Source organism: Agrobacterium sp. LR_9, from assembly GCF_041954855.1.
GTDB classification, from domain to species: domain Bacteria; phylum Pseudomonadota; class Alphaproteobacteria; order Rhizobiales; family Rhizobiaceae; genus Agrobacterium; species Agrobacterium leguminum.
Window position 1 is genome coordinate 111,854 of the sequence record NZ_JAVAYA010000009.1, and the last position, 55,270, is coordinate 167,123.

Consider the following 55,270-nt stretch of genomic DNA (forward strand, 5'->3'; position numbering starts at 1 on the left):
TGCGTATTCTCCTTAGGTGAAGTCGATTCCCTGTCGCGTCTAGCAGGTGCAGGCCCCGCGCACAAATTCGACTCGCCAAGTTCACATGCGGGCACTATCTTTATCGATGTAGGTGCCAGAGGTGAATATCATGACGAAATTTACCGGACCGCCGCCCCTCGACGGGCTGAAGCGCAGGATCGCCAATCACCGCAAGGCGCGTGAAGGCTCGGGCGACGACAAGACGCGCAACGGCATGTTCGTGCGGCAGACCTTCTGTCTCGGACGCGAGGAAGCCCGCGCCAAAGCGCGCGAATGGTTCGACAGCTTTCCGAAAGCGGCCTACTGGACGGAAGTGGAAAGCTGGCGGCAACTGGAAGGCGACCGCATCGAATTCACCATGCGGCGGCTTCCTTCGGCCGATTGAAGTTTAGAGCGTTTTCGCATTTCCCCCGAAATGCTTTCAGGCGCGGGGCTCGGCATAACGCAGTCGGCTTTCGATCAGCACACCGCTTTCATCCAGTATGGGATGCGCCACCGTGACGATATGGGCGTTGATGCGTTTGAGGTCGCGCAGCATGTCGAGATGCAGCGAACTGGTCTGCATGCTTTCAGCCAGCCCGTCACGCAGCCGCTCCAGATGGCGGTTGGAGGACTGTTTTTCGAGCCGGCGTATATCCACCTTGCTTTCCATCAGCCGGCGGGCGAGTTCGAAATCGCCGGTTACCAGAATGCTCTGGGCGGCGCGCAGGTTCTCGATGGTCATGTCGAACAGGGTTTTCAGCTCCTCATAACCGTCGTCGGAAAACTTGAAGCTGTTCAGCACCTTCTTGCGGATCTGCTCGCAGATGCCTTTTTCGATGATATCGCCGATATGTTCGAGGTTGATCGCGTAATCGATGATGGCGATCGAACGGCGGGCTTCTTCGTCGGAAAGCCCCTTGCGTCCCAGTTGCGACAGATAGACCTTCACCTCCTGCTGGCGGCGGTCGACCTTCTTTTCGAGCAGGGAAACCTCCTGAAGCGGTGCGAGATCATTGTGCTTGAAGGCGTTTTCAGCGCGGATCAGCATGCGCTCGATGCTGTCGCCGACACCCAGCACTTCGCGGGTGGCGTTGGCAAGGGCCACGACCGGCATGTCCAGCGCCTGCTGGTCGAGGAAATTCGGACCGTCTTCGGCTTTCGGATCGCCCGGCACCAGCCTTGCCATCAGGTCGGACAGGAGGCCGGAGAAGGGCCAGGCCAGCGCCGCCAGAATGACGTTGAAGATCAGATGGGCGTCGACCGGCAATTTTGCGGGCGAAAGCGGCAACTGCTGCAGGAATTCCGCGCCATAGGAGGCAAGCGGCAGCGCGATGAGGCAGCCAATGGTGCGCACCAGAAGGTTGCCCATGGTGATGCGCCGCGCCGAGGCGGGGCCGGAAAGCGTGGCGATGACCGGCGGAATGGCGCCGCCGAGATTGGCGCCGAGAATGAGCACGATGATGAGGCCGGTGGAAAGCGTGCCGGTGGCGGCCAGCGACAGGATGAGCACCACGACGGCAAGGCTCGAAGACGAAACGAAGGCGAGCACGGCGGAAAAGATCAGCGCGACGGGCCATGCCCCGTCAAGCAGGCCGATAAAGACGCCGAGAGCCGGCGAGGCGCGCATCGGTTCTGTCGCGCCGCTCAACAGATGCAGCGACAGAAGCATGAGGCCGATGCCGATCAGCGCCGTTCCGCCGCCCTGCCGGGCATTGGAACTGCCCTTTTTCAAAATAATGCCAGCAAGGATCAGCAGAGGCGACAGCCATTCCACCCCGGCCGCCACGATCCATGCGGTAACGGCGGTGCCGACATTGGCGCCGAGCAGCACCACCTGCGCCATGCGCGGCCTGATGAGGTCTCGTTCAGCAAAGGAGGCGACGGTGAGCGCCGTCGCCGTCGAACTTTGCAGCGCGACGGTGGCGAAGAAGCCGGAAAAGAAGGAACGCGGACCGTTCTGGGTGCCGGTGGCCAGCACGCTTCGCAGTTTCATGCCGAAGGCACGGGTGACGCCATCCTTGACCTGGGAAAGGCCGAAGAGCAGCAGCGCGACTGCGCCGAGAAGGTTGACGATGACAATGGTGGATTGCATGCGACGTCTCCTCACACCCGCCGGCGGATGGTTCCGGCGAGCACGATTTTTATTGTCCGGCTAATCAGTATAGGAGCCTCAATGCCCTCGGTACAGGCCGGGTTGCGACAGTTTTGAAGTAAAAACGGTCAAATTTTGTATTTGCCCGAAAAATTGGCGTTAAAAATGACGCCTAGGCCCATGCCACCTGGCGCAAAGCCTCGCCAGCGATCATCGCCGCCGACATGGCGACGTTGATGGAGCGCTGTCCCGCCACCATGGGGATGATGATTCGCACCTCTGCCTTCTCATGCACATGGTCTGGTACGCCCGCACTTTCGCGGCCGAAAAGCAGGATGTCATCCGTGCGGTAGGCGATCTTCGTATAGGGAAGGGCGGCTTTGGTGGAGGCGAGAACGAGACGGCGGCCGGTGGTTGCCCGCCATTCCTCGAAACGGTCCCAGCTGACATGGCGCGTCAGCGCCGCCGCTGCGATATAATCCATGCCCGCCCGTTTCAGATTGCGGTCGGAAATATCGAAACCGGCCGGCTCGATGATGTCGACGCCAAGGCCGAGACAGGCGGCCAGCCGCAGGATGGTGCCGGTATTGCCGGGAATATCGGGCTGGTAAAGGGCGATCCTTATTTCGGGCATGGACGTCTCACTGCGGTTGGTCTGCCCGTCCGATTATCACGGGCAGGGGCCGGGCGACAGCTATGCCGCGAAAAGTCCCTTTGAGGCGTCGTTCCCGGCTGGATGTTCATTCGCGTGACACACAGGGCGGCTACCCGCGGCCGAATTGGGCGACGTGCGCGTCGTTTAACGGGCGGAGACCTCGCGGGGTCATCTCCGCCCGTTCGCCTTTGGGCGGCACCTGCATGTTTTCTCGCGTATTCGGTGTCTTTCCGACTGGTCATTGACTAAATTTTGCGCTACAAGGCCATATCTTCAACACCAGCCAAGGGAGGTTCTCATGCCAAATGACATTCGCATCCGCCTCCCGGCCCCAGTCGTGCCGCTGCTGGCTTAGGTGTTACTCCGCGGTTCGCCCGCGTTTCCCATTTTTCGATTCGTCATGTGGCTGTCACGGCCATATCCAAAGACTTTTCCGTTCCGTCGTGAGCCATATTTGTGTCCGCTCACCGTGTCACGATGGAGCGATTGATTGCCGGAGCTTGGCCTATGTTTGGCTGGTTTGAAAAACGCCTCGATCCTTTTCCCTCTTCGGCGCCCTCCGTGCCGCCAAAGAAGCTTTTGCCGTTCCTGTGGCACTATGTGAAGCCCGCATGGCCATGGCTCCTGCTGCTCGGCCTGATGTCCATGGGCATCGCGATTGCGGAAGCCATGCTCTACAAATTCCTTGGCAATATCGTCGACTGGCTGTCCACGGCCAATCGCGAGACATTTTTTGCCGATGAGGGCTGGCATCTGATCGGCATGGCGGCGCTGGTGCTCTTCGTTTTGCCGCTGATGGGCGCGATCCACACCATGACGATGCACCAGACGCTTGCCGGCAATTTCGGCATGATTGCGCGCTGGAAGATGCACCGTTTCCTGCTGCGCCATTCCATGAACTTCTTCGCCAACGAGTTTGCCGGCCGCGTTTCCACCAAGGTGATGCAGACGGCGCTGGCGATCCGCGAAGTGGCGCTGAAGGTGATCGACGTCTTCGTCTATGCGATCAGCTTCGTCGTCTCGATGCTGTTCATGGTCGCGGCGGCGGACTGGCGGCTGGTTATTCCGCTGCTGGTCTGGCTCGGTATCTATATGGCCATCCTCGCTTATTTCGTGCCCAAGCTTGGCCGACTGGCGCAGGAGCAGGCCGATGCACGCTCGATGATGACGGGCCGGATCGTCGACAGTTACACCAACATCTCGACGATCAAGCTGTTTTCCCATGCGGGGCGCGAGGAAAGATATGCGCGTGAGGGCATGAATGTGTTTCTCGGAACCGTTCACCGCCAGATGCGCAAGATTTCCGGCTTCAACATCCTGATCGACCTCAACAACGCCCTGGTGCTGTTTTCCACGGCGGCGCTCGGTCTTTATTTCTGGATGCAGGGTTCGGTCACGGCCGGTTCGGTCGCCATCGCCATCAGCCTTGCCATGCGCGTCAACGGCATGTCGCAGTGGATCATGTGGGAAGTCACCTCGCTGTTCGAAAATATCGGCACCGTCTATGACGGCATGTCGATGATGACGAAGCCGCACGACATCGTCGACGTTCCGAAGGCGCCTGAGCTTGCCGCACCGCAGGGCGCGATCCGTTATGACAATGTCCGTTTCCACTACGGCAAGAACAAGGGCGTGATCGACGGGCTGACGCTCGACATAAAACCGGGCGAAAAGGTCGGTCTGGTCGGGCGCTCGGGTGCGGGCAAGACGACGCTGATGAACCTGCTTCTGCGTTTCTACGATCTGGAAGCGGGCAGGATCACCATCGATGGGCAGGACATCTCCAAGGTGTCCCAGGACAGCCTGCGCGAGCTGATCGGCGTCGTGACGCAGGATACCTCGCTGCTGCATCGCTCGATCCGCGACAACATCGCTTATGGTCATCCCGAAGCTACGGACGAGCAGGTGATCGCGGCGGCGAAGCGGGCGAATGCCTGGGACTTCATCGAAACGCTTGTCGACATGCATGGCCGTCAGGGCCTCGATGCGCAGGTGGGCGAACGCGGCGTGAAGCTCTCCGGCGGCCAGCGCCAGCGTATCGCTATCGCCCGCGTCTTCCTCAAGAACGCGCCGATCCTGGTGCTGGACGAGGCGACTTCGGCGCTCGACTCCGAAGTCGAGGCGGCGATCCAGGAAAACCTGTTCTCGCTGATGGAAGGCAAGACGGTGATCGCGATTGCCCACCGCCTTTCGACACTGACCGAAATGGACCGGCTTATCATTCTCGACAAGGGCCGGATCGTGGAGGCGGGCAGCCATGCGGAGCTGGTGGCGATGGGCAGCATCTATGCCGACCTGTGGCGGCGCCAGTCCGGCGGCTTCATCGCCGACCATGAGGCGGAAGTGGCCGCAGAGTAAGGAAAAGCGAGAGGGCGGCAAGCATGGTTTCCCGCCCTCTCGCCTATGATATGTGTGCCAACCTCTCTTCCGTCATACCGGACTAGATCCGGCATCCAGCCACGGCGCGTCCGCGCCGTGAGAGGAGTCTTTTGCGATCAAGGACTTGATCGCGCTGGACCCCGGATCAAGTCCGGGGTGACGGTGTGAGGATGCAACCGATGCGCAAAATATCGCTGGGTCGATTTAAGGGCGGGGAACATTCCCCGCCCTTCTTCATTCCACGAATGTTACCGAAATATAATCTCTTCCCGAAGCCTTCGCGGCTGTTCCCGCTCCGGGAATCCGCCTATATCCGGATCATGGTTATTACCCGCATCTTCGAGTTTTTCGAGAACTGGATAAAGCCCTTCGCCCGCAAGGACGATTTGCGGCCGCCTGAAAGCACGTTCGCCTTTATCTGGTTCTACATCTCGCAGGCCAAGGCGCCGTTTTTAGCCATGCTGGTGCTGGGCGGGCTGACGGCGGCCATCGAGGCGGCGCTGTTCTGGTTCGTCGGGCGGCTGGTGGATATTCTCTCTACCGTGAAGCCGGAAGAGGGCTGGGCGGGGCTGCTTGCGGCCCATGGCGGCGAGCTGGTGGGCATGCTGGTGCTGATCGGCGTCGTGCGTTTTATCGTCACCATGGTAACGGCGCTGGTGGATCAGCAGATCATCACGCCCGGCTTTTACAATCTGGTGCGCTGGCAATCCTACATGCATGTTGCGCGGCAATCGCTGACCTTCTTCCAGAACGATTTTTCCGGCCGCATCGTCACCAAAGTCTGGTCGGGCGGGCAGGCGGCGGGCGATCTCGTCACCTCGCTGATGGAAAGCGTGTGGTTCGTCGGCATTTATTCCGTTTCCATGCTGTTCCTGATTGGCGGGCTCGACTGGCGGCTTGCGGTCGTCGTCGTCGTCTGGGTGGGGATATTCTCGCTGCTGGCGCGCTATTTCGTGCCGCGTATCCGCTACCATTCCAAGGAAACGGCGGAAGCCGCCTCGATGCTCTCCGGCCGCATGGTGGATGCCTACAGCAATATTCAGACGCTCCGGCTGTTCGGGCGAGATGATGCCAATGACCGCTACATGCGGCAGGGTTTCGACATTTTCCAGCATGCGACCATGACATTCACCCGGTTCATCACCGGCGTGCGCGCCTCCATGGCGCTGTTGTCCGGCGTGATGATCACCTCCATGGCGGCGCTCTGCATCGATCTGTGGCTTTCCGGCAAGATCAGTTCCGGTGCGGTGGCCTTCACGCTGGCGCTGGTGCTGCGTCTCAACTTCCTGCTCGGCCGGTTGATGACGCAGTTCAACGGCATCATGCGCAATTTCGGCACGGTGCAGAATGCCGCCGAGCTGATTTCGCAGCCGATCGGTCTAGTCGATGCGCCGGAGGCGACGGTGCTGGAGGTGAAGAAGCCGGGCATCCGTTTCGAAAATGTCAGCTTCCATTACGGGCGCGCGAACGGCGTCATCGACCATCTCAATCTCGAAATCAGGGCGGGCGAGAAGGTAGGCATCGTCGGACGCTCCGGGGCGGGAAAATCCACCCTCGTCAATCTGCTCCTGCGTTTTTACGATGTCGAAAAAGGCCGCATCCTGATCGACGGGCAGGATATCGCCAGAGTGACGCAGGAATCGCTGCGCGCCCATATCGGCATGGTCACGCAGGATACGTCGCTGCTGCATCGCTCCATTCGTGACAACATCCTGTTCGGCCGTACAGACGCGACCGAAGCGCAATTGCAGGAGGCGACGCGGCGAGCCAAGGCGGATGATTTCATCGCCAGGCTCGAGGATCAGCGCGGCCGCAAGGGGTTCGACGCACATGTGGGCGAACGCGGCGTGAAATTGTCCGGCGGCCAGCGACAGCGCATCGCAATCGCCCGCGTGATGCTGAAGGACGCACCGATCCTCGTGCTCGATGAGGCGACGTCGGCGCTCGATTCGGAGGTGGAGGCGGCGATCCAGAGCAATCTGGATGAGTTGATGCAGGGCAAGACGGTGCTGGCCATCGCCCACCGCCTGTCGACCATCGCGGCTCTCGACCGGCTGATCGTGATGGATCAGGGGCGCATCGTCGAACAGGGCAGCCATTCCGATCTGGTCATGCAGGGCGGACTTTATTCGGAACTCTGGGCGCGGCAGTCGGGCGGTTTTCTTGCCGCGGACGAAGCGGCGCAATAAGGCCCTCGGCTATTTCCCGATCATGAAATCCGCCATCAGGCCATAATGATTGGAGCCGAGGCTGTCGGGCAGGCGGGTGGTTTTCATCAGCGTCGCCGGTTCGCGGGCGAAGATGTGGTCGATGGCGATGCCGAAGCGGCCGGCCTCTGTCGGCCATGTGGCGGGTTCGAAGGTCGCTTTTTTCAGATCGTTGGCGGCGAGGAAAGCGCGCATGTCAGGGGCGATGCTGGCCGAATTGAAATCTCCGGCCAGAATGAGCGGCCCGGTGACGCGAAAGAGAATTTCACTGACTTCATCGAGTTCGTCGCGATGATAATCGTCGAAATAGGGCTTGGTGATATGCCCGGCGGCGAGCGTCAGTTCCGTGCCGTCGAGATCGATATGGGCTATGGCGAACCGATCCCGCCGAAGATCGCTGAGACTATGGAAACGGCCTTCCAGCAACGGTCTTTTTGACAGGATGACCAGATCGCATCCGGGCGTTCCGGTGTAACAGCCAAGCCTGTGCGGATAGGTTTGCTGCAGTCGCGGCAGGGCCGACTTCAGCGCCGCCGCCTCGAAGAGATAGACCGCATCCGCGCCCGATTCGAGAATCGTGTCGGCAATTGCATCCGCATTGGTGGCATTGTCCATCAGCACGTTGAAGGACAGCAGCCGGAATGGTTTGGCGCCCGGCGCCGGGTTGGCGGATGAGGAAAATTCCAGAAGCATGGCAATGGCATGGATGGCGAGCGCAAGCGACCACACGACGAGGAGCGCGGAAACCGCGTCGCGCGTCAGCCAGAAAACGAGGCATGAGAGCAGGATACAGACGATGGCGATGTGCAGCTGGAAACTGGTGACGAAGGCGAGAAGCCAGAAATCCGTCACATAACGCAGGCTGGCGACGAAAAGAACGGCAGCCACCGCCGTGGAGACCATGCAAGAGAGCTTCGCCGTCATCCGAATCCCTGCTTTCCGCGCTCTCCCTTGAAGTCTCCTAACATGGTGCATGGATGCGCACAATGTTGCCCGCCTGCCAAGGACGGCGAAAAAATGCGAGCCAAATCGGCCCCCTCCGGCAGAATTACGGCAGCTTTGTGTGCTTTGCTCTTGCCAAGTCAGTCAATATTTTGCGATCAAACACATGACGCGGTTTCTCAAATGCCGCGAGAATGACCAGGACGATGGGACGGAGTTTGTCTTGGATCAAATCATAGCGGGAGGACTCATGCGATTTACGGCAAAAACAGCGCAGAGGATGGTGTAGCGGTGAGCGAGCACGTAACCAATCACGACGCTTCGGGTGAACCGACCCGTCGCGATTTTCTTTACCTAGTGACGGGAATGGCGGGCGCTGTCGGTGCCGCCGCCGTCGCATGGCCCTTTATCGACCAGATGCGTCCCGATGCATCGACGCTGGCGCTCGCCTCCATCGAGGTGGATGTCACGGCCGTCGAGCCGGGCATGTCGCTTACCGTGAAGTGGCGCGGCAAGCCGATTTTCATCCGCAACCGCACGGAGAAGGAAATCGAGGAAGCCAAGGCCGTCGCTCTCGGCGATCTGAAGGATCCTGTGGCGCGCAATGCCAACATCGCCGCCGACGCGCAGGCGACGGATATCGACCGCTCCGCCGGCGAGGGCAAGGAAAACTGGATCGTCATGGTCGGTTCCTGTACCCATCTCGGTTGCGTTCCGCTCGGCCAGGCCGGCGATTTCGGCGGGTGGTTCTGTCCCTGCCATGGCTCGCACTACGATACGGCGGGCCGCATACGTAAGGGTCCGGCGCCGGAAAACCTCGCCATCCCGACATTTGCATTCACATCCGATACCGTGATCAAGATCGGATAAGGGGACAGATATTCATGAGTGGTCATTCCAGTTATCAGCCGTCCACCGGCATCGAAAGGTGGATCGATTCGCGGCTTCCCTTGCCGCGCATGATCTATGACAGCTTCGTTGCCTATCCTGTCCCACGTAACCTGAACTACGCCTACACCTTTGGCGCGATGCTTTCCGTCATGCTGCTGGTGCAAATCCTCACCGGCGTCGTGCTGGCCATGCATTATGCGGCCGAAACGACGGTCGCCTTCAATTCCGTCGAAAAGATCATGCGCGACGTCAACCATGGCTGGCTGCTGCGCTACATGCATGCCAATGGTGCGTCGTTCTTCTTCATCGCGGTTTACCTGCATATCGCCCGCGGCCTTTATTACGGCTCCTACAAGGCGCCGCGCGAAATCCTCTGGATTCTCGGCTGCGTGATCTTCCTGCTGATGATGGCGACGGGCTTCATGGGCTACGTTCTGCCCTGGGGCCAGATGTCCTTCTGGGGCGCAACCGTTATCACCGGCTTCTTCACCGCGTTCCCCGCCATCGGCGAATGGATCCAGCAGTTCCTGCTCGGCGGCTTTGCCGTTGATCAGCCGACCCTGAACCGCTTCTTTGCGCTTCACTATCTGCTGCCCTTCATGATCGCAGGCGTTGTGATCCTGCACATCTGGGCGCTGCATGTGACCGGCCAGACCAACCCGACCGGCGTTGAAGTGAAGAGCAAGACCGACACGGTTCCCTTCACGCCCTATGCGACGCTGAAGGATGCGCTCGGCGTTTCCGTGTTCCTGATCGGTTATGCCTGGTTCGTGTTCTACATGCCGAACTTCCTTGGCCACCCCGACAACTACATCATGGCCGACCCGCTGAAGACGCCGGCGCATATCGTTCCGGAATGGTACTTCCTGCCGTTCTACGCCATGCTGCGCGCCATCACTTTCAACATCTGGATCATCGATTCCAAGCTGGGCGGCGTTCTCGTGATGTTCGGCGCGATCGTCGTGCTGTTCTTCCTGCCCTGGCTCGATACGTCGAAGGTGCGTTCCGCCGTCTATCGTCCCTGGTACAAGATGTTTTTCTGGCTGTTCGTGGTCAATGCCATCATGCTCGGCTGGCTGGGTTCACGCCCGGCGGAAGGAACTGGCCTGCTCGGCCTGCTCACCGGCGAGCTGAAAGGCAATTATGTCGGCTATTCGCAGCTCGGCACGCTTTATTACTTCGGTTTCTTCCTCGTCATTATGCCGATCCTCGGTCTGGTCGAAACGCCCCGGCGTATTCCGAATTCGATTACCGAGGCCGTTCTCGAAAAGAACGCCGCCAAGACAGGTGCCGCATCTGCGGCTGCTGAAGTCTGAGCGTGAAGGAAGGATGACGACAATGAAGAAGCTTGTAACGAGCATCGCGTTTATCACCGCCATCGGCTGTTCCGTCGCCGTCGCTTCGGCGGCGGAAGAAAGCCACGATCTCGCCGCCCAGGCCACGCATGCGATTGCCGGCAATCACTTCCCGGTCATCAAGCCCGAGGAGCAGAGCTGGTCCTTTGCCGGACCCTTCGGCAAATACGACAAGGGCCAGCTGCAACGCGGCCTGAAGGTCTATAAGGAAGTTTGCTCCGCCTGCCATTCCATGAGCCTCGTTTCCTTCCGCACGCTGGAGGATCTCGGCTATTCGGAGGAGCAGGTGAAGGCTTTCGCCGCGGAATATGAGGTACAGGACGGGCCGAACGCCGATGGTGAAATGTACAATCGCAAGGCCGTGCCTTCCGATCATTTCCCTTCGCCTTTCCCCAACCATGAGGCGGCCGCTGCCGCCAACGGCGGAGCGGCCCCGCCCGACATGTCGCTGCTCGCCAAGGCGCGTGGCGTGGAGCGCGGTTTTCCGCAATTCATCATCGACATGATCCCGATCGTCGGTGGTTACCAGGAAGGCGGCCCGGATTATATCCATGCGCTGCTGACCGGATATCAGGATCCGCCGGCTGGCATAAAAAACCCGGATGGTTCGGAGTACAAGGTGTCGGAAGGCACGCACTTCAATCCGTACTTCGTCAGCGCCACTTCCTTAAAGATGGCGCCGCCGATCAGTGCCGATCAGGTGACCTATGATGACGGCGCGCCGCAGACCGTGGACCAATATTCCAAGGACGTCGCTGCGTTCCTGATGTGGGCGGCAGAACCGCATCTGGAAGAGCGCAAGCGCACCGGCTTCATGGTCATGGTGTTCCTGTTCATCTTTACGGCGCTGATCTATCTCACCAAGAAATCGGTCTACGCCAACAAGGAACATTGATCGGCATCCAGAAGATGCCTGTCAGTCATTGGCCTCCACGGTCTTCCGTGGGGGCCTTTTCATGTGCCGGGAGGGATGGTGGAAATGACGACAATTCGTAACGGCGGCTGCCTGTGCGGCTCCATCCGTTTTGAAGCGAAGGGCGAGCCAGGTAATCCGCACACTTGCTCCTGCGATATCTGCCAGCGCCATTCCGGTGCCCCCAGTCTTGCCTGGGTGGAGTTCGGGAAGGATGCGGTGACGTGGACGGGAGAGGGCGGCGCGCCTTCGACTTTCCGATCCTCCGATTATTCCAGCCGGGCTTTCTGCCCGACCTGCGGCAGCACGCTTGGCGCCGTCGACGACGCGCCGACGGTTGCGCTGGTCTTTGGAAGTTTCGATGACAGGGACGATGAGGCGCTGCGGCCCCTGTCGCATTCCTTCGAGGATGTCTGCCCGGTCTGGGCGCGGATCGAGGGAATGTCGCCGGCGGAGTGAGCACCGGCCCTTTTTAGTTGGTCCGCAGCCGTCAAGTTGATAGGGTGGTCCGAACCTTCTGATCCATTTCCCTTATCTCAACTGGAAATACCATGACCGTTATCGCTTCGGAGCTTTCCGCTGCCATCCGTTCCATTCCCGACTATCCGAAGCCGGGCATCATCTTCCGGGACATCACGACATTGCTCGGCAACCCCCGCGCTTTTCGCCGTGCCGTGGACGAACTCGTGCAGCCCTATGCGGGAACCAAGATCGACAAGATCGCCGGCATGGAAGCACGCGGCTTCATTCTGGGCGGTGCGGTGGCGCATCAGCTATCGGCCGGTTTCGTGCCGATCCGCAAGAAGGGCAAGCTGCCGCACACCACCGTCCGTGTCGCCTACAGCCTTGAATACGGCGTCGACGAAATGGAAATGCATGTGGACGCTGTACAGCCGGGCGAAAAGGTCATTCTGGTCGATGATCTGATTGCCACCGGCGGCACTGCCGAAGGTGCGGTCAAGCTGCTGCGGCAGATGGGTGCGGAAATCGTTTCCGCCTGTTTCGTTATCGACCTGCCCGATCTCGGTGGCCGCAAGAAGCTGGAAGACCTCGGTGTCGAGGTGCGCACACTGGTGGAATTTTCCGGCCACTGAGATGGTAACGGGGCAATGATGACGCTATTGCCCCGACGCTTTTCTATTCGAATTCCAGAACCCCGCTCTGGAAGGTCATCACTGTTTCTCCCGACTGGTTGACGCCCTCGTTAAATGTGGTGTTCAGCCAGACGCCGGCTCTGGATTCCAGCGCTCGGGTGTCGAGCAGGGTCACGAAATAGGTGACATCGTCTCCGGCGAAGACCGGCTTTTTCCATTTGAGTTCGCGAAAGCCGGGGGAGGGGCCGAGTTTGGGCGGCTCAAGGCCCTGTAGCTTCAACCTTTTTACCTCTTTGGCCCAGTGAGAGAGGAAACATTTCATCCAGCCTGCGCCGGTGTGCCAGCCGGAAGCGCAGAGAGCGCCGAAAACGCTATTCTTTGCGGCTTCCGCGTCGAGATGAAAGGGCTGCGGATCGAAATCGCGCGCGAAACGGATGATGTCTTCGGCGGAAAAATGCAGCGTGTCGAGGGTGACACGTTCGCCGATGGGAGAAAGTTCTGCCAGTTTCATGCTGCAACGCCTCCATTGCCGCGCATCAGGAACATCACGGTGTTTTCCCCGTGCGACACCAGAACGCCGTGCTGGTTATAAAGCTCGTGGCGTAATTTCACGAGGCCGATGCCGGGGCGCGACGCGGAGGGCCGCTGTTCCAGCACGATGGATTTTCCGACAAGCGTATCGCCCGCCAGAACCGGCTTTTTCCAGTCGACGAAATCGATGCCGGGGCTGCCCTGCGAGGTCGAGTTCGAGATGTAGCTGTCCGCCATCATCCGCATCAGCAGGCTGCAGGTGTGCCAGCCGGAAGCCGCCAGGCCGCCGAGAATGCTCTGGCGGCCAGCCTCTTCGGAAAGATGCATCGGCTGTGGGTCGAATTCGCTGGCGAAGGCGATGATCTGCTCTGCGGAGATCCATTGCGGGCCCAAAGGAAATTCCCGACCGACGGAAAAATCCTCATAGGCATATGTCGCGACCGGCGTCATGGTTTCCTCCCTTCGCGCAGTCAATATCGGCGGCATCTAAAATGATTTTTCCCTTTACGTAAAGGTCAAATCGAGGATGCAATGCAGAGGAATGGGGCGAGCGGGGAGCCACGTGTTTCTTCTCCCCGAAGAGGGAGAAGGTCGCGCCAGCGGGATAAGGGGCGAGGATCGATATATTCGGAGAGCTTGCTCTCTCATCCGACCCTTCCGCCACTTTCTCCCCGCCGGGGAGAAGAGACCGTGCCGCGATGTCCGGGCGACTACGCCCCGACCGTCCTCACCTCAACCCAGATCAGGTATTGAAGCGGAAGTGGATGACGTCGCCGTCCTGAACCACATATTCCTTGCCTTCGTCGCGAGCCTTGCCGGCTTCCTTCGCGCCGACTTCGCCCTTGAAGGCGACATAGTCGTCGTAAGCAATGGTGTTGGCACGGATGAAGCCGCGTTCGAAATCGGAGTGGATGACGCCGGCGGCCTGCGGGGCCTTGGTGCCGCGCTCGATGGTCCAGGCGCGGCATTCCTTCGGGCCGACGGTGAAATAGGTGATGAGATCGAGCAGCTTGTAGCCGGCGCGGATCAGGCGGTCGAGGCCTGCTTCCTCGAGCCCGAGGGCGGAGAGGAATTCCTTCGCCTCTTCATCGGGAAGCTGCGCGACTTCGGATTCGATCGCCGCGGAGATGACGACGGATTCCGCACCCTGGGCCTTGGCCATTTCGGCAACGGCCTTGGTATGTTCGTTGCCGTCGACGGCGTCGCTCTCGGCGACGTTGCAGACGTAGAGGACCGGATGCGCGGTCAGGAGGTTGAGGCCCTGAAGGATGCGCAGTTCTTCGGCATCCAGCGTGGAGAGCAGGGTGCGGACCGGCTTGCCTTCGTTCAGGAGCTTCAGCGAGGCTTCCATCAGCGGCAGCTGCGCCAGCGATTCCTTATCCTTGCCGGTGGCGCGCTTGCGGGTCTGTTCCGTGCGGCGCTCAAGGCTTTCGAGATCGGAAAGCATCAGCTCGGTCTCGATGGTTTCGGCATCGGCCACGGGGTTGATGCGGCCTTCGACGTGGGTGATGTCGTCATCTTCGAAGCAGCGCAGAACGTGAACAACGGCGTCCACTTCGCGGATATTGGCGAGGAACTGGTTGCCGAGGCCTTCGCCCTTCGACGCGCCGCGCACCAGGCCGGCTATGTCGACGAAGGAGATGCGGGTGGGGATGATTTCCTTCGAGCCGGCAATGTCGGCAAGGATTTTCATGCGCGCATCCGGAACCGCCACTTCGCCGGTGTTCGGCTCGATGGTGCAGAAGGGATAGTTGGCCGCCTGCGCCGCTGCCGTTTTCGTCAGCGCGTTGAAGAGAGTGGACTTGCCGACATTTGGCAATCCAACGATACCGCATTTGAAGCCCATGGCTTGAAACCTGTCCGTTTGAAAGAATTCGTTGAGGAGCCTTTTGCGGAAAGGGCAGGGCAAGGTCAAGCCCGCGGGCCGATTTGTGCGGGCAAAGCCCCTTTAATGGTGCGGAATTTCGGGCAGGGTTGCCGATGCTGCGGTTGCGGCGCAATATAAGCCGGTCAAGCGATCGATCTTTCGTCATCAACGGGGTTTTCCCATGAACAACCGCGATGAGCGACAGGCACGAGCGACCATGATGAGTGACAGTCCTGTCGATCTCAAGCCGAAACCGAAAGTCAAACCGAAGCTGGAGCGGCCGAAGCTCTACAAGGTCATTCTGCTGAATGACGACTATACGCCGCGTGAGTTCGTTACCGTGGTGTTGAAAGCCGTCTTCCGGATGAGCGAGGAAACCGGCCACCGGGTGATGATGACGGCGCACCGCTTCGGCAGCGCGGTCGTCGTTGTCTGCGAGCGCGATATAGCCGAGACCAAGGCCAAGGAAGCGACCGATCTCGGCAAGGAAGCGGGTTTTCCGCTGATGTTCACCACCGAGCCGGAGGAGTGAGCGTTAATCCTGCCGGATCTGGAAACCCGTCTTGTTCTGCACGAAACCGCAGCTTTCGTAAAAGGCGTGAACCTCCGGGCGTTGTCGCCCGGTCAGCAGCATCACCTTGTAGCAGTTCGCCGCAAAAGCGGCCTCGACGGCATGGCGCACCACCGCGCGGCCGTATCCGCGGCCGCGACGGTTTTCCAGCGTCACCACGTTTTCGATAAGGGCATAGGGGCGGGCGGCGCGCGTCAGGTTCGGAACGACCTGCAGCGTGGCGGTGGCGACCGCTTCTTCGCCTTCGGTCGCAAGAAACAAGGTCAGGCCCGGCTGGGCGAGCATGGCTGCGAAAGCCGTGTTCGCTTCTTCTGCCGTCATTTCAGGATCGGACGGATTGAGCGCCCGGTAAAGGTCAAGCAATCCGGCCAGATCGCCGGCTCCGGCTGCGCGCAGGACGATGGGCTCCGAAGACATCCGCGATCTAGTCCTTCTTGCTGAACATGCGTTTCAGCATTTCGGCCATCGGGCCGGTTTCCGGCAGCTTTTTCGGCTGGGCGCTGTTGCGCGCCTGATGAATATGGGACTGTGCGGCGGGTTTGGCTGACTTGGCCGGCTTTTCGGCTTCCGGCTTGGTGCCCGTGGCGAGCGCCAGCTTGTTCATCAGCTGCGAATCCTCGGCTTTCACCAGCATGGCGGCATTGTCGGCAATGGCGTCCAGAAGCGGATCGAGCCAGACCCGGTCGGCCTTGGCGAAATCGCCGAGCACGTGGCCGTGCACCCGTTCCTTGTCACCGGGATGGCCGATGCCGAGACGCAGGCGGCGATAGTCCTTGCCGCAATGGGCGTCGAGCGATTTCAGGCCGTTGTGACCGCCATGGCCGCCGCCGGTCTTGATGCGGGCGCGGCCGGCCGGCAAATCCAGTTCGTCATGGATGGCGATGATGTCTGCCGGCGCAAGCTTGAAGAAGCGCATGGCTTCGCCGACGGACTCACCCGAAAGGTTCATATAGGTCAGCGGCTTCATCAGCAGGACCTTTTCGCCGCCGATCTCGCCTTCGGAAATCTCCGCCTTGAATTTTCTCGACCAGGGCGCAAAGGACGGCAGGCGCTGCAGCGCATCGACGGCCATGAAGCCGATATTGTGACGGTTTCCCGCATATTGCGCGCCGGGATTACCAAGTCCTGCGATGATCTTCATGGGGCATGTCCGCGTTTTGCCTGATGATGCTGTTGTCACCACCCCGAAAACCGCCGGCTGTCAATCTTTTTATGGAGTTTCGGATGGGCTCAGGGGCTGACGAGATTGTAGCGGTCGAATATTCGCTGCTGCGTTCCATCGGCGATCAGCCTGTCCAGCCGGGCCTGTAATTTCGCGATGACCTCGTCGGGCACGCTTTTGTTGCAGGCAAGCCCAAGCTGCTGCCGCGAGAGAGTTATCACTTCGCTGAACGTGTCGGCGGGCAGGCTTTTGAAGGTGCTTTCAGACATGGGCATCAGGTCGATGCGGCCGGCCTTGAGCTTGTGAAGCGTGATCTCGAAATCCGCGCCGACATCCACCTGCGGGAAACCGAGCTTTTCGAGAAGCGCTTCGGTGTAATCTCCACGCTGGGTTCCCACCCGATATTTCTTGGCTTCCTCAAGGCTGGAGGCTTCGATATTCGCGTTGCGGCGCGCCACGAGAATGTTGCGGTCGATATGGATCGGCGTGACCCATTTGAACTGTTTTTCCCGCTCCGGTGTTCTCGCGGCGGCGAAGACGCAGTGCATGGCCTGCGTTCTGGCCAGTGCGATCGCCCGCGCCCAGGGCATGACGGCGACCTCGTAACTGGTGCCGGTGTCTTCGAGCACGGTTCTGAGCTGTTCGAAATAGACACCCCGCACGCTGCCGTCGCTGGCCTGCAGATTATAGGGCGGATAGACCTCGGTGGTCAGGAAGAGCTTGGCCGCGCTGGCCGGAGTGGCGAGTGCAAGAAAGATCAGGCAAAAGCGGATCAATCCCATGGCTGCCCCCTGCCGGTTCATGCTTGCCGCGCAGCGGCGCGGTTTTGCCCGGACGCCGTGTCGAGTGAGGTGATCAATCTTTCGACCGGCTGCGGACGTGCGAAGAAATAACCCTGCCCGAAATCCGCGCCTATATCGCTCAGAAGCGCCTTCTGTTCTTCCGTCTCGACGCCCTCGGCAATGACGGCGCAGTTCATCTTGTGCGAGATGGCCGCGATGCCTTCGACCAGCATGCGGTTGCGCTGCCTGATGTCCATCCTGTCGTCGCAGATCGAGCGGGTGAAGGACTGGTCGATCTTGACGATATCGACTGGAAAACGGCTGAGATAGCTAAGCGAGGAATAACCCGTGCCGAAATCATCCAGCGCGATGCGGCAGCCGAGCTGGTGGATGGCATTGAGGATCGCCCGGACCTGCGGATCGTCCTTCATGATAACGGCTTCGGTGATCTCGATGACCAGCCGTCTGGGAAGAATGCCATGGCGGTGCAGAACGCCGGCGATGCGCGTCGGCAATCCCGGTTCGAATTGCAGCGGCGAGAAATTCACCGCCACATAGGTCTGTTCCATGCCCGGAAGGCGCGACAGCCGGGCGAGATTGGCGATCGACTGATCGAGAATGACATTGCCGATGCGGTGGATGGTGCCGTTTTCTTCCGCAAGGCTGACGATTGTGGCCGGGGAAAGCAGGCCCTTGTCCGGGTGGTTGAGACGCAGCAGCGCCTCGAAACCCGCCGTCTGGCCGGTGGCGAGGTCTTGAATCGGCTGGAAATAGGCCTCGAACCAGTCTTCGGAAAGCGCCTGCGCGATATCCCGTTCCAGCTCCGCATGTTCGCGCGCACGGTCCATTATCGAGCTGTCGAAGACCTGCGAGCCGTTCTTGCCGGTGCGCTTGCGGGTATACATGGCCATGTCGGCATTCTGCAAAAGCTCGGAGGCGCTGGCGGCGTGCAGGGGATAGACCGCCATGCCGATGCTGGCGCTGAGGCGGATGCTGTTGCTTTCGATCTCGAAGGGCGTGTCGAGCATGGCGCAGATGCGCTCGCAGAATTGCAGGGCGCGCTCTTCCACCTTTTCGCCGGCCAGAAGGATGGCGAATTCGTCGCCGCCAAGCCGCGATGCGCTGTCCAGCGGTGTCAGCAGTGGTTCGAGCTTCAACGTGAACTGTTTGAGAACGGCGTCGCCCGCGGCATGGCCGAGATTGTCGTTGATCGCCTTGAACCGGTCGAGGTCGATGAACAGGCAGGCCAGCTCGCTGCCGTTGCGGTCCGCATCGCGGATTTGCAGGTCGAGAATGGCCTCGAAGCCCTGGCGGTTGAAAAGGCCGGTCAGGTGGTCGGAAATGGCCTGCTGGCGGTTGCGCTTTTCCGACTGGCGCAGTTCGGTCACGTCCGTCATGACGCAGAGGCAGGTGCTCTGATGGGCCGCATCGCCGGAATCAAGGGCCTTTTCGAGGATGAGCGCATCCATGACGCTGCCATCCATGCAATGGAAACGCACGGTAATGCCGCTATGCGAGGCATCGGGCAGGGGATGAACCGTCTTGCGCTGCTGGAACAGAAGCCGGTCATCGGGATGGATGAGATCGGCGAAATTCAGGCCGAGTATCCGGGTGCGGTCGTAACCGGTCGCTTGCACCCAATAGTCACTGACGGCGGCAATGCGGTCGTGCCTGTCGAGCGAAAACAGCATCGCGGGCGTGCGGTTGTAGATTTCCGTCTTGCGCTCATGCGCATTCTTGATCTCCAGCTCTTCCTTTTCGAGCTGGGTCTGCATTTCGTTGAAGCTTTTCGCCAGCCGGCCGATTTCGTCCTTCGAACGCCAGTCGACGTGGTGGCGCGAGCCGAGACGCCGCGTCGCCTCGATGGCGGCCGCGAGCCGCATCAGCGGACGGATGACCATGAAGCGGTTGCCGGCGATGGCGGCAAGAACGATGGTGAGGACGGCGAGGATGAAAATCGTGATGAAGGCCAGTTCGGTGCGGCTCAAAGAGGTCAGAAGGCTGACATTGTCGTAATAGATCGTCAATTGCCCGACCGTGACGGAGCCCTTCGTGGTCTTGTAGGTCACTTCGCGCGTCGTCGAGGCGGCATCCTGAATGATGTCGCTGTCGGCCGTCTGCACGATATCGAGCTGGCCGGAGGTATCCCTGACCTCGACCATCCTGATCACGGGGTCGGAAATGAGGGTGCCGGTAATCTGGTTTATGGTGTCGTCATCAAGGTCCCACAGGGGCCGGGCAAGCGCCTGCGCATTGGTCGACAGCAGAATCTCAAGGTGGTTACGCTGGCTGCGAATGGCTTCGTGGTAGGAGAGCGTCAGCAAAAGCGTGAAGAGCGGGGCGACCACTGTAAGAAGTGCGCCGGAAACAATCGCGATAAAGCGACTTTCGACGGAATGAGCCATGTTCGATTGCAGCTACCCTTTGCCCCAGACTTGCTGCGCCCGTTTCCTCCGCCCGGAGGGTTTTGCGAGGGTTTTCGGCAAAAGCCTGTTTTCCCACGCATTTCCTCAGCCCGGCCGGTGTTCCACGACAGCGCGAGGGTATCGTTTCATGGAAGTGTTAATCGACACTGAAACGGGTTGCGTATCAGGTGAGGATGGCAAGCTTTCTGGTTTTAAAGTTCATAAAAACTAAAAGGCCCGTTCCGAAAACGGAACGGGCCTCATTGTTCAAAGCTGTCGGCCTTGCGGCCGCCGATTATTCCTCGGAAGCTTCTTCGGTCGTTTCTTCTGCAACGCCAGCGGCCGGAGCAACGATCGTTGCGATCGTGAAGTCACGGTCGGCGATAACCGGCGTGATGTTCTTCGGCAGCTTCACATTCGAAATGTGAACGTTGTCGCCGATCTTCAGACCAGCGAGATCGACCGTGATGAATTCCGGAATGTCGTTGGCCGGGCAGTGGAATTCCACCGTGTGGCGAACGATGTTCAGAACGCCGCCGATCTTGATGTCCGACTTTTCTTCGTTGACGAAGTGAACCGGAACTTCGACGTTGACGAGCGTGTTGCCCGAAACGCGCAGGAAGTCGACGTGCATGGTGAAGTCGCGGACCGGATCAAGCTGGTAGTCCTTCGGGAGAACCTTGATCTTCTTGCCGTCGACGTCGATGGTCGCAACCGTCGTCATGAAACCGCCAGCGTGGATACGCTTGGTGACTTCGTTGGTCGAGAGCGCGATGGAAATGGGGGCCTGCTTGTCACCATAGATGACAGCGGGAATCAAACCGTTGCGGCGAAGTTCACGAGAGGACCCCTTACCAACTCGTTCGCGCGCCTCGGCCTTGAGCTCATACGATTCTTTGCTCATGGCAATTCCTTTCGAGGTTATATGGAGAGTTCACGCCGAACGAAGCGGCCTGAACCGGAGAGGCCAGAGGCCATCCCGCCCGCGTTGCCTCCAAGGGTGTCTACACGGGTGCGGGCGCTATAATACAAACGGGGCATAAAGACAAGAGCGGCCCGTTTTTGATGGGTGCCGCTTTATAATTTTATTAGAATTTACTAATTCACTCGCTTGTTGCAACCTTTAATATATGTTTATCCATGCACATAAACCCGGTGAAAACTTGGCGAATGATAAGGCTATGCAAAATTCCAATTGCGTAGATGACAATGCTCAAAGTTCTCCAGTGCCTCACCATCGATCACGACTATCGATACACAGCCGCAGCGGTCTTCGTCTGCATGCTGGGCAGTTTCGTTTCGATGCGCCTTTTTTCGAAAGCACGGCTGGCGACGGGGGTGCAGAAGGTCAACTGGCTGTTTCTGGCGGGCGTCAATGGCGGGGCGGCGATATGGACCACCCATTTCGTGGCGATGCTGGGCTATGTCGCAGCGGGCGATGTGGGATACGATCCCTATCTCACCGGGCTGTCGCTTCTGATCGCCATTACCACGACGACTGCCGGTTTCGGCATTTCCGCCTATGGCGGGCGCAGCGTGCTGGTGGAAGCCGGCGGAGTCGTCCTCGGCCTCGGCATTGCGGCGATGCATTACACGGGCATGGCCGCCTATAATGTTCAAGGCATGATTTTCTGGGACCGGGCCTATGTCGTCGCCTCGCTGATATTGGGGGCGGTGCTGGGCGCCATTGCGGTCAATCGCATTTCCCGGCCCCTCAACCGTTTCTGCCAGTATAGCGCGGTGGCGTTTCTCATCCTGGCCATCGCCTCGATGCATTATACCGGCATGGCGTCGATGTCCTTCGCCTTCGACCCGCGCATCGTCATTCCGGAAAACCTGCTGCCGCCGGCCATCATGGGCGGAGGCGCCATTGCGGTGACGCTTCTGCTTCTGGCGCTCGGGCTCTCCACTTATGTCATCGATGCGCAGTCCACCCAGCAGGCGGTTGCCCGCTATCGCCATCTTTCGTTGCACGATCCGCTGACTGGTATTCCCAACCGGGCGGCATTCATCGAGCATCTCAATCGCCGCACACGCCATGTCTCGCTGGGCGCACACACCGCGCTCCTTTCCATTGATCTCGACCGTTTCAAGGAAATCAATGACGTGCATGGCCATGCGGCAGGCGACGCCGTGCTGCGCGCCATCGCCGACCGCGCAAGTTCCGTGCTGAAGACCGGAGAGTTTCTGGCCCGCATGGGCGGCGATGAATTCGTTGCGATGACCCATTCCTATTACACCCGCGCCGACGGCGCGGAATTCGCCCAGCGATTGATCGAGCAGATCAGTAAGCCGGTGGAATGGAACGGGCAGACATTTTCGGTTGGCGCAAGCGTCGGCATATCGGTTCGCAATACCGGCTCCATCGATGCCGATACTCTGATGGCCCAGGCGGATGTCGCCATGTACCGGGCAAAAAGCGGTACTTCGGACACCATATGCTTTTACGACAAATCCATGGACGAGGCCGCGCGTGAGCGCAACGTGCTGGCCATCGCCATGCGCAGCGGCCTCGCCAATAACGAGTTCGAGCTTTATTACCAGCAGCAGAACGACACCAAAAGCGGCAGCATCGTCGGTTTTGAAGCGCTTTTGCGCTGGAACCATCCCGAACGGGGCATGGTTTCGCCGACCGAATTCATTCCGATCGCCGAACAGACCGGCTTTATCGTCGAACTGGGCGAATGGGTTCTGAGAGAAGCCTGCGCGCAGGCTGCGCGGTGGAAAAAGTCACTCGCCATTGCCGTTAACGTCGCGCCGCAGCAGCTTGCGGATAATGATTTCCCCGACAAGGTTGAGAGAATTCTTGCCGAAACGGGACTTGCGCCGGAAAGGCTCGAGCTGGAAATTACCGAAGGCAGCATCATCGCCGACCATCGCCACGCGCTCGTCACCATCCGCAAACTCAAGTCGCTCGGCGTCAAGATCGCCATGGATGACTACGGCACGGGCTATTCCTCGCTTTCGACGCTGCAGAGCTTCCCCTTCGACAAGATCAAGATCGACCGCGCTTTCATCGATGGCCTGTCGACCAACGTGCAGTCGGAGGCGATCGTTCGCTCGACGCTCATTCTGGCGCACAGCCTCAATATTCCGGTGCTTGCGGAAGGCGTTGAAACCAAGGCCCATATCGAGTTCCTGCGGCGTGAAGGTTGCCTGCAGGTGCAGGGCTTCTTTTTTGGCAAGCCCGGTCCGCTGACTTCCATCGCCAATCTCGTGGACGATACGTTCCTCTCGGCCGAGGATGAAACGGACGTGACCGCCGGCCGGCGTTATTTCAAGGCGGTCCGATAGTCCGGCGGCGCCTGCGGCTGCGCCCGGCAAGGCCGGTCGCGAAATTTTTTGTTGAAACATGGCCGCTTCCAGCGCACCATCGCCGAAAAGCTTTGGGAGGAGCGTATGCCGACAGACATCGCCCATGCGGAACGCGTGTATGAAACCGCGCGCCATCGTTCCGCAGCCGCAAGTTCTCCGATTGTCGCCTCCTGGCGTCGCTGCATGGTCAAACATCATCTTGCACCGGAGGAAAACCGCAAACCGATCTTTCTCAGCGAGTATGAGTTCCGCCGCGCCCGCGAAAGTGCGGCCGGCCTGATTGCCGAAAGCACGGATGAACTCGACCGCATTTTCCAAAGCGTCGGCAGATCCGGCTGCTGCCTGCTTTTGACCGACGCGCAGGGCGTTGCGCTGGAGCGGCGCGGCGCCTCTGGCGATGATCGTGATTTCCGGGCGCTTGGCCTCTGGTCCGGGGCGGTCTGGAGCGAAGAAAGCGTGGGCACCAACGGTATCGGCACAGCACTGGTGGATGAGCGCTCGGTGGTGGTCTACCGCGATCAGCATTTCTTCACGTCGAATACCGAACTCTGCTGCACCACGGCTCCCATCCGCGATCATACGGGCCGGGTGACGGGCGCGCTCGATATTTCCACCTGCCGCGACGACATCAACGAGATGACTTTCTCCTTCGTCACCCAGGCGGTGAAGGACGCGGCGCAGCGTATCGAGGGCAATCTTTTCCGCCGCGCCTTTCCGGGTGCGCGCATCGTCGTCGTGCCAAGTGGGTTCGGGGCGGCGCTGTCGCTGCTCGCCGTGGATCAGGACGATCTCGTGCTGGGCGCGACCCGTGCCGCACGCCTTGCGCTGAAGCTGGACGATGCCCGCATCGCGCAGGGTCTGCCCGCCGCCGATGTTCTTCAGGAACAGCGCCACGATGGCGGTTCCGATCTTGCGGAAGCGGAGCGCTCGGCGCTGCGGCGCGTGTTGTCGCGCACCAACGGCAATGTCACACAGGCGGCTTCACTGCTTGGCATCAGCCGCGCCACGCTTCACCGCAAGATGAAGAAATTCGACGTGCATTGAGGTGCGTGCGGGGGCGATCCGGACAATCATGCCGGATCGAGGTGCCTTTGTCGCAGATGTGAGACAATGTGCGCTGCGGAACCGCGCCGCCCCTCTACCGGACCGCGCCATCTAGGCCCACCTTCCTCCCATGCGGTCCGCTGCGGATCGTTTTCATCAGGGAGGATGAAATCATGAACATTCAGGTTCAGCAGAAAGCGGGCGAAGCGCCCTTCAAGCTGAAATACGGCAATTACATCGGCGGCAAATGGGTGGAGCCGAAATCCGGCCGCTACATGGACAATCTCTCGCCGGTGACCGGCCACAAGATCTGCGAAGTGCCGCGTTCGGACGCATCCGACATCGAGTTCGCGCTGGATGCCGCCCACAAGGCCCGCGACAAATGGGGCAAGACGAGCGTGACGGAGCGCTCCAACATCCTGCTCAAGATCGCCCAGCGGATCGAGGACAATCTCGATCTCATCGCCCGTGCCGAAACCTGGGATAACGGCAAGCCGCTGCGCGAAACCACCAATGCGGATATTCCGCTCGCCATCGACCATTTCCGTTATTTCGCGGGCTGCATCCGCGCCCAGGAAGGCACGATCGGCGAAATCGACAACGATACGGTCGCCTATCACTTCCATGAGCCGCTCGGCGTGGTCGGCCAGATCATTCCGTGGAACTTCCCGATCCTGATGGCTGCGTGGAAGCTTGCACCGGCGCTTGCCGCCGGCAATTGCGTGGTGCTGAAGCCGGCGGAACAGACACCGGCCTCGATTCTCATCGTCATGGAACTGATCGAAGACCTGCTGCCGCCCGGCGTCCTCAACATCGTCAACGGCACGGGCCTCGAAGCCGGCAAGCCGCTGGCGCAGAGCAACCGCATCGCCAAGATCGCCTTTACCGGCTCCACCTCGGTCGGCAAGGAAATCATGCGTTATGCGGCCGACAACGTCACCAACATCACGCTGGAGCTGGGCGGCAAGTCGCCGAACATCTTTTTCGCCGATGTGATGAACGAGGACGATGCCTTCCTCGACAAGGCGCTCGAAGGTTTCGCCTTCTTCGCGCTCAATCAGGGTGAGGTCTGCACATGCCCCTCGCGTGCGCTGGTGCATGAATCGATCTATGACCGCTTCATGGAAAAGGCGATCAAGCGCGTTCAGGCGATCAGCCAGGACGATCCGCTCAATCCGTCGACCATGCTGGGCGCGCAGGCCTCGCAGGAACAGTTCGACAAGATCATGGGCTATCTGGAGATCGGCAAGAAGGAAGGCGCCAAGGTTCTGACCGGCGGCGACCGCAAGACGCTGACGGGCGATCTGAAGGATGGCTATTACATCCAGCCGACCGTCTTCGAAGGCAACAACAAGATGCGGATTTTCCAGGAGGAAATCTTCGGCCCGGTCGTTTCCGTCACCACCTTCAAGACGTTGGAAGAGGCGCTCGAAATCGCCAATGACACGGTTTACGGTCTGGGCGCAGGCGTCTGGAGCCGCGATACCAACATTGCCTATCGGGCCGGCCGGGGCATCGAAGCGGGCCGCGTGTGGACGAATTGCTATCACGTCTATCCGGCGGGCGCTGCCTTTGGCGGCTACAAGCAGTCGGGCATCGGTCGCGAGACCCACAAGATGATGCTCGATCATTACCAGCAGACCAAGAACCTGCTCGTGTCCTACAGCCCGAACAAGGTCGGTTTCTTCTGAGGTCCTCCCCGGAAGCCGGCGAGGGGCTGTGGTGCCAGATCGCCGGCGTGTTCCCAGGGGCTTCGGCCCCTGGGAGCCCGGCTTCAAACAGAAAGGCCGGAGGTTTTGCCTCCGGCCTTTTTTCGTTGCGGTTTATGCCGCGTAACGCTGGTCCCGTTGGCGGAGGCCGCCGACCGAGAACTGCCCCACCTGTTCGGTCAGGCCGTCCGCCTCGCTGGATAGCGAGAAAGCGGCCGCCGTCGTTTCCTCCACCATGGCCGCGTTCTGCTGCGTTACATGGTCGAGTTCGTTGACGGAGGCGTTGATTTCGCTGAGGCGGCCGGACTGTTCGCGCGATGCGGTGGCGATCTCGCCGATCTGGTCGTTGACCGACTGGATGCGTTTCTGAATCTGCTCGAGGCTTTCACCGGTCTTCAGCACCAGCGCCACGCCGCTTTCCACATCGCCCGCCGAGGTGGCGATCAGCGTCGTGATATCCCGGGCGGCGGCTGCCGATTTCTGGGCAAGCTCGCGAACTTCCTGTGCCACAACGGCAAAGCCCTTGCCGGCTTCGCCGGCGCGGGCGGCTTCCACACCGGCATTCAGCGCCAGCAGATTGGTCTGGAAGGCGATCTGGTCGATGACATCGATGATCTGGCGGATCTTGGCCGACGAGGTCTCGATGCGTTCCATCGCCACGATCGCTTCTTTAACGACGGCCGTGGACTTGTGCGCATCCTGCATCGTGCCCGCCGTCGCCTCGACGGCGACATTGCAGCGCGACAGCGAGAGGTTGACGGCCTGCGTCATGTCTCCGAGTGCCGCTGCCGCTTCCTCAAGGGCTGCGGCCTGGCGTTCGGTGCGACGCGACAGGTCTTCCGATGCGCTTTTCAGTTCGCCGGAGCCGGAGCGGATGGCATTGGCGCTTTCGCCGATGTTGGAGATGGTCGCTTCCAGGCCTGCCATGGAGTTGTTGAAGTCGATGCGGAGATGATCGAGCGACGGCACGAAGGATTTGTCGATGCGGAGATCGAGCCTGCCGGCCGCGAGATTGGCAAGACCGGTGGCAAGTGCGTCAACAGCCTCTTCCAGTTCTTTCGCGCTTCTTGCCTTTTCCATTTCCCGCTGGGCGCGTTCTTCGTCCAGTTCTTCGCTCTTGCGATGGGATTCGGCTTCCATGCGCTGCTTGTCCAGAATGCCCTGACGGAAGGATTCCAGCGCGCGCGCCATGATGCCGATCTCGTCGCCACGGGAAACGGCCTTGATCTCAATGTTGTTTTCACCGCCGTTCAGGCGCTCCATCAGCCCCGCAAGGCCGGTCAGCGGCTTGGTAAGGCTCGCGGAAACGAAAATGCCGATCAGCGTCATGATCGCAAGCACGGCCAGCGTCGCGACCGTTGCCCAGAAGGCGAGATCGTTGGCGGCGGCGAGGACCTTGCTTTCCTGCTGGCCGATGGCCAAAAGATGTTTCTGGCCGAAGACGGAGACCGGGCGGTAGGCATAGAAGATGTTGCCCGCAGGTGTCTGCGCCATCACCGTTCCGGCGTTGTTTGCGTTGGAAAGGGCGGCGAGGCTTTCGGAAACCGCAGCGTCAGCACCGCCCGACAGTACGCCGGCCCGACGTTTGCCGTCGGCGCTCAGGAGAACGGCGTCATCGATGGTCTTGCCGGTTTCCTCGGGCGTCACCACCGCGCCGATGCGATCAGCGGCGATGCGCATGATGACGGCGCCCTTGCGCTGGAGCTGGCCCCAGTTGGAGACGGCGAGCGGCATGCCGATCATGGCCGAATCATTTTCGCCGCCAGTGAAACCTGTGGTGCTGACGACGCCGTCCTTGCCGGCTTCGATGCGGTCGAACAGGTCCTTGATCGCGGCGTTCTGCGGTTCCGTCACGCTGGTGAGGAAGTTCTTCCCCTTGGTCACAGTGTAAATAATGAGGCCGGTCTTGTCGATCACATAGATGTCGCTGACACGGGTGTTGCGCCAGACGCTGGCGATGGCGGCGTTGATGGTGGCGTGGCGAATGGCGTAAAGCAGTCGCAGGCCTTCGCCATTGAAGGAGGCGCGCTCCTCTTCGGAGACGCCCTCGCGCCGGAAAGCCTGGATGATCGCATCCCTTTCCGTCGGTACAACGGTGGTCATCGTTTCCAGCGCCTGTGCGACCGCGGCGTTCTGCGACAGCTCGGAAATGCTCTGTTCGACGCGCAAAGTATAGGCATCAAGCTGCTTGGACTGGTTGCCTGCAACCGTTTCGAGCCTGATTTCGCTGGCGTCGATCAGTCCCGACTTCCCCATCTCGTAGGACAACAGCCCCACGGAAAGACATGAAACCAGCGTTGCGCCCGTGACGAGCGCTGCGAATTTGGCCTTTATCGACAATGATTTAGCTTTGACAGCAGTCGGATTTACACCCGGCATCCTGTTTCCTCCCCCCAAAAAACGTGGCCATACCGTGGCAAAAATTGTTTACGGCCGCGTTAAAAGTGCTGGGAATTGTACGATTGTTTCCCGCATGCCGTGAAAAAATAGCCGGCCGCCACTGACGCGTTTCCCGTAATAAAACTGCAATAGAACGGGCGCATATCGAGTGAAGTTCAACGGCTGTTCATGTTCATGCAAGCTTTCCGCGCTCCTTCTCTCGCCAATATCAATGATGTCTGCGGACTGAGTGCGGACGGATATGACGGAGCCAGCGTGAAACCGAGGCCGGATTTCGCCGTTGTCGTGCCCATGCACAATGAGCAAGCGAGTGTGGAAACGCTCGTGGCGGAGATTTTTGCCGCCTGCCAGCCCGTCGGCGCCTTCGAGATCGTGGTGGTGGACGACGCATCTTCCGACGGCACGGTCGATGCGGTGCTTGCGCTTGGCGATCGTTACCCGATGCTGCGGCTCGTCCGGCATGATCGTCAGGGCGGACAGTCTGCGGCGATCCACAGCGGTGTGCAGGCGGCGCGTGCGCCTGTCATCTGCATGCTGGATGGAGACGGGCAGAACCCGCCGGACAATCTGCCGGCTCTTCTCGCGCCGCTTCTCTCCGCAGGCGCTCCCAGCCGGCTCGGTCTTGTGGCCGGCCAGCGTGTCGGTCGGCGCGATACGCTTGGAAAACGTCTTTCCTCCCGCTTCGCCAATGGGCTTCGGGCGCGGATCTTAAAGGACGGCACGCGCGACACCGGCTGCGGCCTCAAGGCCTTCCGCCGCGACGCCTATCTCGCCTTGCCCTATTTCGATCATCACCACCGCTATTTCCCGGCGCTGTTCAATCGCGACGGCTGGCAGGTCACCCATGTCGACGTCACGCACCGGGCGCGGCTGCACGGGAATTCCCATTACACCAATATCGGCCGCGCGCTTGTCGGCATCCACGACCTGATCGGCGTCGCCTGGCTGCTGCGCCGGCGAAAGCGCTCAAGCTGGGCTGAAACTTTCAAAACGGAGACATCGCCGTGAATGCACCGGCTTTATGGTCCATGCTGCATGTGAACAGCTGGAAGGAATTTCTGTGGGTCTGCACCGGCTTCATGGGCCAGATGCTGTTTACCATGCGTTTTCTGGTTCAATGGATTTCTTCGGAACGGGCGAACCGCTCGGTCATTCCGGTGGCCTTCTGGTATTTTTCCGTTCTCGGCGGTCTGGTGTTGCTTTCCTACGCCATCTGGCGGCGCGATCCGGTCTTCATTCTGGGCCAGGCGTCCGGCCTTTTCATCTATGCCCGAAATCTCTGGTTGATTCATGCCGAACGCCGCCAGCATGCATGAGGCGGCGACCCTGCCTTACGAGCAGGCAGGCGATGAGCGCAGGTGGCTGACATTTGCATTCGCGGCGATTGTCCTTGTAACCGCGTTGCGCGTCGTTGGGCTGGCCTTCAACCGCACCGACCTTTTCGTCGATGAGGCGCAATATTGGCTATGGGGCAGGGAGATGGCGCTCGGCGCCTATTCCAAGCCGCCCCTGATCGGCTGGCTTATCCGCGCGGCAACCATTCTGGGCGGCGGTGAGGGCACGTTTCAGGTTCGGCTGGCCGCGCCCGTGGTGCATGGCGTCGCGGCGGCGGCCATTCTTGCGCTCGGCCGTATGATCTATGATGTCAGGCTGGCATCCCTGGCCGCCCTTATCTATTTAACCCTGCCGGCCGTAACGCTCGGCAGCCTGTTGATCTCGACCGATACGCCGATGATGCTGTTCATCGTGCTGTCGATGATCTCCGTGCGGAAGCTTGCGCTGGCCCGCCGCGAGGGCAGGGCGGCGCTAGGCTGGAGCATCGCCCTCGGTCTCTGCTTCGGCCTCGGGCTGATGTCGAAATATGCGATGATCTATTTTCTGCCCTGCTTCATCGCCGCAGGCTGGCTCTGTGAGGCATGGCGCATCCGGCTGCGTGACGCGGTCATTGCTGCGCTCGTCTGCGTCGCCGTCATCGCGCCCAATCTGTGGTGGAACGCGGCGCATGATTTCATGACCGCACGCCATACGGCGGATAATGCGAACTGGCATGGCGTCCAGCTGAAGATCGGTTCCGCGCTGGAATTCTTCTTCTCCCAGGCGGGTGTGGTCGGACCATTCGTTTTCGTCGGCATGATCGTTGCAACAATTCGTGCGAAAAATGCCGAAACCCGGGCGCTGGTCGCTCTTTCGGTGCCGATCATTCTTCTGATTACCGCGCAGGGTTTGATGTCACGGGCGCTCGCCAACTGGGCGGTCGGGGCCTATGCGGCCGGCGTGCTGCTGGCGGTGCCGGTCCTGGCGTCGCGGCGTTGGCTTACCGTGTCCACGCTTGTACTTGGTAGCATCGTGGCCATCGCGCTGCCGCTGATGACCATTGCTGGAACGCAATTGCGCCTGCCGAAAGGTGAACTGGCGATGGCGCGGTATCTCGGGCGCGCCGAGCTGGTGTCGACCGGTCTGTTACGGGCGCGCGAGGCGGGTGCCGACGCCATCGTCGCTACCGACCGTTCGATACTTGCCGAGCTTTTTTATCAGCTTCGGGATGAGAAACAGGTGATGACGCGCGCGCTGCCCGAGACCGGCGTGCCCTCCAGTCACTATGCGCTTCTTTACCCGCTGAAACCGGGCGAGGCGAAAAATCCCCTGTTCCTGGCAAGTGCGGATGGCCTGCCGGCCTGCCTTGCCGGCGAGGCGCCGGTCGCCCGCTGGACCGCCGGGCCGGGTTTCCTTGAGGGCAGGGAAATCGGTCTCTGGCGCCTGCTGCCACGATGCATGCCGGAGGGCAGCAATGGACAATGATCTTTCGCATATGCGGATCACGATCTGGGTGACACTCGCGACATTGGCGCTCGTCATCCTGTTCGCGACCTTTCCCTCCATCGATCTGAGATTCTCCGCCCTGTTTTTCTCGCCCGTCGAGCAGCCATGGTCCGGCCGTGAGCCGTTTCCCGAATGGTTGCGGGATACGCTGCGCGAAGGTACGGAGCTCGCCACCCTTCTGGCGTTCACGATCCTTGTCGGCAATCTTCGGCTGGGCACGCTGCAGAGAACCGGCTGGCGGGTGTGGGCCTTTCTGTGCGGGCCGGTGATCCTCTGTGCCGGGCTTCTGGTCAACGGTGTGCTGAAGGCGACTATCGGTCGCGCGCGCCCGTTCAGCGTCACCGAATTCGGCGGGCAGCAGCTTTTCACGCCGCCTTTCCAGTACAGTGCGCAATGTTATTCGAACTGCTCGTTTTCTTCCGGCGAAACCGCGCTGATCGCCAGTTTCTTCCTGCCGCTCTGCGTGCTCGTCTGGCCCCGGCTGCAACGGCGCGGACGGTTGGCGATGGGAAGCATCGCCGCCGGCATGATCGTCCTCATGTCCGGCTTGCGCATCGCGGCCGGCGGGCATTTCCTCAGCGATGTGGTGATGTCCATCCTGTTTTCCGCCCTCACAACCCTGTTTCTCTACCGGGCGCTGGTGATCGGACGTCACCGCCATTTGTTTACCGGCGATGCGGTTATAGCCGATACGGCCAGCATCTGGCGTAACGGTCGCCATGCTGTCCTGACCAGGGTTCGGCGCTGGTGGCCGAAAATCAAGGCCGCAGCCTCACGTCTGCAACGGCCGCCGGATGCGGGTGCGGCATCGTCTTAAGGGGAACTTCGGAGTTCGCTTCAATGAGTGAATGGCCAAGCGTGCCAGACACTCTCGCGTCATCCTCGGGTCTCCGAGGATCTGCGACCTGTTGATTTCATTCAACATGGCTGGATCCTCGGCGCAGGGCCAAGGACGACGTCGAGGCAACCAGCGATTTCAACATGGAACGCACCCTGCCCGGGAATCTAAGCTGGGCGGCAATTCGCCATGCGGCAGAACGGTTGTCGAGGTTTGCCGCAGCTTTTCAGTCGAACAGGCCGGAAACCGACTGTTCCTGTGCGGTGCGGTTGATCGCTTCGCCGAGCAGGCCGGCGGTGCTGACCACGCGGATATTATGCGCGGACTGGACACCGGTGGTCGGCTGTATGCTGTCGGTGATAACGAGTTCGCGCAGCTTCGAGGAAGCAACACGGGCAACCGCGCCGCCGGAAAGCACACCGTGGGTGATATAGGCGGTAACGCTGGTGGCGCCCTTTTTCAGCAGCGCTTCAGCGGCGTTGCAGAGCGTGCCGCCGGAATCGACGATGTCGTCGATGAGGATGCAGTCCTTGCCGGAGACATCGCCGATGACGTTCATGACTTCGGATTCGCCCGGACGGTCACGACGCTTGTCGACGATGGCCAGAAGACAGTCGAGACGCTTGGCGAGTGCACGGGCGCGAACCACGCCGCCAACGTCGGGCGAAACCACCATGACATTGTTGGTGTCGTAATGGTCCTTCACGTCGCGGGCGAGAATGGGCGCTGCGAAGAGATTGTCGGTGGGGATATCGAAGAAGCCCTGGATCTGGCCGGCATGGAGATCGAGGGTGAGAACGCGGTCGGCGCCGGCTTCGGTGATCAGATTGGCGACGAGCTTGGCGGAAATCGGGGTGCGGGGGCCGGCCTTGCGGTCCTGGCGGGCGTAACCGAAATAAGGCAGCACCGCGGTGATGCGCTTGGCAGAGGAGCGGCGCATGGCGTCGATCATGATGAGCAGTTCCATCAGATGATCATTTGCCGGGAAGGAGGTGGACTGGACGATGAAAACGTCTTCGCCGCGCACGTTCTCGCTGATTTCTACGAATATTTCCTGGTCAGCAAACCGCTTTACAGTGGCATTTCCGAGAGGAACGTTAAGATACTTGCAGATCGCTTCGGCAAGGTGCCGGTTCGAATTGCCTGCGAAAACCTTCATTGCGGCCGCCTGTTTCCATGCCATCGCCTTGCATCACGGGGCTCAATCCACCGTAACCAAGCGTCGTTCAAGGGGAGGAACATCCGGCTGAAAAGCCTTTGCCGGATACGCCTTGTTGCCATGCGCGCCTTAATAGCGCTGTTGCTTCCGATTGCAAGAGGACTCCGCGCTTTCGCAATGATTTTCGTGAAATCTCTGTGACTTCTCCCGCCGTTTTCACCTCATCCCTGTTGAGACTGCTTCCATGACGAATAGTCGTTGAGCGTTTTTGCAGCGATATCCTGCATGACCCTGTCGGTCACGGCGGCCCATGGATCGCTGCCTTTTGCCGCCACCGTTTCCTGCCCCTGCAGGCGGTGAAGCCGCACGCCATTGGCGTCCAGAATGTCCCAGACGTAGACGACATTGACCTTGGCGCCATCGGCAAAGGCGGAGAAATATCCCTTCAGGATGTTTTCGGCCGAATTGTCGTTTGAGGCCCGGATGGTCAGCCCCTTCGCCCGCGCTTCGGCCCCGAGCTGGCGCGACAGCGGCGTCACCGCCTGAACCGGCGCTCCGATGATCGGCAGGAAGCGGATGGAGTTTGCGGAAGAGGCAGGCGCAAGCGATGCCGTCTGCTGCGCGGGAGCGGGTTGAGCGGCCGCCGGTGGCTGGGTTGCGGTCTGGTTCTGGCGAAGCGGCTCGCCATACTGGCTGCCGTTGGACAGCGCCTGTGCCTGCGCCTGCAACGAGTTTTGCGGCGCATAGGCGGGAACGGATGTTGCGGTTGCCGGAGCGCCCGTGGGCGCGCGGTCGGCGGCGGCGGCCATCTGGTCGAGATCGCCCTGGGTCACGGGTGTCGACTGCGAGGCATTGTGGCCGACATCCACCTGCGGTGTAAGCGCTTCCGTCGTGTTGCAGCCTGACAGGGCCAGCATCATCGCTGGAACAATGATGGCCGGAAAAAGGGGGGTGAACCCCGTCCGGCTCATGCGATTTTCCCTCTCATGTTCCGCTCCTTCTTGCCCAAGGTGGCGCAATGTAAGGGCGGTTTTCCCGCTCTGTCAAACCCGGCAGCGATTTAAGCTGTGAGAAGATCGAGGTTGTGGCGCGAGAGCGGCTCCGGTGCGCCGTCGGTGGTCAGATAGGTCTGGCCGAGCGTCATGGCCGTGCCGGAATCGGAATCCATCACGATCATATGCACGAAAAGCGTCATGTCGGCGGTAATCTCCTGCGGATTGCCGGCGTGGAACATCTGATGCTCCATCCAGGACGGCGAGAAGCGCGCGCCCAGCGAATAACCGCAGGAGTTCAGCCGGTGGCGGGTCAAGCCGCGTTCGTCCATCACGCGGGCATGCACGTCGAAGACATCGCCAAAGGTCTTGCCCGGTCGCAGCATCTCTTCGATGGCGGTGAGGTTTTGCAGGCAGGCGCTGTAAAGCTCCTTCTGGCGGAAGTCCTGTTCGCCGATCACCACCGTGCGCATCATGGCGGCATGGTAATGCGCGCTGACGCCGGCCCATTCCAGCGTCAGCTGATCCTTGTCGTCGAGCCTGCGGCGGCCGGCCTTGTAACGGCACAGCAGCGCATCCGCGCCGGAACCGACGATGAATTCATTGGCGGGGTAATCGCCGCCGCCGGCCAGAACCGCTCCCTGCATTGCCGCGAGAATTGCGGCCTCGTCCGCGCCGGGCCTGATGAGCGGCAGCGCCGCGTCCAGAGCCGCATCGGCCAGTTGGCCCGCCTTGCGCGCATAGGCGATCTCGGCCGGGCTTTTGACCAGCCGCAGTGTGCTGACGAGATAGGAAGCGTCGCTCATCTGGCAGAAGCTGGCGAGCTGGTTGTCCAGCAGACGGGCGACGCGGCCTGTCATGCCGTGCGTGTCGTATTCGACGCCAATCTTTGCACCCAGCAGGTCGAGATCGCTCAGCAGGTTCTTCAGATCGAGCGTCGGGTCGGCATTGGGCCGGTCGACCCAGATCAGGATATTCTCGATGATGGAGGTATTGCGGGCCTGGCGCAGATCCGCCGAGCGGGTCAGAAGCGTCATGGAGCCGTCCGATTTGACCACCAGCGTCTGGAAGAAGCAGTAGCCGAACGTGTCATAGCCGGTCAGCCAATACATGCTTTCCTGCGCGAAAAGCAGCAGGGCGTCCAGCTTCTCCTCGGCCATTTTTGCGAGCAGACGCTCGCGGCGGGCATCGAATTCCGAAAGCTCGAAATGCAGGGCCATGTCAGTCCTCCAGAATTGCGATTGCGGAAATCTGCCGGCCATAATCGGGTTCGGCGCGGTGGGTGGTGCGGCGGTAGGAATAGAAGCGATGTTCGTCGGGATAGGTGCAGAGGCCGAGATTTTCCGCCCTCACACCGGCTTTCGTCAGCCGGTCGATGGTGAATTGCTTGAGGTCGAACAATGCGTGGCCTTCCTTCTCCGTCGCGGCGAAATAATCCGCATAGGCCGGATCGATATCGGTGAAACGCGCCACATATTCCGGACCGACCTCATAATTGTTCTGGCTGATGGAAGGGCCGAGCGAGGCGGCGATGCGCTCCCGGCTGGCGCCGAGCGTCGTCATGGTCTCGATGGTGTTTTCGAGCACGCCGAACAGCGCGCCTTTCCAGCCGGCATGGGCCGCACCCACGACGCCGGCTTCCGCATCGGCAAACAGGATCGGGCCGCAATCGGCGCTCAGCACGCCAAGCACGAAACCCGGTGTCGCGGTTACCATGGCGTCGGCCTGCGGGCGGCTGCCGTCATAGGTTTCATCGACCACGAGAACATCGGGGGAATGGATCTGGTGCACGGTGGCGAGGCGCTCCGCCGACAGGCCGAACCATTGCGTTACGCGCCGACGATTTTCCTGCACCCGTTCCGGTTCGTCATGCGAGCCGAGGCCGACATTGAGGCCCTGATAAAGCCCTTCCGACACCCCGCCCTGTCGGGTGAAAAAACCGTGGCGGATACGGTTTTTGCTATAGTCGGCGAGCAGGGGACTCTGGATGGGGAGCGGCAGCGTTGCGTTCTGCATGGTGCGGGAGTTCCTTGGAGAATATCGCTGTTGGCCAGTGAGATACGGTTAAGCGAGATGTTTCCGGTTGCCGCGGCGTTGCGCGGCGTGTGTGATGCAGTGTGCCTGCTTCGTGTGTCGCGGCGATGTTGGCCCAGAGGTGATTGCGCTGTCAATCCACCGCGCGAAACGGCAGGAGATGAAGCGCGGGACTTGAAACGGCGATGACCTTGAAAAGTTCCCCCATCTTGCCGGCGCCTTCGCCGGCGAGGCGGTTGACCGCTTCGGCGATTTCCAGCGTCTGGTCCGGCGTGGCTTTGGCGGCAAGTGCGGCCGCGCGTTCCTTGAGACCGAGGCCATAGAGAAAGTCGCCCTGTCTCAGGGTGCCGTTGACGTGTACGCCGGTTGCTTCGGCTGTTTTCACGAGGCTTTCGAAATCGACATGGCTGGTGAGATCGGCTTCGCCGGGATGCGCAAGCGCCGGGTCGAAGGCATGGTTGCGCATGGCCTGCAACGTATCGCCATACCCGGCGACCAGATGGCCGTAATCGATGGCGAGCGCCGTGCCGCCATGGGCGGAGAGGCGCTGGCAGATCGCGGTCATCACGGCTTCGCGGGCAGGCGAAATCTCGACTATGGCGCCAATCGGCTGCCGTTCCGGCTGCGGCGGCAGCAGGGCCGGGTCTATGCCGGCAAGCCCGGTCGAGAACACAAGTTCGTCATTGGCGTCGAGGCTGACGACCCGTTCACGGAAACCCTGTGGTGTTTTTATGAATTGCCGGATCGGAATGGCGTCGAAAAGCTCGTTGGCGACGAGGAGCAGGAAACCTTCCGGCACATCGTCGAAACTGTCATGCCAGGTCAGCCTGTCCGCATGTGCGGCCAGCGTTTCCTTCTGGATGGCGGAAAGGCGGGGGCTGGTTTCGACCAGATGCACCCGCATCGTCTCGTAAAGCGGCGGTGCGATGCGGCGGATGACGCGCAGCATGTCCGACATCATGGTGCCGCGGCCGGGGCCGATTTCCACCAGCTGGGTTTCCATGGGCGCGCCGTGCCTCTGCCAGGCATGGACCACGAAAACGCCGAGCATTTCGCCGAAAAGCTGGCTGACTTCAGGTGCGGTGATGAAATCGCCCGAACGGCCGAAGGGCTCGCGGCTCCTGTAATAACCGTGCTCCGGGTCGGCGAGGCAGAGCGAGAAGAAGTCGGTAACGCTAAGCGGACCGTTGAGCCGGATAAGTGATTTAATGCGTTGCGCGAGCGGTGTCGTCATGGCGGGTCATACCGTTCAGGCGCTTTTTGCCGCGCTGCGCGCCCGCAGAACCGCCCAGAGGCCGAGGGCGAACATCGGCGTGGAGAGCACCATGCCCATGGTCAGCCAGTTGCCGGCGAGATAACCGATCTGGGCGTCCGGCTCGCGGAAGAACTCCACGAAGATGCGCGACAGCGCGTAACCGCAGACGAAGATACCGGTGACGACGCCGGGCGTCTTCAGCGCCCTGAAGGCATAGATGGCGATTGCCAGAACGATGACGAGCACGAGGCCTTCAAGGCCGGCTTCATAAAGCTGGCTCGGGTGCCGCGCGAAGGGGCCGCCGGTCGGGAAGACGACCGCCCATGGCACGTCGGCGATGCGCCCCCACAATTCGCCGTTGATAAAATTGGCGATGCGCCCGAACAGCAGGCCGATGGGTGCTACGGCCGCGACGATGTCGAACATGCTCCAGACCGGAATGCCGTTCTTGCGGGCGAAGAGGATCATGGCGATGGTGGTGCCGATCAGGCCGCCATGGAACGACATGCCGCCGTTCCATATCTCGATTGCCCTGATGGGATTGGCGGCGACGGCGGCGAGATCGTAAAACAGGATGTAGCCGATGCGCCCGCCGAGTACGATGCCGCCGGCTGCCCAGAGGATGAAATCGTCAAGATGCTGCGCCGAGATCGGCGACGTCTCGTTCGGCCACAGGCGATCCGTGCGGGCGAGGCGACGGGCATAAAACCAGCCGAGCATGATGCCGGCGACATAGGCGATACCGTACCAGTGGATCGAGAGCGGGCCGAGGGACAGCGCTACCGGATCGATATTGGGGAAGGGCATGATGGCGATTTGGGTGGGAGCGGCTAACAATCCGTATATTCCGTCATCGTTGCGGGGCGGACAACGGAACGAGCCATTGCCTCATGGGGCCGGGCGATGATGCTCACCGGTCTCCCTGACGCCAAGGAAAATGGCGATTGCGATGGCGGCGGTCAAGGTGATTCTTCAAGCTGCGGCTTAAGATAGCAAAGGCCATGCAAGCTCTTGCGATTTTTCGATTTCGCTTGCAAGGCGGCGATGGAGTGCCTACCTGAAGGCTAGCAACAGCGGGCAAGACGATGCCCCTGAACCGACGAAGGATGAGCGCCATGAGCACGACAGGCACCAACCGTTTTCTGGATGAATTTGCCAAGCTGATGACCGATGCGGCCGGCGCGGCGCAGGGTGTGCGCAAGGAAGCCGAAGCCGCTTTTCACGCCCAGGCGGATCGCTGGCTGAACAGTCTGGACGTCGTCCGGCGCGAGGAATTCGATGCCGTTCGCGAAATGGCCATTCAGGCGCGTGATGAAAACGACGCGCTGCGCGCCCGTATCGAGGCTCTGGAAGCGAAGCTTTCCGCCGCCAAGGACTGATTTTTTAACGCTTTTTTCGATGGGTCCCGGATCGCTTGCGATTCCGGGACTTTTTGTTTTCGGCCCATTCCGCCCGAAATGACTCCCGGTTGTTAAAAACATCCCTCCTGCGCGAATTTTTTGGGGCCTGTGGACACTTCCAAAAAACGCAATCGGCAGAGTCGCTTATGTATCTCGCCTGAGGTGATGGGGGAGGAGATATCCACTGTTCAAAAAGCAAAAATGGCGGGGAAGGGGTGGCAGCAGGACTCGGCCATTATACACTGATTTTAAATGATGATTCGAAAAGACCTGGTAAGCTCCAGACAGGGTGAATGCGTAATTCTGGTGGTGTCGGGCAATCGTCTCAAATGTTTATCCCGGTTTGTATGTGCGTTTTGTGCCCGGCGTTCAAAACAGGACATTCCTACCGGCTGAGAAGGTGCCGCATGAGTCTGATAGAATTTGAAATTGAGCGTCAGTCCAATCCCGTGGACATGATCGAGATCGTCGCGGCCTCGAACGACTGGTCGTTCGAACGTTCGGGCGAAGATGAGATCGCCATGACAGTCGCCGGTCACTGGGCCGACTATCACGTTTCCTTTTCATGGATGGAAGAGTTCGAGGCGCTGCATCTTGCCTGCGCCTTCGACATCAAGGTGCCGGACCAGCGCGTCAACGAAGTCATTCGTCTGCTCTCCCAGGTCAACGGTCAGGTGCTGATGGGGCATTTCGATCTGTGGCGGCAGGAAGATGTGGTTATCTTCCGCCAGTCCCTGCTTCTGGCGGGCGGCGCCGAGCCGAACAACCAGCAGGTGGAAGTGCTGCTTTCCAGCGCGCTGGAGGCCTGCGAACAATATTATCAGGCATTCCAGTTCGTCGTCTGGTCGGGGCTGGATGCGAAAAGTGCAATCGAAGCGGTCATGTTCGAGACCGTCGGAGAAGCGTAAGATGGTATATAAGGCTTCCGGGCCGCTCGTCCTGGTGGGCGCCGGCAATATGGGCGGCGCTCTGCTTTCAGGCTGGCTGAAAAAGGGCGTGCCGGGATCGCAGGTCATCGTGATCGATCCGCGCCCTTCCGACGCGATGCGGACGACGATTGCGGAAGCCGGAGCCACCCATAGCGAAAGCGTGCCCGAGGGTGTGAAGGCCGGTATTCTTTTCGTGGCGGTGAAGCCGCAGATGATGGAAGCCGTACTGCCCTCACTGAAACCCCTGCTGGGCCCGAATACGGTCGTCGTTTCGATTGCCGCGGGCACCACCATCGGCACGTTCGTTTCGCATTTCGGCAAGGTTGCGGCCGTGCGGGCCATGCCCAACACACCGGCCATGGTCGGCCGTGGCGTCACGGGGGCCTATGCCAACGAGCTGTTGACGCCGGAGCTTAAAACGGTGGTGGACGGGCTGCTGAAAGTCAGCGGCCCGGTCGAATGGGTGGATGCCGAAAGCGATATCGACGCGGTAACCGCCGTTTCGGGAAGCGGCCCGGCCTATGTCTTCTATCTGGTGGAATGCATGGCCGAAGCCGGCCGCAAGGCCGGTCTGCCGGCGGATGTGGCCATGCGTCTGGCGCGCGAGACCGTGGCCGGCGCCGGTGAGCTGCTGCATCAATCCTCCGACGAAGCGGCGCGCCTGCGCCAGAACGTCACCTCGCCGGGCGGCACCACGGCTGCGGCGCTCTCCGTTTTGATGGCCGAAGACGGCATGCAGCCCCTGTTCGACAGGGCGGTCGCTGCCGCGAAAACGCGCGCCGAAGAGCTGGCGGGCTGAAGGGGCGGGCGATGAGCGGTGAAATTTCCTATGCCGATTTCGAGAAGGTCGATATCCGCGTCGGCACCATCATCGAAGCCGAGCCTTTTCCCGAGGCGCGCAAGCCTGCCTTCAAGGTGAAGATCGATTTCGGGCCGGAGATCGGCGTCAAGAAATCCTCGGCGCAGATCACGGTGCATTATACGCTGGAAAGCCTTGTCGGCCGGCAGGTTCTGGGCGTGGTGAATTTTCCGCCGCGCCAGATCGGCCCTTTCCGGTCCGAGGTTCTGACGCTCGGTTTTGCCGATGCCAATGGCGATATCGTGCTTGCCGCCGTTGAACGGCCAGTGCCGAACGGCGAGAAAATGTGCTGATGGAACACGACGGCTCAGTGCCGGAGTGACGGAAACCGCAAGTCCGTGACACACTTTTCGATCCGGTGCTTTAAGCCGGAATTTTGACGATTACCCGCAATCCACCCATCGGGCTTTCATCGAGCGTCACATCGCCGCCGTGGCTGCGGGCGATGTCGCGGACGATGGAAAGGCCAAGGCCGGTGCCTGAAGCATTGAGGTTACGCGCCTCGTCCAGCCGGAAGAACGGCTTGAACACATCCTCGCGTGAATTCTCCGGAATGCCCGGCCCGTCATCGTCAAAAGTCATGATGATGGAACGCGGCGCCTTGCGGATATCGATGTGGAGATTGCCGGCGTAGCGCCGTGCATTTTCGGCCAGATTGGCGACGAGCCGGGACAGCGCGTTCGGCCGCGCGATGATCCGCTCGATATTATAGAGTTCGTAGCTGAATTTCTTGCCGTGCAGCTCGAAATCATGGCTGATTTTTTCGAGAAGGGCCGGAAGCTCCAGCGTGCCGACATCCTCTTCGACATCGGTACGGGCGAAGGTCAGATAGGCCTCCAGCATCGACTGCATGTCCTCGACATCCTTGTCGAGCCCCTCGAGGTCGGGATTGTCGCCCGCGAGCGCCAATTGCAGCTTGAAGCGGGTGAGGATGGTGCGCAGGTCGTGGCTGACGCCGTTCAGCATGGCGGTGCGCTGCTCCATCTGCCGCTCGATACGCTCGCGCATCAGGATGAAGGCGAGGCCGGCGCGCCGCACCTCGTCCGCACCGCGCGGGGAATAGCCGCTGATCTTCTGGCCCTTGCCGAAGTTTTCCGCCGCCTTGGCAAGCGCTTCGATGGGTTTGATCTGCCCGCGCAGGAAGAGGATGGAGATGGCGATCAGCACCAGCGATGCCCCGACCATCCAGACAAGGAAGATATGGGTGTTGGAGGCATAGGCCGCGCTGCGGCTGGTGAAGACGCGCAGGGTCTTGTCTTCCAGCTGGACGCGGATTTCGACCAATGAACCATTGCCATAGGTGTCGATCCAGAACGGTCGGCCGATCTGCTGCGTTAACTGATCCGCCAGAATCCTGTCGAGGATCGAAAACAGCGGCTCAGGTCTTGGAGCAGGCAGATCCGCCTTCGGTTCGATATAGACGCTCAAACCCAGCTTGTCGCGGGCGATGCGGATGACGCGTTGATAGTCGTCTTCCTCCGGGTCCGTCTGCAGAAGCTCGATGATCGCGGCGATATCGCGCGTCACGGCGGAGGAGAGGCGCTCTGTCACGAGCTGCCAATGACGTTCCATGAAAACGGCCGCGACCACGGCCTGAAGCAGGATCATCGGCAGGATGATGATGAGCAGCGAACGGGTGTAGAGGCCGGTTGGCAGCCAATGGCGCAGCCATCTGCCCGACATGCGCCAGGCCTTGGCCACGCCGCTGTTTCTGACCGTGCTGAGAAAATCGAGGCTCGCCATGGCCGTGCGTTTGCCCTTCGTTGGGTGCTCGTCAGTCCACGCTCAGGCGGTAACCGATGCCGCGCACCGTTTGCAGATAGACAGGATTGGCAGGGTCGTCCTCGATCTTTCGGCGAAGACGGTTGATCTGCACGTCGATGGTTCTTTCGCCCACTTCCGATTCCGCTTCCACCAGCTCGTGGCGGGGAATGGTATCGCCGGCGCGCAGCGCAAAAAGCAGCATGATCTCCTGTTCGCGATCCGTCAGGCGGATCGTTTCGGGGCCGCGCCGCAATTCCTTTTTGGGGATGGAGAAGCTGTAGGGGCCGAACATGATCTGTTCGATCTTGGGCGTATCGGGCGAGGTATTGCGCCGCAGGATGTTGTTGATGCGAAGGACGAGCTCGCGCGGGTCGAAGGGTTTGGCGAGATAATCGTCCGCTCCCGCTTCCAGCCCGGCGATGCGCGAATCCGCTTCCGACCGGGCGGTCAGAAGGATGACCGGCACGGATTTGTCCTCGTTCAGCGAACGGGTCAGCGAAAGTCCGTTTTCGCCCGGCATCATCACGTCGAGGATGAGCAGATCGAAACGGATGCCCACCATTTTGCGCCGTGCTTCGGCGGCATCGGCAGCCACGGAGATTCGATAGCCCTTGTCGCCCAGAAAGCGCTGCAGAAGATCGCGAATACGGGCATCGTCGTCGACGATAAGGAGATGGGCCGCATCGTCATCCGCCGGTGGACGTTTTGTCGGTGCTGTCGCCATCGTCACTCGTCCTCCACGGTGGTGGTCGTCGTGGGGCTGCGCATCTGCGCCAGGAATTTTCGCACGCAGGCGCGGGCGTCCGGCCCGAGACCTTCCAGCGCGCGGTCGATGCGGCGCGACTGCGGCTCGCTCAGCGCCAGCGCCAGTTCACGGCCCGTCAGCGTGGGGTAAAGCCTGCGCTGGCGGCGGTCTTCCGGGCCTGCCATCTGGCGGATGTAACCGTCGTCGATCAATTGCTTCAGCACACGGGCAAGGCTCTGCTTGGTAATCTGCAACGTATCGAGCAGATCCGCCACCGTCATGCCCGGCTGCCGGCTGACGAAATAGACCACCCGGTGATGCGCGCGCCCATATTCCAGTTTCGACAGAATGACATCGGGATCGGAGACGAAATCGCGATAGGCGAAAAACAGCGCCTCGATCGTGTCGAAGTCGATCTTGCCGTCGTCAACCTTCGGGAGTGCCGGTGTCTGCCTGGCGGCTGCGGTTTTAAGCGATTGCGGTGGCACTACGGTTCCTTCATATTCTGCGGCTGTCTGATCATAGGCTGACAGGCGTCGATGCGCCAATATTCTGTAAACATAGCCGAAAATGCGTCCGCTCGGGAGAATGCCGCGATCATTTTCTGTTGCGGTGGATAATATGGCGCGGGTGCGGGTGCAACTGGAATCCTGAATGGCCCTTACCGGAAATAGAAAAGAGCGCGGAAACTCCGCGCTCTTCATCCGTCTCTTGATGTCCGCCGTGCGTTTACTGATAGACGTAAACGATCCGTCGCGTCGAAGGTTCGACCAGAACCGGCACGTCGTTCACCCGGACATAACGATATTGATAGTCCGGAATTTCGACGAGACGCGTATCCGACGGCAACACGCTGCCGACGGCTATGTCGCCATCATACGTGACGGTGTCTGCGGGATGTTCGTCAATATAGGTGATAACCGATTGCGGCGGATCGACCTCACCAACGCGGCCGAGGTTCGGATCGCCGGGATTGGGTTCTGCCTGCACGCTCGAGGTCGTTTCGTAGGTCACGACCGGCACGCTGAGTTCCGAGCGGCGCTGTTCGAGAATGACCGGAGAGCCCTCATACATGACATTCAGATAATCGGCGTGGGCCCAGCCGCGCAGACCGTTGACTTCGATCCGGCACCAGCTGCTGCCTTCCATGCAGCCATCCAGAACCGCATTGCTGCCGCGGGTGGCCAGTCCCACTTCGGGATAGTCTTCACCGGGGCCTGAGCGAACGGAAATATCCGATGCGGTGGTGGCGACCATGGCGGCGTTCGCGAAACCGGCCATCAAGGCGAAGGCGCCGCCAGCCATGAGCATTTTAAGCGTCTTGTCCATGTGTCTCACTCCTTTCAAGACTGGAGCTACAACGTCGCAACCATCGGGGCGTTCCACATTTTTTGCCGGCAATTCCCGCCATCAGCCTAGGATTTATTGCTATCTCACTGTTTCGAATTATATTTTAGACTGCTTCAGTCGCCGGAAGTCGCCGTCTTTTCCGCCGCCATTGTGCCGCACCCGGTCGCGGGCTATAGGAGGCTGGAGCTTTCAGACAGGAGATACAGGATATGGGAAAATTGCAGGCGGGCATTATTCCGGTCACGCCATTCGAGCAGAATTGCACCATCCTGTTCGATCAGGACACAAAGGAAGGCGTCGTCGTCGATCCCGGTGGGGATGTTGACGTCATTCTCCAGGTCGTGTCTGAAAACGGCATCACGCTGAAGGAAATCTGGCTGACGCACGGGCATCTCGATCATGCCGGCGGTGCCGATGAACTGCGTGAAAAGCTGTCGCTGCCGGTCATCGGGCCGCATGAGGACGACCGGCCTCTGCTGGAGAGGATCGAGGTGCAGGCGGAGAAATACGGCATCAGCGGTCTGAAGAATGTGGTGCCTGATACATGGTTGAAGGAAGGCGATAAGGTCTCATTTGGAGACCACGTCTTCGAGGTCTATCATTGCCCAGGTCATGCGCCCGGCCACGTGATATATTACAACCGCGACCAGAACTTCGCCCATGTCGGCGACGTGCTGTTTTCGGGATCGGTGGGGCGCACGGACCTGCCGGGCGGAAACCACGAGCAATTGATGGCGTCCATCCGCGACAAGCTTTTGCCGCTGGGTGACGATGTCGGTTTCATCTGCGGCCATGGTCCGGGTGGACGGCTGGGCGAGGAGCGGCTCACCAACCCCTATCTCAAGGGGCTCTGAGCGCCGGCCCATTAGAGTTTTCCGCATTCCCAGACGGAAAACCGGATTCCACTTTTCCTGGAAATGCTCTAAGGCCTGCGGGACCGCACAAAAAAACCCGGCATTCCTGCCGGGCTTCAACTAGAAAAGAAAGCCGTTTTAGGGTCAGCCAGCAATCTGCAGATTGACTGCCTTCGGCCCTTTGCCGCGACGATCCGGTTCCGTGTCGAAGCTCACTTTCTGATTTTCTGAAAGTCCGGACAGGCCAGAAGCCTGTACGGCAGAGATGTGAACAAAGATATCAGCGCCACCATTGTCTGGCTTGATGAAGCCGAAGCCTTTGTCTGTATTGAAGAATTTTACGGTGCCAGTTTCGGCCATGCATCAGGTCCTTTTCGCTCTGCCCGCGTTCAGCTACAGGCAGCATTACAGTTTTGCCCCGCGTGGGCGTTGGCAGGCAGTTTTTGACTATTGAGAAAATGGACCTTCGCAGCGGGAAGTAATGGCGTTCTCATCCAACGTTTTTCGTCCCACCGCCCGAGGTTTATAGCGTCCCCAGTGCGCAAAATTATAGGCCTTCCCATGCTCGCAAATTGCCCGAACCGCGGTAGAGTGATGCGTTTATCGAAAATTGGCAAGCAAAAGTTTTCACGGGCTTTTTGTCAGATAAAAAACCTGCGGTAGAATAAGATTGCGCAATCGCATATTTTTTCCGCAGAAGCGACAATTGATGAAATAATTGCCGTTTACCGCAGGATTTCACGGCAAAATTTGAATGCCCTATCTGGATTTACGGCGGAACGAGAAAAATAAGTTCTTTTTGCGTCAGGCCGCTCCAGCCATGGATTTTTGCCGTTTGCGCGTCAATTCCGGCACCAGTTCCACGATCAGGATCGCGACGAATATGATCAGGCAGCCGATATAGCCGGCGCTTGAAATGGTTTCCTTCAGGAACACCGAAGCCAGCAAAGCGCCGAAAAGCGCTTCCGAGGACAGGAATATCGCGGCCTGCGGGGCGGTGGTGTAACGCTGGCCGATGACCTGCAAAACGAAGGCGAGGCCGGAGGAGACGAGGCCGACATAGAGGATTTCCGCCAGCGACGCCTCGATGGAGGCCATGCTGATCGGTTCGAACACAACGCCGATCATGCAACTAAGAAGGGAGCAAACGGCGAACTGGGTGCAGGAAAGCGCCAGCGGCCTTCCGCTTTCGGAGACGAAGCGCCCGGCAAGCGTGATCTGGATCGCCCAGAAGAAGGCGCAGATGATGCTGAGAATATCGCCGGTGGTCAGCGCCTCGAATGCGCCTCCGGAGAGCAGGAATATGCCGCCCAGCATCATCAGCGCGCATGGCCAGACGATCCAGTGGGGATGACGGCGGTAAAGCACGACGGCGATCACCGGTACGAAGATGACGTAGAGCCCGGTCAGGAAGCTGGAATTGGTGACGGTCGTGGTCAGGAGCCCAACCTGCTGGGTGGTGGCGCCGCCGAACAGGGCCAGACCCACGAGGATGAAGCTGCCGATTTCGCGCCGGCGCGGCGGCGATTTCAGCGACCGTGTTTCCATGAACGCGAAGGGCAGCACGGCGATGGCGGCAATGGCGAAACGCAGGCCGACGAACCAGAATGGGCCAATAGACGCCATGGCGGAGGATTGCGCGACGAAGCCGCCTCCCCAGATTGCTGCGGCGAGCAGAAGCAGCATATTGGCCTGAATACGCGTCATTGTTGGCACCAGCACGGCAGGGCCGGAAGATCATTCAGTCGCGGCCGTGGCAATTCGGGGATTTTTGAAATATCGATCCGCGATGCGGATGACTGTTTCCGGGTGCTTTAGCAGCAAGCTGCCGATGCCGCAAGTCGAGGGGAGGGCCGCTTATTTGTAGCGGCGGGCCTCGTCCTTCAGGCTGCGCCGGGTGAGCGTCAGGCCGCCAATGCCGAGGCCAATGAAGGCCGCGGCCGAAAGGACGATGAGCAGGATGTGGGGACTCGCTTTCGTCGTCGCTGCCACCTGCGGAATGGCGGAAGTATGCAGGGTATCGACCGCCTGGGCAGCCGCATTGGCCGAGGTTGCGATGCCGGCGGCCATGGTGACGATGACAAGAAACGCCGCAACGGCCATCCAGAGGGAAAACAGCGTTCTCTGCGCCCTTAACCTTTCAACGGAAGTCCGATCGTTGGTAAACATGGCTGTCGCCTCTTGTCCCTGTTCTTAAAGGATAAAAGAGGCTTCGAAATGGACGGCTTGGAGACCGAATTCTGGCGTTCCGCGGCATTTATTGCGGCAATATTGTGGCAAAGCCGGTTAGGAGAGCCGTTTGGGCGGATTTGGCGTCAGAGGCCGCGTTTTCCGAAGGTCCGGGTCTGGCGCAGCGGGTGCGGATCGGCGGGGCGTTCTTCCCGGAAAAATGCCGGTGGCGCAGGGCCTCTTTCCGTCCTTGAGGGGGCGAAATATTCACTACCGAGTTCCGGGAAACGTGTGTCGAAACTAGTCGGGGCAAGGTCTGGCTTTGCCAGCACGTAGCCCTGCATCAAGAAGACGCCGAGTTCTTCGCACAGATCGACCTGCCATGCAGCTTCCAGTCCTTCGAAGACCGGCTCTATGCCATCGGCGCGAAACTGGCTGACGATGACGCGCAGAAGGGCAGCGCCCGCCGAATTCTGCATGAAATCGCGCACCCAGCCGGCTTCGAATTTCACATAGTCCGGCTTGATGAGCTTCACCCGGTCGATGTCGGAATCGCCCGCGCCATAATCATCGAGCGCCACGCGAAAGCCGATATCGTGCATGTGGTACGCGAAGTCGGCGACCATCTGCGTATCGGAGGCTTTTTTCTCGGATATTTCGCAGACGATGCGATCCGCCGTCATGCCGGCTTCGTGGGCGGCAAGACGCATGCGCTCCACTTCCTGGCGCATCTTGGCCGGAGTCTGGAACAGCCCCGGATGGAAATTGACGAAGATGCGGGCGCGGGACCGGTTGAGCCGGCCGGTGTTGAGAATGTGGATCGTGCGCAGGATGCTGTCGATATTTTCGATATCTTCCGGCGCGACCAGCGAGAAGAATTCTCCCGGCGTCACCGGCTCGCCATTGCGATGGGGACGCACCAGACCCTCAAAGGAATCGATGTCGAGAATACCGCTCGCCGTGCGGCGGAAAATGGGCTGCAGGGCCGATTTCAGGTTGAAGGTGCTATAGACGGTGGACCATGTGCCATCGACCTCGCGGACAAGACTGGAAAAGATGCTTTTGAGCGCCATTTTTCAACCAGCTATAGAGACACGACCTCTAGGCTCGCGAATGTAGCGTATCAAGCGTTACTTCCGGGTTAAGGAAGGTTTAAATTCTGCGATGCAGCACATAAGCCGGCTTTTGACCTTGAAAGAAGGCCTGTCTTTCGACATAGAAAATGCCGCAGATGACAAGTTTTCCAACCTCTGCCGATGTCAACCCCAATAGGACCGATTAAAAATGGCCTTCCTTGCCGACATTCTCTCCCGCGTAAAGCCATCCGCCACCATCGCCGTTACCCAGAAAGCCCGTGAGCTGAAAGCGAAGGGCCGCGATGTGATCAGCCTTGGCGCCGGCGAGCCGGATTTCGATACGCCCGAAAATATCAAGGAAGCGGCCATCGACGCCATCAAGCGCGGCGAAACGAAATACACGCCGGTTTCGGGTATTCCGGAACTGCGCAAGGCGATTGCCGACAAGTTCAAGCGTGAAAACGGGCTGGACTACAAGCCGGAGCAGACGATTGTCGGCACAGGCGGCAAGCAGATCCTCTTCAACGCCTTCATGGCCACCCTGAACCAGGGCGATGAAGTCATCATTCCGGCGCCTTACTGGGTCAGCTATCCGGAAATGGTGGCAATCTGCGGCGGTACGCCGGTTTTCGTCGACGCCACGCTGGAAGATAATTTCAAGCTGAAGCCGGAAGCGCTGGAAAAGGCGATCACGCCGAAGACCAAGTGGTTCGTGTTCAACTCGCCGTCCAACCCTTCGGGCGCCGCCTATTCGCATGACGAGCTGAAGGCGCTGACCGATGTGCTGGTCAAGCATCCGCATGTCTGGGTGCTGACGGACGACATGTATGAGCACCTGACCTATGGCGATTTCAAATTCGTCACGCCGGTGGAAGTGGAGCCTTCGCTCTATGACCGCACGCTGACGATGAACGGCGTCTCCAAGGCCTATGCCATGACCGGCTGGCGTATCGGTTACGCTGCCGGCCCGCTGCCGCTGATCAAGGCCATGGACATGATCCAGGGCCAGCAGACCTCGGGCGCAAGCTCGATTGCGCAATGGGCCGCTGTCGAAGCCTTGAACGGCACGCAGGACTTCATTCCGGCCAACAAGAAAATCTTCGAAGGCCGTCGTGACCTCGTCGTCTCCATGCTCAACCAGGCGAAGGGCATCAGCTGCCCGGCTCCGGAAGGCGCATTCTACGTTTATCCGTCCTGCGCCGGCCTGATCGGCAAGACCGCTCCCTCGGGCAAGGTCATCGAGACGGATACGGATTTCGTTTCCGAGCTTCTGGAAGCCGAAGGCGTCGCCGTCGTGCAGGGATCGGCTTTCGGCCTCGGCCCGAACTTCCGCATTTCCTACGCCACGTCGGAAGCGCTGCTGGAAGAAGCCTGCAAGCGCATCCAGCGCTTCTGCGCCGATTGCCGCTGATCGGTTGTGATCTCAAATGAAGAAGCCCGGCAGCGATGCCGGGCTTTTTTCGTTTTGGTCAAAGCCCCAGAAACAGCAGCATGATGAAGGTGGCGAAGAGAATGAAATGCGTCATTCCTTCAATCGCGTTGGTCTCGCCGTCATTGAGATTGATGGCGGCGGCGATGAGGGTGATGAAGACCATCACGGTCTGAACCGGCGTCATTGCCATGATGAAGGGCTGGCCGGTATAAAGCGCGATACCCTCCATCACGGGCACGGTGAGGATGACCGTCGACAGCGATGCGCCCATGGCGATATTGACCACCGCCTGCATGCGGTTTCGCAAGGCGGACCGAAGCGCGGTGAGGATTTCCGGCGATGCCGAGATCGTCGCCACCACCACCGCCATCAGCGCCGGCGGCGCGCTGGTGCCCTCGAGGCTTTCGCTTAAGAAGGCCGACATGAATTCCGCCAGCACGCCGATCAGCACCACGCCGGCGATGATGAGGCTGATGGAGAGCGGTACGCTGCCTTCGTCCTCCTCTTCCGCATGGCCGTCCGATGCCTGTCCGGCCGGATGCGCCTTGCGGGGATAGGCATAGCTGAAGAAATAGCTGTGCGGGCCGACCTGCATTTTGAGGAACAGGGCGTAAAGCGCGATCATCGCGACGATGGTGAAGGCGGAGTAGACATGCCAGCTTTCATTGGGGATGAATTCCGGCACGATCATCGAAATACCCATGGCGGTGAGGATCATCACGCCATAGGTCTTGCCGGAATCGTCATTATAGGGCTGCTCGCCGTGGCGAAGACCGCCGAGCAGCGCCGCGAGACCGAGAATGCCGTTGATGTCGATCATCACGGCGGAATAGATCGTATCGCGCACCAGAGTGGGAGAACTGGATTCGCTCATGATGATGGCGAGGATCAGCACTTCCACCGCAACGGCCGACAGCGTCAGGATCATGGTGCCGTAAGGGTCGCCGACCTTGGTGGCAAGGATTTCGGCGTGATGGGCAACCCGCATCGATACGAGGACGATGAGCCCTATCAGCACGATTGCGGCGATAAGCGCCGCCGTTTTTCCGGCTTCGAATATTGCATGTTCGGCAAGATAGGCGGCGATTGCCGCCGGTATTGCCAGCAGCAGCATGCGCTCCTGTTTCAGAATAGAACCCGCCATCGATTTCCCTTCCCCCTGATCGGCTCAGGCTGTGACGTATCGTCCCCCAGATCAAGCAGGATTTGCGCTTGAATGCTTTTGGTAGGATAGTGGTGTTGCAGGACATGCTGCTCATGCCGCGGTGTCCCATCGGGTGCAATGCTTGAAACGCGGTTGTGGTTGCCATGTCGCCTACCGAAGCAGGAGGACCATGCATGACCAAAGTGGTATATGAAATTGTCGAACATGACGGAGGCTTTGCCTACCGCATGAACGGCGCTTATTCCGAAACATTCCCTTCTTATGCGGATGCCGTCGAGGCTGCGCGCATCGTTGCCGCCGAACAGCAAGTGGGGGGCGATGACGAGGAAATCAGCTATCAGGATGAGAGCGGCCACTGGCATGAAGAATACAGCCAGGGCGGCGACCGGCCGGAAGCCGAGGTGGTCGACAAGACGACGCAGCAGGCCAGACCGTTTTGATCAGCGATCCGTGGATTTCCAGCAAAGCCGGGATCACTTTGCCGGGAGTTGTTCGGCATTAGCGCCGTTTCGGCGGTGCGCTCGGATCGGTTTCTTTAAGATGCCCCTTGAGGCCTTCGACGAGGGCGCTGAACACGGCACGACATCGCGGCGAGGTCTTGAGATTTTCATGCATCGCGACCCAGGTGTGGAGCGGGATGTCGATTTTCGGAAGAACCTGAACGAGCCGGGGGTCCTTGCGCGCCAGGCCTATCTGACAGACGCCGATGCCTGCGCTGGCGCGGATCATGGCAAGCTGGGCGAGATTGCTGTCGGCGCGGATTTCAAAGGAAATTTCCTCAATATCGGGTATGTCCGGATCGAGCGAGCGCATGCGCTGGATGGCCGCCCGGATGAAAGGCGTCTTGCGGTCGAAACCGACCATTCGGTGATGGTTCAGATCTTCCATGCTCTTCGGGGTGCCAGCTCTTGCCAGATAGTCGCGCGTCGCATGAAATCCCAGACGGAAATTGCCGATATAACGCATGACGATCGCATCCTGCTGCGGTTCGGTCATGCGAATGGCGATATCCGCCTCGCGTCTTAAAAGGTCTTCCAGCGTATCGGAAAGCGAAAGCTCGATTTCAAGCCGCGGGTGAACCTCCTGCATGGCCGTGATGATCGGCGGCAGCATTTCCACGCCGATGATATCAGATGCGCTGATGCGCACCGTGCCTTCGATCTTGCCGACTTCGCCGGAGGCCGCGCGCATGAGGGCGGCGGTCGTCGCCGCGAGATTTTCCGCATAGGGGCGGAGCGCAAGCGCTGCTTCCGTCGGCATTAGCCCGTGCGGCGAGCGGATGAACAGCGGAAAGCCGACGGCCTCTTCCAGCGCGCCGATATGACGTCCCGCCGTCGGCTGGGTGATGCCAAGCTCGCGGGCGGCGGCGGAAAGCGAACCGTCGCTCAGCACGCTGAGGAAGGTGCGATAGAAATCCCAGCTGATGTCGCGGTTTCTCGTCATAAGATTTTGTATAGCTGCTCCACTCATTTCGATAATTTCGTATATCGTGGAACGGGACGATACTCCAGCCCACAACAAGGAGTACGGCGATGATATATGAAAACAACGCAAATGCAGCGCAGAATGAACGGCCTCTGGCCCTGATTTTGGGGGTGAATGGCGGTGTCGGAAGCCAGGTCTCCAGAATGCTGCAGCAACGGGGATGGCGGGTGAGGGCGATGACGCGCCAGCGGACGTCAACGGGCGCTACGGATGGCGTCGAACGTGTGATCGGCGATGCCATGAACCGGCAGGATGTGATGGATGCGGCAAAAGGCGTGAGCCTCATCGTCCATGCGGTCAATCCTCCCGGGTATCGCAACTGGGAAAGCCAGGTGCTGCCGATGCTCGACAATACCATTGCCGCCGCCGAGGCCAGCGGGGCGAGGATCGTCTTTCCGGGCAGCGTCTATAATTTCGGCCCGGACGCCTTTCCGCTTCTGACGGAAGACAGCCCGCAAAAGCCGTTCACCCGCAAGGGCGCATTGCGTGTGGAGATGGAGCGTCGGCTGAAAATGGCGTCGATGCGTGGCGTGCCGGTGCTGATCGTCCGCGCCGGGGATTTCTTTGGGCCGGACGCGAGAAACAACTGGTTTTCGCAGATGCTGGTGAAACCCGGAAAGCCGGTCCGGAGTGTCCGGAATCCCGCGGCGCCCCATGCCGGGCATCAATGGGCCTATCTGCCGGATGTCGCCGAGACCATTGGCCGGCTGCTGGACCGCGCAGACGAGCTTCCGGCTTTCGCCGTCTATCACATGGAAGGTTTCTGGGATTTCGACGGGCTGCAACTGGTTGAAGCCATCGAGCGGGTTGTCGGGCATCCGGTCAGGAGGCGGCAGCTGTCCTGGTCGGGCATCAAATTGGCCGCTCCCTTCGTTCCCCTGTTCCGCGAAGTGCTGGAAATGCAATATCTCTGGCAGATGCCGATCCGGATGAGCAATCGCAGGCTGACGGATTTCCTCGGAACGGAACCCAGAACACCGATCGACATCGCGGTAGCGACGACACTGGCGAGCCTCGGCTGCCTTGAGCAGAGGCCGCAGCCGTCGAGCCTTTCTCATCCGGCCGATGCCGGGGGCAGGGTGTGATGGCCACGATTGCGAATGGGATGTCGGCCCGGCGTCGCGTGTTTGCCGTGATTTCGGCAAGCGTGCCGATGCTGATCTTCGCGCAGGTGCTGCTGGCCGGGCTGTCGATCTATTACGATGGATCGCTGCTTTCGCTGCACAAGGGACTCGGCTTTCTGATCGCCGTTCCGATCCTGTCGCTGGCGGTTCTCGCTTCTCTATATGACGATCTGCGGCCGAATCTTGCCCGCACGCTGGCCCTGCTTGGTCTTTACTGTCTTCAGGTGGCCCTGATGAGCATCGGCCGGGAAACGGGCAATGGCTTCCTGCAGGCGCTGCATGTGCCTAACGCCTTCGTCATGGGCGCGTTTTCCGATTTTGCCGCGCGGCAGGCGCGAAGCCTGCGCTGAAAGAAAACGCCGCACTGCTTTCGGGCAGTGCGGCGTCTTTGCTTTATCCATTATCAGGCAAGCGCCGGATAGTCGGTGTAACCTTCGGCTCCGCCGCCATAGAAGGTCGGCTGGTTCGGCTCGTTGAGCGGCGCGTCGTTTTTCAGGCGGCGGACCAGATCCGGATTGGCGATGAAGGCCTTGCCGAAAGCCACGGCATCGACTTTACCGCTTTCAACCGCCTCGATGGCGCTCTCACGGTCGTAGCCATTATTGGCGATCCACAGACCCTTGCCGCCGGCATTGCGATAAGCGGCCTTGAAGGCGGCATAATCGAAAGGCTTGTCGCCCTGCTTGAAATCGCGCGGGCCGCCGGTTGCACCTTCAACGACATGGATGAAGGCGAGATTGCGCTTGCCGAGCTGTTCCACCACGTAATTATAAAGCGGCTGCGGATCGGCTTCGAAAATGTCGTTGGCGGGCGTGACGGGTGAGAGGCGGATACCGGTACGGCCTGCGCCGATCTCTTCCGCCACGGCATCGACAACTTCGAGCAGGAAGCGGGCCCGGTTTTCGATGGAGCCCCCATAATCATCCGTGCGCTGGTTAGTGCTGGATTTCAGGAACTGCTCGATCAGGTAGCCATTGGCGGCATGGATTTCGACACCGTCGAAACCGGCTTCCAGTGCTGCGCGCGCGCCGCTGCGGTAATCCTCAAGAATGAGGCCGATATCGTCGATGGTGAGCGCGCGGGGCTCGGAGGTTTCGGCAAAGGCGCCGGTACCGTCATCATTGATGATATAGGTCTTCGACTTGGCCGGAATGGCGGAAGGCGCGACCGGCTGGCCGCCATGTGGCTGCAGCGAGGTGTGGGAAATGCGGCCCACATGCCAGATCTGCGCGACGATCTTGCCACCGGCAGAATGCACGCTGTCCGTCACCTGTTTCCAGCCCGCGATCGCTTCCCGCTTGTAGAGGCCGGGAACGTCAGCGTAACCCTGACCCTGCTGGGAAATCGGCGTGCCTTCCGTGACGATCAGCCCGGCCGTGGCGCGCTGCTCGTAATAGGTGGCGTTGAGATTGTTGGGAATGGCGCCCGGCGAACGGTTGCGCGTGAGGGGGGCCATGACGATACGGTTGGCGAGTGCGATATCGCCGGCCTGTGCCGGTTCGA

55 protein-coding genes (2 of these 55 cut by a window edge) are annotated in these 55,270 nt (G+C 60.2%); 25 read left to right on the forward strand and 30 right to left on the reverse strand.

Features of this window, described 5'->3' with window-relative positions; genetic code table 11:
• Position 1, reverse strand: partial view of an oxygen-dependent coproporphyrinogen oxidase gene (gene hemF / locus RAC79_RS12880; RefSeq protein ID WP_174039532.1) — a 1-nt sliver only. Its footprint begins 911 nt before the window's first position; a 1-nt sliver of its 912-nt coding sequence is all that appears in the window; its start codon straddles the left edge of the window (only 1 of its three bases is visible, at position 1); its stop codon lies off the left edge, out of view.
• Positions 2–130: 129 nt separating this feature from the next.
• Here hemF and RAC79_RS12885 point away from each other — a divergent pair, with 129 nt between their 5' ends.
• Positions 131–406 (forward strand): hypothetical protein, encoded by a 276-nt coding sequence (locus RAC79_RS12885; RefSeq protein ID WP_003523094.1) that lies wholly within the window; start codon positions 131–133, stop codon positions 404–406.
• 36 nt (positions 407–442) lie between these two features.
• On the opposite strand, the gene RAC79_RS12890 is transcribed toward RAC79_RS12885, so the two are convergent.
• Positions 443–2,095, reverse strand: coding sequence for a Na/Pi cotransporter family protein (locus RAC79_RS12890; protein ID WP_065655703.1), 1,653 nt, complete (start codon positions 2,093–2,095; stop codon positions 443–445).
• A gap of 172 nt (positions 2,096–2,267) precedes the next feature.
• Positions 2,268–2,729: a tRNA (cytidine(34)-2'-O)-methyltransferase gene (locus RAC79_RS12895; protein WP_065655941.1), complete on the reverse strand. Its 462-nt coding sequence runs from the start codon at positions 2,727–2,729 to the stop codon at positions 2,268–2,270.
• A gap of 528 nt (positions 2,730–3,257) precedes the next feature.
• Between RAC79_RS12895 and RAC79_RS12900 the strand changes: the two genes are divergently transcribed.
• Positions 3,258–5,108, forward strand: a complete 1,851-nt coding sequence (locus RAC79_RS12900; RefSeq protein ID WP_174039531.1) for an ABC transporter ATP-binding protein — start codon at positions 3,258–3,260, stop codon at positions 5,106–5,108.
• Positions 5,109–5,308: 200 nt separating this feature from the next.
• Entirely contained in the window at positions 5,309–7,318 is a 2,010-nt protein-coding gene (locus tag RAC79_RS12905) for an ABC transporter ATP-binding protein (protein ID WP_374997077.1), read from the forward strand.
• Between the two features lie 9 nt (positions 7,319–7,327).
• Here RAC79_RS12905 and RAC79_RS12910 read toward each other — a convergent pair whose 3' ends face one another.
• Positions 7,328–8,260: an endonuclease/exonuclease/phosphatase family protein gene (locus RAC79_RS12910; RefSeq protein WP_142845442.1), complete on the reverse strand. Its 933-nt coding sequence runs from the start codon at positions 8,258–8,260 to the stop codon at positions 7,328–7,330.
• Positions 8,261–8,569: 309 nt separating this feature from the next.
• Here RAC79_RS12910 and petA point away from each other — a divergent pair, with 309 nt between their 5' ends.
• From petA to RAC79_RS12935, 5 genes are all read left to right on the forward strand, one after another.
• Complete coding sequence (gene petA / locus RAC79_RS12915; protein ID WP_065655706.1) at positions 8,570–9,148, forward strand: ubiquinol-cytochrome c reductase iron-sulfur subunit; 579 nt, start codon at positions 8,570–8,572, stop codon at positions 9,146–9,148.
• Positions 9,149–9,162: 14 nt separating this feature from the next.
• On the forward strand, positions 9,163–10,485 hold the full coding sequence (locus RAC79_RS12920) for a cytochrome b N-terminal domain-containing protein (protein ID WP_065655707.1): 1,323 nt from the start codon (positions 9,163–9,165) through the stop codon (positions 10,483–10,485).
• A 22-nt stretch (positions 10,486–10,507) separates the two neighbouring features.
• Positions 10,508–11,419 (forward strand): cytochrome c1, encoded by a 912-nt coding sequence (locus tag RAC79_RS12925; protein WP_078051785.1) that lies wholly within the window; start codon positions 10,508–10,510, stop codon positions 11,417–11,419.
• A gap of 84 nt (positions 11,420–11,503) precedes the next feature.
• Positions 11,504–11,896, forward strand: a complete 393-nt coding sequence (locus RAC79_RS12930) for a GFA family protein (protein WP_142845443.1) — start codon at positions 11,504–11,506, stop codon at positions 11,894–11,896.
• Between the two features lie 92 nt (positions 11,897–11,988).
• Entirely contained in the window at positions 11,989–12,531 is a 543-nt protein-coding gene (locus RAC79_RS12935) for an adenine phosphoribosyltransferase (RefSeq protein ID WP_003494623.1), read from the forward strand.
• Between the two features lie 43 nt (positions 12,532–12,574).
• Here the strand turns inward: RAC79_RS12935 and RAC79_RS12940 are convergent, their stop codons facing one another.
• The 3 genes from RAC79_RS12940 to ychF all read right to left on the reverse strand — a co-directional run bounded on the left by RAC79_RS12940 (position 12,575) and on the right by ychF (position 14,908).
• Positions 12,575–13,042 carry a MaoC family dehydratase gene (locus tag RAC79_RS12940; protein ID WP_065655709.1) on the reverse strand — a complete coding sequence of 156 codons (468 nt, stop codon included), beginning with the start codon at positions 13,040–13,042 and terminating at the stop codon, positions 12,575–12,577.
• Positions 13,039–13,512 (reverse strand): MaoC family dehydratase, encoded by a 474-nt coding sequence (locus tag RAC79_RS12945; protein ID WP_142845444.1) that lies wholly within the window; start codon positions 13,510–13,512, stop codon positions 13,039–13,041. Before RAC79_RS12945 ends, RAC79_RS12940 begins: the two co-directional genes overlap by 4 nt.
• A 292-nt stretch (positions 13,513–13,804) precedes the next feature.
• Entirely contained in the window at positions 13,805–14,908 is a 1,104-nt protein-coding gene (gene ychF / locus RAC79_RS12950; RefSeq protein ID WP_374997078.1) for a redox-regulated ATPase YchF, read from the reverse strand.
• A gap of 241 nt (positions 14,909–15,149) precedes the next feature.
• Here ychF and clpS point away from each other — a divergent pair, with 241 nt between their 5' ends.
• Positions 15,150–15,461, forward strand: coding sequence for an ATP-dependent Clp protease adapter ClpS (gene clpS, locus RAC79_RS12955; protein ID WP_035260429.1), 312 nt, complete (start codon positions 15,150–15,152; stop codon positions 15,459–15,461).
• Positions 15,462–15,464: 3 nt separating this feature from the next.
• Here clpS and RAC79_RS12960 read toward each other — a convergent pair whose 3' ends face one another.
• The 5 genes from RAC79_RS12960 to RAC79_RS12980 form a co-directional block, all read right to left on the reverse strand.
• Positions 15,465–15,917 carry a GNAT family N-acetyltransferase gene (locus RAC79_RS12960; protein ID WP_142845445.1) on the reverse strand — a complete coding sequence of 151 codons (453 nt, stop codon included), beginning with the start codon at positions 15,915–15,917 and terminating at the stop codon, positions 15,465–15,467.
• 7 nt (positions 15,918–15,924) lie between these two features.
• Complete coding sequence (pth, locus tag RAC79_RS12965) at positions 15,925–16,641, reverse strand: aminoacyl-tRNA hydrolase (protein WP_142845446.1); 717 nt, start codon at positions 16,639–16,641, stop codon at positions 15,925–15,927.
• Positions 16,642–16,730: 89 nt separating this feature from the next.
• Positions 16,731–17,444: an ABC transporter substrate-binding protein gene (locus RAC79_RS12970; RefSeq protein WP_065655945.1), complete on the reverse strand. Its 714-nt coding sequence runs from the start codon at positions 17,442–17,444 to the stop codon at positions 16,731–16,733.
• Positions 17,445–17,461: 17 nt separating this feature from the next.
• Positions 17,462–19,849: a bifunctional diguanylate cyclase/phosphodiesterase gene (locus RAC79_RS12975; RefSeq protein WP_174039529.1), complete on the reverse strand. Its 2,388-nt coding sequence runs from the start codon at positions 19,847–19,849 to the stop codon at positions 17,462–17,464.
• Between the two features lie 295 nt (positions 19,850–20,144).
• Entirely contained in the window at positions 20,145–20,753 is a 609-nt protein-coding gene (locus RAC79_RS12980) for a 50S ribosomal protein L25/general stress protein Ctc (RefSeq protein ID WP_065655715.1), read from the reverse strand.
• A 305-nt stretch (positions 20,754–21,058) separates the two neighbouring features.
• Between RAC79_RS12980 and RAC79_RS12985 the strand changes: the two genes are divergently transcribed.
• The 3 genes from RAC79_RS12985 to adh all read left to right on the forward strand — a co-directional run bounded on the left by RAC79_RS12985 (position 21,059) and on the right by adh (position 25,899).
• Entirely contained in the window at positions 21,059–23,143 is a 2,085-nt protein-coding gene (locus RAC79_RS12985; RefSeq protein ID WP_174039663.1) for a bifunctional diguanylate cyclase/phosphodiesterase, read from the forward strand.
• 105 nt (positions 23,144–23,248) lie between these two features.
• Positions 23,249–24,208 carry a helix-turn-helix domain-containing protein gene (locus tag RAC79_RS12990; protein ID WP_065655946.1) on the forward strand — a complete coding sequence of 320 codons (960 nt, stop codon included), beginning with the start codon at positions 23,249–23,251 and terminating at the stop codon, positions 24,206–24,208.
• Positions 24,209–24,381: 173 nt separating this feature from the next.
• A complete protein-coding gene (gene adh / locus RAC79_RS12995) occupies positions 24,382–25,899 on the forward strand; it encodes an aldehyde dehydrogenase (RefSeq protein ID WP_065655717.1) in 1,518 nt (505 codons plus the stop codon).
• Between the two features lie 132 nt (positions 25,900–26,031).
• On the opposite strand, the gene RAC79_RS13000 is transcribed toward adh, so the two are convergent.
• Positions 26,032–28,296, reverse strand: coding sequence for a methyl-accepting chemotaxis protein (locus RAC79_RS13000; protein WP_142845449.1), 2,265 nt, complete (start codon positions 28,294–28,296; stop codon positions 26,032–26,034).
• A 189-nt stretch (positions 28,297–28,485) separates the two neighbouring features.
• On the opposite strand from RAC79_RS13000, the gene RAC79_RS13005 reads away from it, so the two are divergent.
• Genes RAC79_RS13005 through RAC79_RS13020 form a run of 4 tightly spaced genes read left to right on the forward strand, consistent with a single transcriptional unit; the run spans position 28,486 to position 31,954 of the window.
• A complete protein-coding gene (locus RAC79_RS13005; RefSeq protein ID WP_174039528.1) occupies positions 28,486–29,325 on the forward strand; it encodes a glycosyltransferase family 2 protein in 840 nt (279 codons plus the stop codon).
• Between the two features lie 20 nt (positions 29,326–29,345).
• Entirely contained in the window at positions 29,346–29,633 is a 288-nt protein-coding gene (locus RAC79_RS13010; protein ID WP_031233742.1) for a lipid-A-disaccharide synthase N-terminal domain-containing protein, read from the forward strand.
• Positions 29,608–31,116 (forward strand): glycosyltransferase family 39 protein, encoded by a 1,509-nt coding sequence (locus RAC79_RS13015; protein WP_174039527.1) that lies wholly within the window; start codon positions 29,608–29,610, stop codon positions 31,114–31,116. Before RAC79_RS13010 ends, RAC79_RS13015 begins: the two co-directional genes overlap by 26 nt.
• Complete coding sequence (locus RAC79_RS13020; protein ID WP_174039526.1) at positions 31,106–31,954, forward strand: phosphatase PAP2 family protein; 849 nt, start codon at positions 31,106–31,108, stop codon at positions 31,952–31,954. Before RAC79_RS13015 ends, RAC79_RS13020 begins: the two co-directional genes overlap by 11 nt.
• A gap of 247 nt (positions 31,955–32,201) precedes the next feature.
• Here RAC79_RS13020 and RAC79_RS13025 read toward each other — a convergent pair whose 3' ends face one another.
• The 6 genes from RAC79_RS13025 to lgt form a co-directional block, all read right to left on the reverse strand.
• Positions 32,202–33,134: a ribose-phosphate pyrophosphokinase gene (locus RAC79_RS13025; protein ID WP_003522877.1), complete on the reverse strand. Its 933-nt coding sequence runs from the start codon at positions 33,132–33,134 to the stop codon at positions 32,202–32,204.
• Positions 33,135–33,355: 221 nt separating this feature from the next.
• Positions 33,356–34,105: a hypothetical protein gene (locus tag RAC79_RS13030; protein WP_065655721.1), complete on the reverse strand. Its 750-nt coding sequence runs from the start codon at positions 34,103–34,105 to the stop codon at positions 33,356–33,358.
• Positions 34,106–34,194: 89 nt separating this feature from the next.
• Positions 34,195–35,346 carry a Xaa-Pro peptidase family protein gene (locus RAC79_RS13035; protein ID WP_174039525.1) on the reverse strand — a complete coding sequence of 384 codons (1,152 nt, stop codon included), beginning with the start codon at positions 35,344–35,346 and terminating at the stop codon, positions 34,195–34,197.
• 1 nt (position 35,347) lies between these two features.
• Positions 35,348–36,142 carry a peptidoglycan editing factor PgeF gene (gene pgeF, locus RAC79_RS13040; RefSeq protein ID WP_142845452.1) on the reverse strand — a complete coding sequence of 265 codons (795 nt, stop codon included), beginning with the start codon at positions 36,140–36,142 and terminating at the stop codon, positions 35,348–35,350.
• A gap of 151 nt (positions 36,143–36,293) precedes the next feature.
• A complete protein-coding gene (locus tag RAC79_RS13045) occupies positions 36,294–37,394 on the reverse strand; it encodes a class I SAM-dependent methyltransferase (RefSeq protein WP_078051797.1) in 1,101 nt (366 codons plus the stop codon).
• A gap of 15 nt (positions 37,395–37,409) precedes the next feature.
• Positions 37,410–38,222 (reverse strand): prolipoprotein diacylglyceryl transferase, encoded by an 813-nt coding sequence (gene lgt / locus RAC79_RS13050; protein ID WP_174039662.1) that lies wholly within the window; start codon positions 38,220–38,222, stop codon positions 37,410–37,412.
• A 308-nt stretch (positions 38,223–38,530) separates the two neighbouring features.
• Between lgt and RAC79_RS13055 the strand changes: the two genes are divergently transcribed.
• From RAC79_RS13055 to RAC79_RS13070, 4 genes are all read left to right on the forward strand, one after another.
• Positions 38,531–38,794, forward strand: a complete 264-nt coding sequence (locus tag RAC79_RS13055) for an accessory factor UbiK family protein (RefSeq protein WP_003522871.1) — start codon at positions 38,531–38,533, stop codon at positions 38,792–38,794.
• Positions 38,795–39,222: 428 nt separating this feature from the next.
• Complete coding sequence (locus RAC79_RS13060) at positions 39,223–39,723, forward strand: YbjN domain-containing protein (RefSeq protein WP_003522870.1); 501 nt, start codon at positions 39,223–39,225, stop codon at positions 39,721–39,723.
• A 1-nt stretch (position 39,724) separates the two neighbouring features.
• Entirely contained in the window at positions 39,725–40,543 is an 819-nt protein-coding gene (gene proC, locus RAC79_RS13065; protein ID WP_078051799.1) for a pyrroline-5-carboxylate reductase, read from the forward strand.
• A gap of 11 nt (positions 40,544–40,554) precedes the next feature.
• Complete coding sequence (locus RAC79_RS13070) at positions 40,555–40,896, forward strand: tRNA-binding protein (protein WP_003522868.1); 342 nt, start codon at positions 40,555–40,557, stop codon at positions 40,894–40,896.
• A 70-nt stretch (positions 40,897–40,966) separates the two neighbouring features.
• On the opposite strand, the gene RAC79_RS13075 is transcribed toward RAC79_RS13070, so the two are convergent.
• The 4 genes from RAC79_RS13075 to RAC79_RS13090 all read right to left on the reverse strand — a co-directional run bounded on the left by RAC79_RS13075 (position 40,967) and on the right by RAC79_RS13090 (position 44,441).
• A complete protein-coding gene (locus RAC79_RS13075; RefSeq protein WP_065655728.1) occupies positions 40,967–42,346 on the reverse strand; it encodes an ATP-binding protein in 1,380 nt (459 codons plus the stop codon).
• A 31-nt stretch (positions 42,347–42,377) separates the two neighbouring features.
• Positions 42,378–43,091: a response regulator gene (locus tag RAC79_RS13080; RefSeq protein WP_003522866.1), complete on the reverse strand. Its 714-nt coding sequence runs from the start codon at positions 43,089–43,091 to the stop codon at positions 42,378–42,380.
• A gap of 2 nt (positions 43,092–43,093) precedes the next feature.
• Positions 43,094–43,600, reverse strand: coding sequence for a MarR family winged helix-turn-helix transcriptional regulator (locus tag RAC79_RS13085; RefSeq protein ID WP_031234081.1), 507 nt, complete (start codon positions 43,598–43,600; stop codon positions 43,094–43,096).
• 241 nt (positions 43,601–43,841) lie between these two features.
• Positions 43,842–44,441, reverse strand: a complete 600-nt coding sequence (locus RAC79_RS13090; protein ID WP_065655730.1) for a DUF1236 domain-containing protein — start codon at positions 44,439–44,441, stop codon at positions 43,842–43,844.
• 230 nt (positions 44,442–44,671) lie between these two features.
• Here RAC79_RS13090 and RAC79_RS13095 point away from each other — a divergent pair, with 230 nt between their 5' ends.
• Entirely contained in the window at positions 44,672–45,316 is a 645-nt protein-coding gene (locus RAC79_RS13095) for an MBL fold metallo-hydrolase (protein WP_125145551.1), read from the forward strand.
• A gap of 144 nt (positions 45,317–45,460) precedes the next feature.
• Here RAC79_RS13095 and RAC79_RS13100 read toward each other — a convergent pair whose 3' ends face one another.
• From RAC79_RS13100 to RAC79_RS13115, 4 genes are all read right to left on the reverse strand, one after another.
• A complete protein-coding gene (locus RAC79_RS13100; RefSeq protein ID WP_003494703.1) occupies positions 45,461–45,676 on the reverse strand; it encodes a cold-shock protein in 216 nt (71 codons plus the stop codon).
• A gap of 444 nt (positions 45,677–46,120) precedes the next feature.
• Positions 46,121–47,023: a DMT family transporter gene (locus RAC79_RS13105; protein WP_174039524.1), complete on the reverse strand. Its 903-nt coding sequence runs from the start codon at positions 47,021–47,023 to the stop codon at positions 46,121–46,123.
• 150 nt (positions 47,024–47,173) lie between these two features.
• On the reverse strand, positions 47,174–47,485 hold the full coding sequence (locus RAC79_RS13110; protein ID WP_078051800.1) for a hypothetical protein: 312 nt from the start codon (positions 47,483–47,485) through the stop codon (positions 47,174–47,176).
• A 146-nt stretch (positions 47,486–47,631) separates the two neighbouring features.
• Complete coding sequence (locus RAC79_RS13115) at positions 47,632–48,558, reverse strand: EAL domain-containing protein (protein ID WP_174039523.1); 927 nt, start codon at positions 48,556–48,558, stop codon at positions 47,632–47,634.
• Between the two features lie 211 nt (positions 48,559–48,769).
• Here RAC79_RS13115 and RAC79_RS13120 point away from each other — a divergent pair, with 211 nt between their 5' ends.
• A complete protein-coding gene (locus RAC79_RS13120) occupies positions 48,770–49,972 on the forward strand; it encodes a pyridoxal phosphate-dependent aminotransferase (protein ID WP_174039522.1) in 1,203 nt (400 codons plus the stop codon).
• Positions 49,973–50,030: 58 nt separating this feature from the next.
• Here the strand turns inward: RAC79_RS13120 and RAC79_RS13125 are convergent, their stop codons facing one another.
• Positions 50,031–51,137, reverse strand: coding sequence for a calcium:proton antiporter (locus RAC79_RS13125; RefSeq protein WP_174044672.1), 1,107 nt, complete (start codon positions 51,135–51,137; stop codon positions 50,031–50,033).
• A 194-nt stretch (positions 51,138–51,331) separates the two neighbouring features.
• Between RAC79_RS13125 and RAC79_RS13130 the strand changes: the two genes are divergently transcribed.
• Positions 51,332–51,598: a DUF2188 domain-containing protein gene (locus RAC79_RS13130; RefSeq protein WP_003522857.1), complete on the forward strand. Its 267-nt coding sequence runs from the start codon at positions 51,332–51,334 to the stop codon at positions 51,596–51,598.
• A gap of 58 nt (positions 51,599–51,656) precedes the next feature.
• Here the strand turns inward: RAC79_RS13130 and RAC79_RS13135 are convergent, their stop codons facing one another.
• Positions 51,657–52,601 (reverse strand): LysR family transcriptional regulator, encoded by a 945-nt coding sequence (locus RAC79_RS13135; protein WP_174044670.1) that lies wholly within the window; start codon positions 52,599–52,601, stop codon positions 51,657–51,659.
• A gap of 89 nt (positions 52,602–52,690) precedes the next feature.
• Between RAC79_RS13135 and RAC79_RS13140 the strand changes: the two genes are divergently transcribed.
• Both RAC79_RS13140 and RAC79_RS13145 read left to right on the forward strand, forming a co-directional pair.
• A complete protein-coding gene (locus RAC79_RS13140; protein ID WP_065655736.1) occupies positions 52,691–53,728 on the forward strand; it encodes an NAD-dependent epimerase/dehydratase family protein in 1,038 nt (345 codons plus the stop codon).
• Complete coding sequence (locus RAC79_RS13145) at positions 53,728–54,117, forward strand: DUF6220 domain-containing protein (protein ID WP_065655737.1); 390 nt, start codon at positions 53,728–53,730, stop codon at positions 54,115–54,117. Before RAC79_RS13140 ends, RAC79_RS13145 begins: the two co-directional genes overlap by 1 nt.
• 53 nt (positions 54,118–54,170) lie before the next feature.
• Here RAC79_RS13145 and RAC79_RS13150 read toward each other — a convergent pair whose 3' ends face one another.
• Positions 54,171–55,270, reverse strand: the 3' portion of a protein-coding gene (locus RAC79_RS13150; protein ID WP_065655738.1) for an alkene reductase. The gene runs 13 nt beyond the window's last position; the window shows 1,100 of its 1,113 coding nt (coding positions 14–1,113); its start codon lies off the right edge, out of view; the stop codon is at positions 54,171–54,173.

Coding starts and splice junctions, on each gene's coding strand:
- RAC79_RS12885 (WP_003523094.1), top strand. CDS start 131: ATGACGAAATTTACCGGACCGCCGCCCCTCGACGGGCTGAAGCGCAGG.
- RAC79_RS12890 (WP_065655703.1), bottom strand. CDS start 2,095: ATGCAATCCACCATTGTCATCGTCAACCTTCTCGGCGCAGTCGCGCTG.
- RAC79_RS12895 (WP_065655941.1), bottom strand. CDS start 2,729: ATGCCCGAAATAAGGATCGCCCTTTACCAGCCCGATATTCCCGGCAAT.
- RAC79_RS12900 (WP_174039531.1), top strand. CDS start 3,258: ATGTTTGGCTGGTTTGAAAAACGCCTCGATCCTTTTCCCTCTTCGGCG.
- RAC79_RS12905 (WP_374997077.1), top strand. CDS start 5,309: ATGCGCAAAATATCGCTGGGTCGATTTAAGGGCGGGGAACATTCCCCG.
- RAC79_RS12910 (WP_142845442.1), bottom strand. CDS start 8,260: ATGACGGCGAAGCTCTCTTGCATGGTCTCCACGGCGGTGGCTGCCGTT.
- RAC79_RS12920 (WP_065655707.1), top strand. CDS start 9,163: ATGAGTGGTCATTCCAGTTATCAGCCGTCCACCGGCATCGAAAGGTGG.
- RAC79_RS12925 (WP_078051785.1), top strand. CDS start 10,508: ATGAAGAAGCTTGTAACGAGCATCGCGTTTATCACCGCCATCGGCTGT.
- RAC79_RS12930 (WP_142845443.1), top strand. CDS start 11,504: ATGACGACAATTCGTAACGGCGGCTGCCTGTGCGGCTCCATCCGTTTT.
- RAC79_RS12935 (WP_003494623.1), top strand. CDS start 11,989: ATGACCGTTATCGCTTCGGAGCTTTCCGCTGCCATCCGTTCCATTCCC.
- RAC79_RS12940 (WP_065655709.1), bottom strand. CDS start 13,042: ATGAAACTGGCAGAACTTTCTCCCATCGGCGAACGTGTCACCCTCGAC.
- RAC79_RS12945 (WP_142845444.1), bottom strand. CDS start 13,512: ATGACGCCGGTCGCGACATATGCCTATGAGGATTTTTCCGTCGGTCGG.
- ychF (WP_374997078.1), bottom strand. CDS start 14,908: ATGGGCTTCAAATGCGGTATCGTTGGATTGCCAAATGTCGGCAAGTCC.
- clpS (WP_035260429.1), top strand. CDS start 15,150: ATGAGTGACAGTCCTGTCGATCTCAAGCCGAAACCGAAAGTCAAACCG.
- RAC79_RS12960 (WP_142845445.1), bottom strand. CDS start 15,917: ATGTCTTCGGAGCCCATCGTCCTGCGCGCAGCCGGAGCCGGCGATCTG.
- pth (WP_142845446.1), bottom strand. CDS start 16,641: ATGAAGATCATCGCAGGACTTGGTAATCCCGGCGCGCAATATGCGGGA.
- RAC79_RS12970 (WP_065655945.1), bottom strand. CDS start 17,444: ATGGGATTGATCCGCTTTTGCCTGATCTTTCTTGCACTCGCCACTCCG.
- RAC79_RS12975 (WP_174039529.1), bottom strand. CDS start 19,849: ATGGCTCATTCCGTCGAAAGTCGCTTTATCGCGATTGTTTCCGGCGCA.
- RAC79_RS12980 (WP_065655715.1), bottom strand. CDS start 20,753: ATGAGCAAAGAATCGTATGAGCTCAAGGCCGAGGCGCGCGAACGAGTT.
- RAC79_RS12985 (WP_174039663.1), top strand. CDS start 21,059: ATGCTCAAAGTTCTCCAGTGCCTCACCATCGATCACGACTATCGATAC.
- RAC79_RS12990 (WP_065655946.1), top strand. CDS start 23,249: ATGCCGACAGACATCGCCCATGCGGAACGCGTGTATGAAACCGCGCGC.
- adh (WP_065655717.1), top strand. CDS start 24,382: ATGAACATTCAGGTTCAGCAGAAAGCGGGCGAAGCGCCCTTCAAGCTG.
- RAC79_RS13000 (WP_142845449.1), bottom strand. CDS start 28,296: ATGCCGGGTGTAAATCCGACTGCTGTCAAAGCTAAATCATTGTCGATA.
- RAC79_RS13005 (WP_174039528.1), top strand. CDS start 28,486: ATGTTCATGCAAGCTTTCCGCGCTCCTTCTCTCGCCAATATCAATGAT.
- RAC79_RS13010 (WP_031233742.1), top strand. CDS start 29,346: ATGCTGCATGTGAACAGCTGGAAGGAATTTCTGTGGGTCTGCACCGGC.
- RAC79_RS13015 (WP_174039527.1), top strand. CDS start 29,608: ATGCCGAACGCCGCCAGCATGCATGAGGCGGCGACCCTGCCTTACGAG.
- RAC79_RS13020 (WP_174039526.1), top strand. CDS start 31,106: ATGGACAATGATCTTTCGCATATGCGGATCACGATCTGGGTGACACTC.
- RAC79_RS13025 (WP_003522877.1), bottom strand. CDS start 33,134: ATGAAGGTTTTCGCAGGCAATTCGAACCGGCACCTTGCCGAAGCGATC.
- RAC79_RS13030 (WP_065655721.1), bottom strand. CDS start 34,105: ATGAGCCGGACGGGGTTCACCCCCCTTTTTCCGGCCATCATTGTTCCA.
- RAC79_RS13035 (WP_174039525.1), bottom strand. CDS start 35,346: ATGGCCCTGCATTTCGAGCTTTCGGAATTCGATGCCCGCCGCGAGCGT.
- pgeF (WP_142845452.1), bottom strand. CDS start 36,142: ATGCAGAACGCAACGCTGCCGCTCCCCATCCAGAGTCCCCTGCTCGCC.
- RAC79_RS13045 (WP_078051797.1), bottom strand. CDS start 37,394: ATGACGACACCGCTCGCGCAACGCATTAAATCACTTATCCGGCTCAAC.
- lgt (WP_174039662.1), bottom strand. CDS start 38,222: ATGCCCTTCCCCAATATCGATCCGGTAGCGCTGTCCCTCGGCCCGCTC.
- RAC79_RS13055 (WP_003522871.1), top strand. CDS start 38,531: ATGAGCACGACAGGCACCAACCGTTTTCTGGATGAATTTGCCAAGCTG.
- RAC79_RS13060 (WP_003522870.1), top strand. CDS start 39,223: ATGAGTCTGATAGAATTTGAAATTGAGCGTCAGTCCAATCCCGTGGAC.
- proC (WP_078051799.1), top strand. CDS start 39,725: ATGGTATATAAGGCTTCCGGGCCGCTCGTCCTGGTGGGCGCCGGCAAT.
- RAC79_RS13070 (WP_003522868.1), top strand. CDS start 40,555: ATGAGCGGTGAAATTTCCTATGCCGATTTCGAGAAGGTCGATATCCGC.
- RAC79_RS13075 (WP_065655728.1), bottom strand. CDS start 42,346: ATGGCGAGCCTCGATTTTCTCAGCACGGTCAGAAACAGCGGCGTGGCC.
- RAC79_RS13080 (WP_003522866.1), bottom strand. CDS start 43,091: ATGGCGACAGCACCGACAAAACGTCCACCGGCGGATGACGATGCGGCC.
- RAC79_RS13090 (WP_065655730.1), bottom strand. CDS start 44,441: ATGGACAAGACGCTTAAAATGCTCATGGCTGGCGGCGCCTTCGCCTTG.
- RAC79_RS13095 (WP_125145551.1), top strand. CDS start 44,672: ATGGGAAAATTGCAGGCGGGCATTATTCCGGTCACGCCATTCGAGCAG.
- RAC79_RS13100 (WP_003494703.1), bottom strand. CDS start 45,676: ATGGCCGAAACTGGCACCGTAAAATTCTTCAATACAGACAAAGGCTTC.
- RAC79_RS13105 (WP_174039524.1), bottom strand. CDS start 47,023: ATGACGCGTATTCAGGCCAATATGCTGCTTCTGCTCGCCGCAGCAATC.
- RAC79_RS13110 (WP_078051800.1), bottom strand. CDS start 47,485: ATGTTTACCAACGATCGGACTTCCGTTGAAAGGTTAAGGGCGCAGAGA.
- RAC79_RS13115 (WP_174039523.1), bottom strand. CDS start 48,558: ATGGCGCTCAAAAGCATCTTTTCCAGTCTTGTCCGCGAGGTCGATGGC.
- RAC79_RS13120 (WP_174039522.1), top strand. CDS start 48,770: ATGGCCTTCCTTGCCGACATTCTCTCCCGCGTAAAGCCATCCGCCACC.
- RAC79_RS13125 (WP_174044672.1), bottom strand. CDS start 51,137: ATGGCGGGTTCTATTCTGAAACAGGAGCGCATGCTGCTGCTGGCAATA.
- RAC79_RS13130 (WP_003522857.1), top strand. CDS start 51,332: ATGACCAAAGTGGTATATGAAATTGTCGAACATGACGGAGGCTTTGCC.
- RAC79_RS13135 (WP_174044670.1), bottom strand. CDS start 52,601: ATGACGAGAAACCGCGACATCAGCTGGGATTTCTATCGCACCTTCCTC.
- RAC79_RS13140 (WP_065655736.1), top strand. CDS start 52,691: ATGATATATGAAAACAACGCAAATGCAGCGCAGAATGAACGGCCTCTG.
- RAC79_RS13145 (WP_065655737.1), top strand. CDS start 53,728: ATGGCCACGATTGCGAATGGGATGTCGGCCCGGCGTCGCGTGTTTGCC.